Source organism: Streptomyces silvisoli (assembly GCF_029269905.1).
GTDB lineage: Bacteria > Actinomycetota > Actinomycetes > Streptomycetales > Streptomycetaceae > Streptantibioticus_A > Streptantibioticus_A silvisoli_A.
On sequence record NZ_JARJBC010000027.1, the window covers coordinates 1 to 55,728 of the forward strand.

Annotated in this window: 59 protein-coding genes and 1 pseudogene (1 of these 60 only partly in view); 38 read left to right on the forward strand and 22 right to left on the reverse strand. The window is 70.6% G+C overall.

What is annotated here, in order from left to right; translation table 11 throughout:
* Positions 1-78 precede the first annotated feature (78 nt).
* Positions 79-969, reverse strand: coding sequence for a hypothetical protein (locus P3G67_RS30600; RefSeq protein WP_313881639.1), 891 nt, complete (start codon positions 967-969; stop codon positions 79-81).
* Positions 970-1,339: 370 nt separating this feature from the next.
* On the opposite strand from P3G67_RS30600, the gene P3G67_RS30605 reads away from it, so the two are divergent.
* The 11 genes from P3G67_RS30605 to P3G67_RS30655 all read left to right on the forward strand — a co-directional run bounded on the left by P3G67_RS30605 (position 1,340) and on the right by P3G67_RS30655 (position 12,025).
* Positions 1,340-1,945, forward strand: a complete 606-nt coding sequence (locus tag P3G67_RS30605) for a papain-like cysteine protease family protein (RefSeq protein ID WP_276096402.1) — start codon at positions 1,340-1,342, stop codon at positions 1,943-1,945.
* A 4-nt stretch (positions 1,946-1,949) separates the two neighbouring features.
* Positions 1,950-2,756, forward strand: a complete 807-nt coding sequence (locus tag P3G67_RS30610; RefSeq protein ID WP_276096403.1) for a hypothetical protein — start codon at positions 1,950-1,952, stop codon at positions 2,754-2,756.
* Positions 2,757-2,851: 95 nt separating this feature from the next.
* Positions 2,852-4,897: an excinuclease ABC subunit UvrC gene (uvrC, locus tag P3G67_RS30615; protein ID WP_276096404.1), complete on the forward strand. Its 2,046-nt coding sequence runs from the start codon at positions 2,852-2,854 to the stop codon at positions 4,895-4,897.
* Positions 4,894-5,835: an RNase adapter RapZ gene (gene rapZ / locus P3G67_RS30620; protein WP_255930981.1), complete on the forward strand. Its 942-nt coding sequence runs from the start codon at positions 4,894-4,896 to the stop codon at positions 5,833-5,835. The genes uvrC and rapZ overlap by 4 nt, the downstream gene beginning before the upstream one ends.
* The gene (locus P3G67_RS30625) at positions 5,832-6,845 is read left to right on the forward strand and encodes a gluconeogenesis factor YvcK family protein (protein ID WP_391858385.1); all 1,014 of its coding nucleotides are present in this window, start codon (positions 5,832-5,834) and stop codon (positions 6,843-6,845) included. Before rapZ ends, P3G67_RS30625 begins: the two co-directional genes overlap by 4 nt.
* On the forward strand, positions 6,836-7,813 hold the full coding sequence (gene whiA / locus P3G67_RS30630) for a DNA-binding protein WhiA (RefSeq protein WP_109450922.1): 978 nt from the start codon (positions 6,836-6,838) through the stop codon (positions 7,811-7,813). Before P3G67_RS30625 ends, whiA begins: the two co-directional genes overlap by 10 nt.
* 213 nt (positions 7,814-8,026) lie before the next feature.
* The gene (gene gap, locus P3G67_RS30635; protein WP_269854459.1) at positions 8,027-9,031 is read left to right on the forward strand and encodes a type I glyceraldehyde-3-phosphate dehydrogenase; all 1,005 of its coding nucleotides are present in this window, start codon (positions 8,027-8,029) and stop codon (positions 9,029-9,031) included.
* Between the two features lie 82 nt (positions 9,032-9,113).
* A complete protein-coding gene (locus P3G67_RS30640) occupies positions 9,114-10,316 on the forward strand; it encodes a phosphoglycerate kinase (protein ID WP_276096405.1) in 1,203 nt (400 codons plus the stop codon).
* A gap of 2 nt (positions 10,317-10,318) precedes the next feature.
* The gene (gene tpiA, locus P3G67_RS30645; protein ID WP_276096406.1) at positions 10,319-11,104 is read left to right on the forward strand and encodes a triose-phosphate isomerase; all 786 of its coding nucleotides are present in this window, start codon (positions 10,319-10,321) and stop codon (positions 11,102-11,104) included.
* Between the two features lie 105 nt (positions 11,105-11,209).
* Positions 11,210-11,446 (forward strand): preprotein translocase subunit SecG, encoded by a 237-nt coding sequence (secG, locus tag P3G67_RS30650; protein WP_276096407.1) that lies wholly within the window; start codon positions 11,210-11,212, stop codon positions 11,444-11,446.
* Between the two features lie 243 nt (positions 11,447-11,689).
* Positions 11,690-12,025 (forward strand): RNA polymerase-binding protein RbpA, encoded by a 336-nt coding sequence (locus tag P3G67_RS30655; RefSeq protein WP_109450932.1) that lies wholly within the window; start codon positions 11,690-11,692, stop codon positions 12,023-12,025.
* A gap of 54 nt (positions 12,026-12,079) precedes the next feature.
* Here P3G67_RS30655 and pgl read toward each other — a convergent pair whose 3' ends face one another.
* Genes pgl through tkt form a run of 5 tightly spaced genes read right to left on the reverse strand, consistent with a single transcriptional unit; the run spans position 12,080 to position 18,683 of the window.
* A complete protein-coding gene (pgl, locus tag P3G67_RS30660) occupies positions 12,080-12,862 on the reverse strand; it encodes a 6-phosphogluconolactonase (RefSeq protein ID WP_276096408.1) in 783 nt (260 codons plus the stop codon).
* Positions 12,859-13,923, reverse strand: a complete 1,065-nt coding sequence (gene opcA / locus P3G67_RS30665; protein ID WP_276096409.1) for a glucose-6-phosphate dehydrogenase assembly protein OpcA — start codon at positions 13,921-13,923, stop codon at positions 12,859-12,861. Before opcA ends, pgl begins: the two co-directional genes overlap by 4 nt.
* A complete protein-coding gene (zwf, locus tag P3G67_RS30670) occupies positions 13,920-15,446 on the reverse strand; it encodes a glucose-6-phosphate dehydrogenase (protein ID WP_269854608.1) in 1,527 nt (508 codons plus the stop codon). Before zwf ends, opcA begins: the two co-directional genes overlap by 4 nt.
* Before the next feature lie 5 nt (positions 15,447-15,451).
* On the reverse strand, positions 15,452-16,570 hold the full coding sequence (gene tal / locus P3G67_RS30675) for a transaldolase (protein ID WP_276096410.1): 1,119 nt from the start codon (positions 16,568-16,570) through the stop codon (positions 15,452-15,454).
* A gap of 34 nt (positions 16,571-16,604) precedes the next feature.
* Complete coding sequence (tkt, locus tag P3G67_RS30680; protein ID WP_276096411.1) at positions 16,605-18,683, reverse strand: transketolase; 2,079 nt, start codon at positions 18,681-18,683, stop codon at positions 16,605-16,607.
* A gap of 403 nt (positions 18,684-19,086) precedes the next feature.
* Between tkt and P3G67_RS30685 the strand changes: the two genes are divergently transcribed.
* The 4 genes from P3G67_RS30685 to P3G67_RS30700 all read left to right on the forward strand — a co-directional run bounded on the left by P3G67_RS30685 (position 19,087) and on the right by P3G67_RS30700 (position 23,037).
* Positions 19,087-20,031, forward strand: coding sequence for a heme o synthase (locus P3G67_RS30685; RefSeq protein WP_269854466.1), 945 nt, complete (start codon positions 19,087-19,089; stop codon positions 20,029-20,031).
* Positions 20,032-20,133: 102 nt separating this feature from the next.
* On the forward strand, positions 20,134-20,481 hold the full coding sequence (locus P3G67_RS30690; RefSeq protein ID WP_269854467.1) for a hypothetical protein: 348 nt from the start codon (positions 20,134-20,136) through the stop codon (positions 20,479-20,481).
* 79 nt (positions 20,482-20,560) lie between these two features.
* The gene (locus tag P3G67_RS30695) at positions 20,561-21,922 is read left to right on the forward strand and encodes a glutamine synthetase family protein (protein WP_276096412.1); all 1,362 of its coding nucleotides are present in this window, start codon (positions 20,561-20,563) and stop codon (positions 21,920-21,922) included.
* Positions 21,922-23,037, forward strand: coding sequence for an amidohydrolase family protein (locus P3G67_RS30700; protein ID WP_276096413.1), 1,116 nt, complete (start codon positions 21,922-21,924; stop codon positions 23,035-23,037). The genes P3G67_RS30695 and P3G67_RS30700 overlap by 1 nt, the downstream gene beginning before the upstream one ends.
* Positions 23,038-23,091: 54 nt before the next feature.
* Here P3G67_RS30700 and P3G67_RS30705 read toward each other — a convergent pair whose 3' ends face one another.
* The 3 genes from P3G67_RS30705 to P3G67_RS30715 are packed head-to-tail and all read right to left on the reverse strand — an operon-like array spanning position 23,092 to position 25,818.
* Positions 23,092-24,066 carry a COX15/CtaA family protein gene (locus P3G67_RS30705; protein ID WP_276096414.1) on the reverse strand — a complete coding sequence of 325 codons (975 nt, stop codon included), beginning with the start codon at positions 24,064-24,066 and terminating at the stop codon, positions 23,092-23,094.
* A 52-nt stretch (positions 24,067-24,118) separates the two neighbouring features.
* Positions 24,119-24,835, reverse strand: coding sequence for an ABC transporter permease (locus P3G67_RS30710; RefSeq protein WP_276096488.1), 717 nt, complete (start codon positions 24,833-24,835; stop codon positions 24,119-24,121).
* 56 nt (positions 24,836-24,891) lie between these two features.
* Positions 24,892-25,818, reverse strand: a complete 927-nt coding sequence (locus P3G67_RS30715; protein WP_276096415.1) for an ABC transporter ATP-binding protein — start codon at positions 25,816-25,818, stop codon at positions 24,892-24,894.
* 161 nt (positions 25,819-25,979) lie between these two features.
* Between P3G67_RS30715 and P3G67_RS30720 the strand changes: the two genes are divergently transcribed.
* The 12 genes from P3G67_RS30720 to P3G67_RS30775 all read left to right on the forward strand — a co-directional run bounded on the left by P3G67_RS30720 (position 25,980) and on the right by P3G67_RS30775 (position 36,467).
* On the forward strand, positions 25,980-26,795 hold the full coding sequence (locus tag P3G67_RS30720) for a helix-turn-helix transcriptional regulator (protein WP_276096416.1): 816 nt from the start codon (positions 25,980-25,982) through the stop codon (positions 26,793-26,795).
* On the forward strand, positions 26,792-28,213 hold the full coding sequence (sufB, locus tag P3G67_RS30725; RefSeq protein WP_269854473.1) for a Fe-S cluster assembly protein SufB: 1,422 nt from the start codon (positions 26,792-26,794) through the stop codon (positions 28,211-28,213). The genes P3G67_RS30720 and sufB overlap by 4 nt, the downstream gene beginning before the upstream one ends.
* Before the next feature lie 55 nt (positions 28,214-28,268).
* The gene (gene sufD / locus P3G67_RS30730; RefSeq protein ID WP_269854474.1) at positions 28,269-29,438 is read left to right on the forward strand and encodes a Fe-S cluster assembly protein SufD; all 1,170 of its coding nucleotides are present in this window, start codon (positions 28,269-28,271) and stop codon (positions 29,436-29,438) included.
* Positions 29,435-29,764 carry a non-heme iron oxygenase ferredoxin subunit gene (locus P3G67_RS30735; RefSeq protein WP_269854475.1) on the forward strand — a complete coding sequence of 110 codons (330 nt, stop codon included), beginning with the start codon at positions 29,435-29,437 and terminating at the stop codon, positions 29,762-29,764. The genes sufD and P3G67_RS30735 overlap by 4 nt, the downstream gene beginning before the upstream one ends.
* A 7-nt stretch (positions 29,765-29,771) precedes the next feature.
* The gene (sufC, locus tag P3G67_RS30740) at positions 29,772-30,536 is read left to right on the forward strand and encodes a Fe-S cluster assembly ATPase SufC (RefSeq protein WP_269854476.1); all 765 of its coding nucleotides are present in this window, start codon (positions 29,772-29,774) and stop codon (positions 30,534-30,536) included.
* Positions 30,533-31,789, forward strand: coding sequence for a cysteine desulfurase (locus P3G67_RS30745; protein WP_269854477.1), 1,257 nt, complete (start codon positions 30,533-30,535; stop codon positions 31,787-31,789). Before sufC ends, P3G67_RS30745 begins: the two co-directional genes overlap by 4 nt.
* Before the next feature lie 16 nt (positions 31,790-31,805).
* Complete coding sequence (gene sufU / locus P3G67_RS30750) at positions 31,806-32,270, forward strand: Fe-S cluster assembly sulfur transfer protein SufU (RefSeq protein ID WP_276096417.1); 465 nt, start codon at positions 31,806-31,808, stop codon at positions 32,268-32,270.
* The gene (locus P3G67_RS30755; RefSeq protein ID WP_269854479.1) at positions 32,267-32,605 is read left to right on the forward strand and encodes a metal-sulfur cluster assembly factor; all 339 of its coding nucleotides are present in this window, start codon (positions 32,267-32,269) and stop codon (positions 32,603-32,605) included. The genes sufU and P3G67_RS30755 overlap by 4 nt, the downstream gene beginning before the upstream one ends.
* A 111-nt stretch (positions 32,606-32,716) precedes the next feature.
* Positions 32,717-33,037, forward strand: a complete 321-nt coding sequence (locus tag P3G67_RS30760) for a DMT family transporter (protein ID WP_449343265.1) — start codon at positions 32,717-32,719, stop codon at positions 33,035-33,037.
* A gap of 1 nt (position 33,038) precedes the next feature.
* Complete coding sequence (locus P3G67_RS30765; RefSeq protein ID WP_276096489.1) at positions 33,039-33,575, forward strand: TetR/AcrR family transcriptional regulator; 537 nt, start codon at positions 33,039-33,041, stop codon at positions 33,573-33,575.
* 87 nt (positions 33,576-33,662) lie between these two features.
* Positions 33,663-34,661 (forward strand): 2,3,4,5-tetrahydropyridine-2,6-dicarboxylate N-succinyltransferase, encoded by a 999-nt coding sequence (gene dapD / locus P3G67_RS30770; protein WP_276096419.1) that lies wholly within the window; start codon positions 33,663-33,665, stop codon positions 34,659-34,661.
* Positions 34,662-34,970: 309 nt separating this feature from the next.
* Positions 34,971-36,467: a hypothetical protein gene (locus P3G67_RS30775; protein WP_276096420.1), complete on the forward strand. Its 1,497-nt coding sequence runs from the start codon at positions 34,971-34,973 to the stop codon at positions 36,465-36,467.
* A 156-nt stretch (positions 36,468-36,623) separates the two neighbouring features.
* On the opposite strand, the gene P3G67_RS30780 is transcribed toward P3G67_RS30775, so the two are convergent.
* A complete protein-coding gene (locus tag P3G67_RS30780) occupies positions 36,624-37,433 on the reverse strand; it encodes an NAD-dependent epimerase/dehydratase family protein (RefSeq protein ID WP_276096421.1) in 810 nt (269 codons plus the stop codon).
* A gap of 153 nt (positions 37,434-37,586) precedes the next feature.
* Here P3G67_RS30780 and P3G67_RS30785 point away from each other — a divergent pair, with 153 nt between their 5' ends.
* The 4 genes from P3G67_RS30785 (at position 37,587) to P3G67_RS30800 (ending at position 41,853) form a co-directional block, all read left to right on the forward strand.
* A complete protein-coding gene (locus tag P3G67_RS30785; RefSeq protein ID WP_276096422.1) occupies positions 37,587-38,525 on the forward strand; it encodes a 5-dehydro-4-deoxyglucarate dehydratase in 939 nt (312 codons plus the stop codon).
* Positions 38,522-39,754 (forward strand): hypothetical protein, encoded by a 1,233-nt coding sequence (locus P3G67_RS30790; protein ID WP_276096423.1) that lies wholly within the window; start codon positions 38,522-38,524, stop codon positions 39,752-39,754. Before P3G67_RS30785 ends, P3G67_RS30790 begins: the two co-directional genes overlap by 4 nt.
* Positions 39,755-39,907: 153 nt before the next feature.
* Complete coding sequence (locus P3G67_RS30795; RefSeq protein WP_276096424.1) at positions 39,908-40,804, forward strand: helix-turn-helix transcriptional regulator; 897 nt, start codon at positions 39,908-39,910, stop codon at positions 40,802-40,804.
* Positions 40,801-41,853: an NAD(P)-dependent alcohol dehydrogenase gene (locus P3G67_RS30800; RefSeq protein ID WP_276096425.1), complete on the forward strand. Its 1,053-nt coding sequence runs from the start codon at positions 40,801-40,803 to the stop codon at positions 41,851-41,853. The genes P3G67_RS30795 and P3G67_RS30800 overlap by 4 nt, the downstream gene beginning before the upstream one ends.
* 52 nt (positions 41,854-41,905) lie before the next feature.
* Here P3G67_RS30800 and P3G67_RS30805 read toward each other — a convergent pair whose 3' ends face one another.
* Positions 41,906-42,679, reverse strand: a complete 774-nt coding sequence (locus P3G67_RS30805) for a class I SAM-dependent methyltransferase (RefSeq protein ID WP_276096426.1) — start codon at positions 42,677-42,679, stop codon at positions 41,906-41,908.
* A 40-nt stretch (positions 42,680-42,719) separates the two neighbouring features.
* On the reverse strand, positions 42,720-43,490 hold the full coding sequence (locus P3G67_RS30810; protein WP_276096427.1) for an IclR family transcriptional regulator: 771 nt from the start codon (positions 43,488-43,490) through the stop codon (positions 42,720-42,722).
* A 92-nt stretch (positions 43,491-43,582) separates the two neighbouring features.
* Here P3G67_RS30810 and P3G67_RS30815 point away from each other — a divergent pair, with 92 nt between their 5' ends.
* Positions 43,583-45,211, forward strand: a complete 1,629-nt coding sequence (locus P3G67_RS30815) for an aldehyde dehydrogenase (NADP(+)) (RefSeq protein ID WP_276096428.1) — start codon at positions 43,583-43,585, stop codon at positions 45,209-45,211.
* Positions 45,212-45,289: 78 nt separating this feature from the next.
* Positions 45,290-45,979, forward strand: a complete 690-nt coding sequence (locus P3G67_RS30820; protein WP_276096429.1) for a hypothetical protein — start codon at positions 45,290-45,292, stop codon at positions 45,977-45,979.
* A 245-nt stretch (positions 45,980-46,224) separates the two neighbouring features.
* On the opposite strand, the gene P3G67_RS30825 is transcribed toward P3G67_RS30820, so the two are convergent.
* From P3G67_RS30825 to P3G67_RS30835, 3 genes are all read right to left on the reverse strand, one after another.
* Positions 46,225-46,632 (reverse strand): VOC family protein, encoded by a 408-nt coding sequence (locus P3G67_RS30825; protein WP_269854611.1) that lies wholly within the window; start codon positions 46,630-46,632, stop codon positions 46,225-46,227.
* 103 nt (positions 46,633-46,735) lie between these two features.
* The gene (locus P3G67_RS30830; RefSeq protein ID WP_276096430.1) at positions 46,736-47,116 is read right to left on the reverse strand and encodes an STAS domain-containing protein; all 381 of its coding nucleotides are present in this window, start codon (positions 47,114-47,116) and stop codon (positions 46,736-46,738) included.
* A 3-nt stretch (positions 47,117-47,119) separates the two neighbouring features.
* Positions 47,120-47,440, reverse strand: coding sequence for a hypothetical protein (locus P3G67_RS30835; RefSeq protein WP_276096431.1), 321 nt, complete (start codon positions 47,438-47,440; stop codon positions 47,120-47,122).
* 179 nt (positions 47,441-47,619) lie between these two features.
* On the opposite strand from P3G67_RS30835, the gene P3G67_RS30840 reads away from it, so the two are divergent.
* Positions 47,620-47,937: a helix-turn-helix transcriptional regulator gene (locus P3G67_RS30840; RefSeq protein ID WP_276096432.1), complete on the forward strand. Its 318-nt coding sequence runs from the start codon at positions 47,620-47,622 to the stop codon at positions 47,935-47,937.
* A 29-nt stretch (positions 47,938-47,966) separates the two neighbouring features.
* Here P3G67_RS30840 and P3G67_RS30845 read toward each other — a convergent pair.
* A pseudogene (locus P3G67_RS30845) lies at positions 47,967-48,236 on the reverse strand (IS982 family transposase); the annotation flags it as partial.
* Between the two features lie 17 nt (positions 48,237-48,253).
* Here P3G67_RS30845 and P3G67_RS30850 point away from each other — a divergent pair.
* Positions 48,254-48,403, forward strand: coding sequence for a hypothetical protein (locus tag P3G67_RS30850; protein WP_276096434.1), 150 nt, complete (start codon positions 48,254-48,256; stop codon positions 48,401-48,403).
* 30 nt (positions 48,404-48,433) lie between these two features.
* Here the strand turns inward: P3G67_RS30850 and P3G67_RS30855 are convergent, their stop codons facing one another.
* The 5 genes from P3G67_RS30855 to ectA all read right to left on the reverse strand — a co-directional run bounded on the left by P3G67_RS30855 (position 48,434) and on the right by ectA (position 51,977).
* Positions 48,434-48,565, reverse strand: a complete 132-nt coding sequence (locus P3G67_RS30855; RefSeq protein WP_276096435.1) for a hypothetical protein — start codon at positions 48,563-48,565, stop codon at positions 48,434-48,436.
* 162 nt (positions 48,566-48,727) lie between these two features.
* The gene (gene thpD / locus P3G67_RS30860) at positions 48,728-49,615 is read right to left on the reverse strand and encodes an ectoine hydroxylase (RefSeq protein ID WP_276096436.1); all 888 of its coding nucleotides are present in this window, start codon (positions 49,613-49,615) and stop codon (positions 48,728-48,730) included.
* A gap of 3 nt (positions 49,616-49,618) precedes the next feature.
* Positions 49,619-50,017: an ectoine synthase gene (locus P3G67_RS30865; RefSeq protein WP_269854497.1), complete on the reverse strand. Its 399-nt coding sequence runs from the start codon at positions 50,015-50,017 to the stop codon at positions 49,619-49,621.
* Positions 50,018-50,060: 43 nt separating this feature from the next.
* On the reverse strand, positions 50,061-51,329 hold the full coding sequence (gene ectB / locus P3G67_RS30870) for a diaminobutyrate--2-oxoglutarate transaminase (protein WP_276096437.1): 1,269 nt from the start codon (positions 51,327-51,329) through the stop codon (positions 50,061-50,063).
* 105 nt (positions 51,330-51,434) lie between these two features.
* A complete protein-coding gene (gene ectA, locus P3G67_RS30875) occupies positions 51,435-51,977 on the reverse strand; it encodes a diaminobutyrate acetyltransferase (protein ID WP_276096438.1) in 543 nt (180 codons plus the stop codon).
* Between the two features lie 424 nt (positions 51,978-52,401).
* Between ectA and P3G67_RS30880 the strand changes: the two genes are divergently transcribed.
* Positions 52,402-53,493: an amidohydrolase family protein gene (locus tag P3G67_RS30880; RefSeq protein WP_276096439.1), complete on the forward strand. Its 1,092-nt coding sequence runs from the start codon at positions 52,402-52,404 to the stop codon at positions 53,491-53,493.
* A 12-nt stretch (positions 53,494-53,505) separates the two neighbouring features.
* Here the strand turns inward: P3G67_RS30880 and P3G67_RS30885 are convergent, their stop codons facing one another.
* A complete protein-coding gene (locus tag P3G67_RS30885; protein ID WP_276096440.1) occupies positions 53,506-54,243 on the reverse strand; it encodes a Clp protease N-terminal domain-containing protein in 738 nt (245 codons plus the stop codon).
* A gap of 222 nt (positions 54,244-54,465) precedes the next feature.
* Here P3G67_RS30885 and P3G67_RS30890 point away from each other — a divergent pair, with 222 nt between their 5' ends.
* Both P3G67_RS30890 and P3G67_RS30895 read left to right on the forward strand, forming a co-directional pair.
* The gene (locus P3G67_RS30890) at positions 54,466-55,503 is read left to right on the forward strand and encodes an SCO1860 family LAETG-anchored protein (protein ID WP_276096441.1); all 1,038 of its coding nucleotides are present in this window, start codon (positions 54,466-54,468) and stop codon (positions 55,501-55,503) included.
* A gap of 128 nt (positions 55,504-55,631) precedes the next feature.
* Positions 55,632-55,728 carry the 5' end (the start) of an ABC transporter ATP-binding protein gene (locus tag P3G67_RS30895; RefSeq protein WP_276096442.1) on the forward strand. The gene runs 794 nt beyond the window's last position, so the window shows 97 of its 891 coding nt (coding positions 1-97); it begins with the start codon at positions 55,632-55,634; its stop codon lies off the right edge, out of view.

Genomic DNA, 55,728 nt, shown 5'->3' on the forward strand with positions numbered 1-55,728 from the left:
CGGAGCTCATGCACCCCCACCCCCGCCCCACCGTGCGCAGTGGCGCTCATGCGGTTTCCGGGGCTGGGGGTGCGCGCCTCAATCCCAGTCCCATGTGATGCCAAGCACGCCTGCGCGGACCTCGGGTTCCACCAGGTGCACCGTCCTGTGTGCGTTGAGCGTCAGCTCGACTAGCCCGGTACGGGCGGCACCCGGAGATGCGCGGGTGAAGCGGCGGCAGCGGACCGGCAGTGCTTCGCGGGCGAAGGCGATCTGCAGGACGTAGTCGCCGCCGCCGTAGGTGAAGCCCCGGACGTACTCGTCGGACGGTGCCCCGGTGCCGTCTTCGAAGCGGTAGCCGAGTACCGCGGTGTCGCCGGTGCGCAGTCGGGCGTCGAAGAGGAGTTCCGCGACGACCACCCCCGAGTCGGCGTGCCGACGGACCCTGCCCACACGGCAGTTGTCGACCGCGGTGACCCGTATTCGCTCCACGTCGCACCCCGGGTCGCCCTGGTGGATGGTGAGGTAGCGGTCGACGCCGTCGCGGTGGGCGCGTACCACGTGGTGCGAGTCGCGGAACAGCAGTTCGCGGTGGGCGCCGATGTGTACCCGCTCGTAGTGGACGACGGTGTGCAGCCCGCCGTCCGCGGGGGCCTCCAGGCCCGCGAGCAGGGCCTCGAGTGCCGAGGCCGGTGCGAGTACGGTGCGGTAGGGGCGGGCGACCGGCTGCTCGGCGGTGCGCGGTCCCAGCAGTCTGGTCAGGGCGTGCGCGGGTAGCTCCAGTACCTCTTCGAGTGCGGTGACGGCACGCAGCGACTCGGGCCGGTCGGGTCGCCGGATGCCGCGCTGCCAGTAGCTGAGGCTGGTGACTCCGACCCTTATGCCGCGTTGGGCGAGCCGGTGCTGGACCCGGTTGAGGGCCAGCCCGCGGGCGGCGAGGGCGGTGCGCAGTGCGACCGGGAAGGGCCCGGTGCGCAGCGCCTCGGCCAAGTCGGCTTCCAGGCGGCTGGTTTGGCGCGCTCCGGGCTGTGCCGCATTGCCCTTCGGATTCGTTTGTTGTAAGCCTTGCTGTGCTGCCATGGTGTCTTCCCCGCGTCTGGTGAAAACCGTTGTCACAGGCGGCCATTGCCGCGCTGGTCGATGTGACGTGATGTGAACGTTTACTTGCGGACGCGCGGAACCGGTATCCGCGTCCCGGGTAACAGCTGTTATCGGCGGTGGTGTTCACAAAGTACGGCTGGCGTTCACATCCCAGCCACCCCTGTGGATAACTTCGTTGACCTGAACCCGACAACTGCCTGATGCTCTGTCCCAGCGTCCGGACGCGCTCCTCCATCAGCCCCTGACAGCGAGGAACGCCATGTTCAAAACCCCCCACCCCAGGCCGCGTGGCCAAGATCGCAGACGCCTCGCGGCGGCGGCCCTGGCGCTGGCCGCGGCGCTGACCGCGAGCGTCGCGACGGCCGGCGGCGCCAGCGCGGCCAGCGGCTCGAAGCAGCTGAACATCACCATGCAGGCGCAGCAGCAGAGCAACTGGTGCTGGGCCGCCAGCGGCAACACCATCGCCACCTGGTTCGGCCGCGACTACACCCAGAACCAGTTCTGTGACGCGGCCTTCGACGAGCCGCAGGGCACCCAGTGCGGCAACTGGCAGGCGGCGCTGGACGATGTGCAGAACGCCCTGAACTGGATGGGCATCAACTCCGGTTCGTATGTGACCGGTTATCTGCGCTACAGCACCGTGCAGAGCGAAATCAACGCCAACCGCCCGATCGAGACCCGTATCGAGTGGAGTTCCGGTGGCGGGCACATGCACGTGCTGTACGGCTACGACACCTCCAACAACTGGGTGTACTGGGGAGACCCGTGGCCGTCCAACTACCGCTACAACTGGGCGGATTACAACTACTACGTGGGCAACGACTCGTTCACGTGGACCCATTCGCTCTATGGGATCGGAGCGTGACGCCGTGAACCCGATCCGTACCTGCGCCGCGGGCGTGCTGGCGGCCACCGCGCTGACCCTTGGTGCCGCCTCCGCGGCGCACGCCGACCCCCCGTCCGCCCCTGCCCCGTTCACCGCCGCGCAGACCGCCCAGGCGCGCGCCGCGGCGGACGCCCCGGCCTCCCTCGCCACGCTCTCGCGGTTCTTCGACCGCGACGGCAAGCACCCGGCGGCGGCGTCCGAACCGCACCTGGCGGGGCCGACCGTCACCGTGTTCACCCTCGACCCCGGATTCGTCGCCGGACGCGCGGGCGCACCGGTGGCCGACCCGGACTTCCTCGCCAGCAAGGCGGTCTCAGCCGACGGCCAGGTCGCCTCCCTGTGGACGGTGCGCACGGCCTCCGGCTGGAAGGTGGTCAACATCGCCACCGGCGGTGACGAGGTCGACTACGTCACCAAGGCACACGGAGCCGGCACGGTGTTCCGTGAGCCGCAGATCGACGCGTGGTACGTGCTGCGCGCGGGCCGGGTGCTGCCGTTGGACGCCGAGGCGCGGCACGCGGTGGGCGCGGGCGGTGCAACCCTCGCCGACTATCAGCGGCTGGTGCACCGCGAGTACGGCGACAAGCTGCCGGGCTCCGCCTATGACCGCGAGGGCAAGGCCGGTGGCTATGGCGGCCGGGCCGCGCCGACCGCGGCGGTGCGTGAACGGGCCGCCGCCACCGGCACGTCGGCCGCCACGGCCGGTACCGCCGCCGCGGCGGGCGCCCTGCTGGCCGGGGCCGCGGCCCTCGCCGTCCGCAGGCTGCGCCGTTCCCGCCGCACCGTCTGACCGCACGAAGCCCGAACCGTGCGTTCCGGCCCCGGAGGCGCCCCCACGCGCCGCCGGGGCCGGGATTGTCGGTGGGCGCCAGTAGGGTTGACCTCATGGCCGACCCCTCCAGCTACCGCCCGCAGCCGGGACAGATCCCGGACTCTCCCGGGGTGTACAAGTTCCGGGACGAGCACGGTCGTGTGATCTACGTGGGCAAGGCCAAGAGCCTGCGGCAGCGGCTCTCCTCGTACTTCCAGGACCTCGCGGGTCTGCACCCGCGCACCCGCACCATGGTGACCACGGCCGCCTCGGTGGAGTGGACCGTGGTCACCACCGAGGTCGAGGCGCTGCAGCTGGAGTACTCCTGGATCAAGGAGTTCGACCCGCGGTTCAACGTCAAGTACCGCGACGACAAGAGCTATCCGTCGCTCGCCGTCACGATGGGCGAGGAATTCCCGCGCGTTCAGGTGATGCGCGGTCCGAAGCGCAGGGGCGTACGGTACTTCGGGCCGTACGCGCACGCGTGGGCGATCCGGGAGACCGTCGACCTGCTGCTGCGGGTCTTCCCCGTACGCACCTGTTCCGCCGGGGTGTTCAGGCGCTCGCAGCAGATCGGCCGCCCCTGTCTGCTCGGTTACATCGGCAAGTGCTCCGCACCCTGTGTGGGTCGGGTGACCGCCGAGGAGCACCGTGAACTGGCCGAGGAGTTCTGCGACTTCATGGCCGGGCGTACCGGCACCTATCTACGCCGCCTTGAGCGGCGGATGCAGGACGCGGCGGCCGAGATGGAGTACGAGAAGGCGGCCCGGCTGCGCGATGACATCGAGGCGCTCAAGCGCGCGATGGAGAAGAACGCGGTCGTGCTGGCCGACGCCACCGACGCCGATGTGATCGCGGTCGCCGAGGACGACCTGGAAGCCGCCGTCCAGATCTTCCACGTCCGCGCCGGGCGGGTGCGCGGTCAGCGCGGCTGGGTCACCGACAAGGTGGAGGCCGTCGACACCGCCGGGCTGGTCGAGCACGCGCTCCAGCAGCTGTACGGCGAGGAGAGCGGCGACGCGGTGCCCAAGGAGGTGCTGGTCCCGGCGCTGCCGGAGCCCGTCGAGCCGCTGGCGCAGTGGCTGACCGGCCGCCGCGGGTCCAACGTCAGCCTGCGGGTGCCGCAGCGCGGCGACAAGAGGGACCTGATGGCCACCGTGCAGCGCAACGCCCAGCAGGCGCTGGCGCTGCACAAGACCAAGCGGGCCTCCGACCTGACCACCCGCTCGCGCGCCCTGGAGGAGATCGCCGAGGCGCTGGACCTGGACTCGGCGCCGCTGCGCATCGAGTGCTTCGACATCTCGCACCTGCACGGCGAGGACGTGGTGGCGTCAATGGTCGTCTTCGAGGACGGACTCGCCCGTAAGAGTGAGTACCGCCGCTTCCAGATCAAGACGTTCCAGGGCCAGGACGACGTACGGGCCATGCACGAGGTGGTTTCCCGGCGGTTCCGCCGCTATCTGCGGGAGATGCAGAAGGCGGGGGAGTGGCAGGAGCAGGACCCCGCCGACGCCCGTGAGGACGCCGAGGAGCCGGTGGGCGGCCCGATCGACCCGGACACCGGTCGGCCGCGCAAGTTCGCCTACCCGCCGCAGCTGCTCGTGGTGGACGGCGGCCAGCCGCAGGTCGCCGCGGCCCGCCGGGCGCTGGACGAGCTGGGCATCGAGGACATCGCGGTCTGCGGCCTCGCCAAGCGCCTGGAGGAGGTGTGGCTGCCCGGCGAGGACGACCCGGTGATCCTGCCGCGCACCAGCGAGGGCCTGTACCTGTTGCAGCGGGTACGGGACGAGGCGCACCGTTTCGCCATCCGGTACCAGCGCGGCAAGCGCGGCAAGGCGATGAAGGCCGGTGCGCTGGACGCCGTCGCCGGGCTGGGGGAGGCCCGTAAGCAGGCGCTGCTGAAGCACTTCGGTTCGCTGAAGCGGCTGCGCGCCGCGACCGTTGACGAGATCTGTGAGGTACCGGGCATAGGACGCAAGACGGCGGAGGCCGTCGTCGCGGCGCTCGCCCAGGCTTCACCCGCTGTTCCCGCTGTCAACACCGCCACTGGAGAGATCATGGAAGACGAGCTGGCGGCCACGCAGGGGACCGCCCCGGCTGAACGGGGGCAGGAAAGATGAACCAGGTCAATCACAGCGATGACCACGACACGTACGGAGCACAGGTGACGACGGGCGGAGCGGGCGAAGCTGCCGAGGCCATCCCGGAACTGGTGATCATCTCGGGCATGTCCGGGGCGGGCCGCAGCACCGCGGCCAAGTGCCTGGAGGACCTCGGCTGGTTCGTGGTCGACAACCTGCCGCCCGCGCTGATCCCCACCATGGTCGACCTCGGCGCCCGGTCCCAGGGCAACGTGGCGCGGATCGCCGTGGTCGTGGACGTGCGCGGTCGCCGCTTCTTCGACAACCTGCGGGAGTCGCTCGCCGACCTGGACACCAAGAGCGTCAAGCGGCGGGTGCTGTTCCTTGAGGCGTCCGACGACGCGCTGGTGCGCCGCTTCGAGTCGGTCCGGCGCCCGCACCCGCTGCAGGGGGACGGCCGGATCGTGGACGGCATCGCGCAGGAGCGCGACCTGCTGCGCGAACTGCGCGGCGAGGCCGACCTGGTCATCGACACCTCCAGCCTCAACGTGCACGAGCTGCGCGCCAAGATGGACGCCCAGTTCGCCGGTGAGGAGGAGCCGGAGCTGCGGGCCACCGTGATGTCGTTCGGCTTCAAGTACGGGCTGCCGGTCGACGCCGACCTGGTGGTCGACTGCCGTTTCCTGCCGAACCCGCACTGGGTCCCGGAGCTGCGCCCGTTCACCGGCCTCAACGACGAGGTCGCCACCTATGTGTTCAACCAGCCCGGCGCCAAGGAGTTCCTGGACCGCTACGCGGAGCTGCTGCACATCATCGCCGCCGGATACCGGCGGGAGGGCAAGCGCTATGTGACCATCGCCGTCGGCTGCACGGGCGGCAAGCACCGCAGCGTCGCCATGTCGGAGCGGCTGGCCCGGCGGCTGTCCTCGGACGGGGTGGAGACCGTTGTGGTCCATCGCGACATGGGGCGCGAGTGATCACGTCCAGGGCCGCGAGGCGGCTGCGCCGCACCAGCCACCGCTTCGGCGCCACCCCCAAGGTGGTGGCGCTCGGCGGCGGCCACGGACTGTCCGCCTCACTCGCCGCACTGCGCCGCATCACCCAGGACCTGACCGCCGTGGTCACCGTCGCCGACGACGGCGGCTCCAGCGGCCGGCTCCGCGACGAACTGGGCGTACTGCCCCCCGGAGACCTGCGCAAGGCGCTGGCCGCGCTGTGCGGGGACGACGAGTGGGGGCGCACCTGGTCACGGGTGATCCAACACAGGTTCACCAGTAAGGGTGAGATGCACGGGCACGCGGTCGGCAACCTGCTGATCGTCGCCCTGTGGGAGCAGCTGGGCGATCCGGTGGCCGCCCTGGAGTGGGTCGGCCGCCTGCTGGGCGCGCACGGCCGGGTGCTTCCGATGTCCGCGGTGCCGCTGGAGCTCCAGGCCACCGTACGCGGCCACGATCCGGCCCAGCCCGATGTCACCAGCACGGTGCGGGGGCAGGCGACGGTCGCGCTCACCCCGGGCGAGGTGCAGGAAGTGCGGGTGGTCCCGCAGGACCCGCCCGCGGTGCCGCAGGCCGTGCAGGCCGTGCTGGACGCGGACTGGGTGGTGCTCGGCCCCGGCTCGTGGTTCTCCTCCGTCATACCGCACCTGCTGGTGCCGGAGCTGGCCGAGGCCCTGATGCAGACCAGGGCGCGCCGGGTGCTGACCCTCAACCTGGCACCGCAGCCCGGAGAGACCGAAGGATTTTCTCCGCAGCGTCACTTGGAGGTTTTGGCCCGACACGCCCCTAAACTCACCATCGACGTGGTGCTGGCCGATGAGGCCGCCGTTCCCGACCGCGAAAGCCTTGACCAGGCCGCCGCGCGCCTGGGTGGCACGGTCGAGCTGGCCGCGGTCGCCGCCCCGGACGGGCCGCGGCACGACCCCGAGCAGCTGGCCGCCGCGTATGACCGGATTTTTCGGATGCATGGAAGGATCGGCCCATGGCGATGACGGCAGCGGTGAAGGACGAGATCTCCCGGCTACCCGTCACCCGTACCTGCTGCCGCAAGGCGGAGGTGTCGTCGATCCTGCGGTTCGCTGGCGGGCTCCATCTCGTCAGCGGTCGCATCGTGATCGAGGCGGAGCTGGACACCGGTATCGCGGCCCGGCGCCTGCGCAAGGACATCCTGGAGATCTTCGGCCACCCCTCCGACCTGGTGGTGATGGCACCAGGCGGGCTGCGCAGGGGCAGCCGCTATGTGGTGCGGGTGGTCGCCGGGGGTGACCAGCTGGCCCGGCAGACCGGTCTGGTGGACGGCAGGGGCCGCCCGATCCGCGGGCTGCCGCCGCAGGTGGTCTCCGGGGCCACCTGCGACGCGGAGGCCGCCTGGCGCGGCGCGTTCCTGGCGCACGGGTCGTTGACCGAGCCCGGCCGCTCGTCCTCCCTCGAGGTGACCTGCCCCGGACCCGAGGCGGCGCTGGCCCTGGTCGGCGCGGCCCGGCGGCTGGGCATCCCGTCCAAGGCCCGCGAGGTGCGCGGCGTGGACCGCGTGGTGGTCCGGGACGGTGACGCGATCGGCGCACTGTTGACCCGGCTCGGGGCGCACGAGTCGGTGCTGGCGTGGGAGGAGCGCCGGATGCGCCGCGAGGTGCGGGCCACCGCGAACCGGCTCGCCAACTTCGACGACGCCAACCTGCGCCGCTCTGCGCGGGCCGCGGTCGCCGCGGGGGCGCGGGTGCAGCGCGCCCTGGAGATCCTCGGTGACGAGGTACCGGAGCACCTGGCCGCCGCCGGGCGGCTGCGGATGGACCACAAGCAGGCGTCGCTTGAGGAGCTGGGCTCGCTCGCCGACCCGCCGCTGACCAAGGACGCGGTCGCCGGCCGCATCCGGCGGCTGCTCGCGATGGCCGACAAGCGCGCCGCGGACCTGGGGATCCCCGGCACCGAGTCCAACCTCACCGAGGAGATGGTCGGCTAACCGCCGCCGGGCGGGGGCGGGTTGTGCTCATGGGCGCTTCGCCCCAGACTCCGGTTGTGCCCACCCGCGTCGCCCCCCGGAACGACTGCCCACAAACCGGGGCGTGCTCGATGTCACCCGGGACACCTGGGCGAGGTAGGGTCGTGGGTGGTCGGGGACATCCATTCGGCGCAGCCGGATTGTATTCCGGTACATAAACGAGGAGATCGGTTCGTGACGATCCGCGTAGGCATCAACGGCTTTGGCCGCATCGGTCGTAACTTCTTCCGCGCCGCGCTTGAGCAGGGTGCGGACTTCGAGATCGTCGGTGTCAACGACCTGACCGACAACGCGACCCTGGTGCACCTGCTCAAGTACGACACCATCCTGGGCCGCCTCAAGCACGACGTCAGCCACACCGACGACACCATCACCGTCGGCGGCCAGACCTTCAAGACGATGGCCGAGCGCGACCCGGCGAACCTGCCGTGGGGCGAGCTGGGCGCGGACATCGTGATCGAGTCCACCGGCATCTTCACCAAGCGTGAGGACGCCGCCAAGCACCTCGCCGCCGGCGCCAAGAAGGTCATCATCTCGGCCCCGGCCAAGGACGAGGACATCACCATCGTCATGGGCGTCAACAACGACAAGTACGACGCCGCCAACCACCACGTCATCTCCAACGCCTCCTGCACCACCAACTGCGTGGCGCCGATGGCCAAGGTGCTGCTGGAGAACTTCGGCATCGTCAAGGGCCTGATGACCACGGTCCACGCCTACACCAACGACCAGCGCATCCTGGACTTCCCGCACAAGGACCTGCGCCGCGCCCGGGCCGCCGCCGAGAACATCATCCCGACCACCACGGGTGCCGCGAAGGCCACCGCCCTGGTCATCCCGGAGCTGAAGGGCAAGCTGGACGGCATCGCCATGCGCGTCCCGGTCCCCACCGGCTCCGTCACCGACCTGGTCATCGAGCTGGAGCGCGAGGTCACCAAGGACGAGGTCAACGCCGCGTTCCAGAAGGCCGCCCAGGGCCAGCTCAAGGGCATCCTGGACTACACCGAGGACCCGATCGTCTCCTCGGACATCGTCAACTGGCCCGCCTCCTGCACCTTCGACTCCTCCCTGACCATGGTCCAGGGCAAGAGCGTCAAGGTCGTCGGCTGGTACGACAACGAGTGGGGCTACTCCAACCGTCTGGTGGACCTGACCGCCTTCGTCGGCGGCCAGCTCTGACCCCCGCACAGATGTGACGGACGGGGCCCGGACGACGCGCATGTCGTACGGGCCCCGTCCCACGACCTAGGAGCCCTTCACCATGAAGACGATCGACGACCTTGAGGTCGCCGGGCGGCGGGTGTTCGTCCGCGCCGACCTCAACGTCCCGCTGGACGGTGACCAGATCACCGACGACGGCCGCATCCGGGCCGCCGTGCCGACCATCACCAAGCTCGCCGAGCGCGGCGCGAAGGTGATCGTCGCCTCCCACCTCGGCCGCCCCAAGGGCGCGCCGGACCCGCAGTACTCGCTCGCTCCGGTCGCCAGGCGGCTCGGTGAACTCCTCGGCAGGCAGGTCGCGTTCGCGACCGACACCGTGGGTGACAGCGCGAAGGCCACCGTCGCCGCCCTGGCCGACGGCGAGGTCACGCTGCTGGAGAACCTGCGCTTCAACGCGGGCGAGACCAGCAAGGACGACGCCGAACGCGGCGCGTTCGCCGACGAGTTGGCGGCCCTCGCCGACGCCTACGTCGGCGACGGCTTCGGCGCCGTGCACCGCAAGCACGCCTCGGTCTACGACCTGCCGAAGCGCCTGCCGCACGCCGCGGGCGACCTGATCGCCACCGAACTCGGGGTGCTGAAGAAGCTCACCGAGGACGTGCGCCGCCCGTACGTGGTGGTGCTCGGCGGGGCCAAGGTCTCCGACAAGCTCGCTGTCATCGACCAGTTGCTGGCCAAGGCGGACCGGCTGCTGATCGGCGGCGGCATGGCGTACACCTTCCTCAAGGCCAAGGGCTACGAGGTGGGCAAGAGCCTGCTGCAGGAGGACCAGATCCCGGCCGTCAACGAGTACCTGGCGCGCGCCGAGAAGAACGGCGTCGAACTGGTGCTGCCGGTCGACGTGTTGGCCGCGGACGACTTCCCCGACCTGAAGACCAAGGCCCCGGCCGAGTACGTCACGGTCGACGCCGACCAGATCCCCTCCGACAAGGAGGGCCTGGACATCGGCCCGAAGACCCGCGAGCTGTTCGCTTCGAAGATCGCGGACGCCGCGACGGTGTTCTGGAACGGCCCGATGGGTGTCTTCGAGCACCCCGACTACGCCGGGGGCACGAGGGCCGTCGCCCAGGCCCTGGCGGACAGCGACGGCTTCACCGTCATCGGCGGTGGCGACTCGGCCGCCGCCGTGCGCACCCTGGGCTTCGACGAGAACGCCTTCGGCCACATCTCGACCGGTGGCGGCGCCAGCCTGGAATACCTCGAAGGCAAGACGCTGCCCGGCCTCGCCGCACTGGAGGACTGACCTTGAGCACCCGCACGCCGCTGATGGCGGGCAACTGGAAGATGAACCTCAACCACCTTGAGGCCATCGCCCACGTCCAGAAGCTCGCCTTCGCCCTCACCGACAAGGACTACGAGGCCGTCGAGGTCGCGGTCCTGCCGCCGTTCACCGACCTGCGGTCGGTGCAGACGCTGGTCGACGGTGACAAGCTGAAGATCAAGTACGGTGCGCAGGACCTGTCCGCGCACGATGCGGGCGCGTACACCGGGGAGATCTCCGGTTCCATGCTCGCCAAGCTCAAGTGCGCCTTCGTGGTCATCGGCCACAGCGAGCGCCGCCAGTACCACCGCGAGGACGACGCGCTGGTCAACGCCAAGGTGAAGGCCGCCTACCGGCACGAGCTGACCCCGATCCTGTGCGTGGGCGAGGGCCTGGAAGTCCGCAAGGCGGGCAACCAGGTCGCGCACACCCTCGCCCAGGTCGACGGCGCCCTGAAGGACATCCCGGCCGACCAGGCGCGCGGCATCGTCATCGCCTACGAGCCGGTGTGGGCGATCGGCACCGGCGAGGTCGCCACCCTCGAGGACGCGCAGGAGGTCTGCGGGGCGATCCGCGGCCGACTGGCCGAGCTGTACGGCCAGGAGGTGGCCGACGAGGTGCGCATCCAGTACGGCGGCTCGGTGAAGTCCGGCAACATCGCCGCGATCATGGCGCAGCCCGACGTGGACGGCGCGCTGGTCGGCGGTGCCTCGCTGGACGCCGAGGAGTTCGTCAAGATCGTCCGCTTCGGTGACCAGGCAGTAGGCTGACGCACTCGCCACGAAGTACCCTGTCGGGGACTGGGTCGGCAGCTCGCCGCCCGGTCCCCGAACCCTTCTACATCGAACTACGTCCCCGAGAGAGTTGGTCCAGCCGTGGTCATCGGGTTCTCCATCGCCCTCATCATCTTCAGCCTGCTGCTGATGCTGCTGGTCCTGATGCACAAGGGCAAGGGCGGCGGCCTCTCCGACATGTTCGGTGGCGGTATGCAGTCCTCCGTCGGCGGTTCCTCGGTGGCCGAGCGCAACCTCGACCGGATCACCGTCATCGTCGGCCTGCTGTGGTTCGCCTGCATCGTGGGGCTCGGCCTGGCGCTCAAACTCCAGCACTGAGGGCTCCGGCGCTGAGGGCCCGGTACCGCGCCGCACGCTCCAGTACCGGGCGGTGGTTCACGGACACAGCGCCCAGATCGCCCCAATCCCGTTCGTTCGGGCATAACTGACGCCTCGTCGCCCCAGCGGCTTATCATGGAACGACGTCCGCGGGTCCAGGTGCGGTTCCCCACTGTGGTGGGGGTGAGCCGGTCCCCGTAAGCTGGACGACCTCGCAGCACCATCACGCAGGGAGTTACGACCGTGGCAAGTGGCAACGCGATCCGTGGTAGTCGGGTCGGAGCGGGGCCGATGGGGGAGGCAGAGCGCGGTGAGTCCGCGCCGCGTCTTCGCATCTCCTTCTGGTGCTCGAACGGGCACGAGACCCAGCCGAGCTTCGCCAGCGACGCGCAGATCCCGGACACCTGGGACTGCCCCCGCTGCGGCTTCCCGGCCGGGCAGGACGAGAACAACCCGCCGGACCCGCCGCGTACCGAGCCGTACAAGACCCACCTGGCCTATGTACGGGAGCGGCGCAGCGACGCGGACGGTGAGGCGATCCTCGCCGAGGCGCTCGCGAAGCTCCGCGGCGAGATCTGAACACGCGAAGAGGGTCCGGGGTGGCAACCCCGGACCCTCTTCGCGTCGGTTCCGTCAGGCGGACGCCAACGGATACAGCTGCTTGGGCAGTTGGGCCGCCGCGGCCTTGTCCAGCAGCCACAGCGTCCTGCCACGGCCGTGCGCCCCGGCGGCCGGGGCCTGAATCTCTCCCGCGCCCGACAGTGCGATGGCGACGGCGTTGGCCTTGTCCTCGCCGGCCGCCAGCAGCCACACCTCACGCGCCGCCCGGATCGCCGGAAGCGTCAGCGAGATACGGGTCGGCGGCGGCTTGGGCGCTCCGCGCACCCCGATGACCATCCGCTCCGTCTCCCGTACCCCCGGGTGCTCCGGGAACAGCGAGGCGACATGGGTGTCCGGGCCGACGCCCAGCATCAGCACGTCGAACGTCGGCACCGGGCCGTGGTCCTGCGGTCCCGCGGCCTTGGCCAGCTCCTCGGCGTACGCCTCCGCGGCGGCGTCCACGTCATTGCCGAACGGGCCGTCCGAGGCGGGCATCGGGTGCACCCTGGCCGGAACCAGTGGCACGGCGTCCAGCAGCGCGGCCCGCGCCTGGGTGTAGTTGCGGTCCGGGTCGCCCTCCGGCAGGAACCGCTCGTCGCCCCACCACAGGTCAAGCCGCGACCAGTCCACCGCGTCCCGGGCCGGCGCCTCGGCGAGCGCCGCCAGCAGCGCGTTGCCGTTGCGCCCGCCGGTGAGCACCACGCTGGCCGAGCCGCGGGCGGCCTGGGCGTCGACCACCTTGGTGATCAACCGGGCCGCCGCGGCCTTCGCCATCAGCTCCTTGTCGCGGTGCACCACGACCTGGGGCGGGGTCACTTCGCCTTCCCCGTACCGGAGTCGGCGGGCTTCCCCGGCGCCTCAGCGGCCTTCTTCGCGGGCGCCGCGGCCTTCTTCTCCGGCTTGTGCGCACCGTTGGTCGGCGGCCGCTCGGCCGAACCCTCCTGCGTCGACTGGACGTTCAGCCGGTCCACGCCGAACTGCACGGAGGAGCGGTAGATCTCATCCGGGTCCAGCCTGCGCAGTTCCTCGGCGATCAGCTCGGCGGTCTCCCGCCGCTTGAGCGCCACCCGGCGGTCCGGCTGACCCGGCATCGCCAGCTCCGCCAGCGCGCCGTCGGCGCGGTCCAGGCAGATCGTGCCGTCCGCGGTGGTCATCCGTACCGCGGTCAGCCCCGGACCGTCCGAGACCCGGCGCTCCACCGGCACCTTCAGCCGGTCGGCGAGCCACATGCCGAGCAGCTCGGTGCTCGGGTTGTACGGCTCGCCCTCGACCACCGCGGCGCTGATCGCCGAGTGCTTCTGGTCCAGCGCCGCGGCCAGCATGCTGCGCCACGGGGTGATCCGGGTCCAGGCCAGGTCGGTGTCGCCCGGGGAGTAGGAACCGGCGCGCACCTCCAGCGCGGCGACCGGGTCCTCGGCCGAGGCGGCGTCGGTGATCCGGCGCTGGGCCAGCTTGCCCAGCGGGTCCTCGGCGGGCTTGTCCGGGGCGTCCTCCGGCCACCACACCACGACCGGCGCGTCCGGCAGCAGCAGCGGCAGCACCACCGACTCGGCGTGGCCGGACAGCTCACCGTGCAGCCGAAGCAGCACCGTCTCGCCGGTGCCCGCGTCGGAGCCGACCCGGACCTCGGCGTCCAGCCGGGACTTGGCGCGGTCCCGCGGGGTGCGGCCCGGCCGCCTGATGACGACCAGGATCCGCGACGGGTGCTCCCGAGAGGCGTCACCGGCCGCCTTGAGGGCGTCGTAGGCGTTGCCCTCGTCGGTGACGATGACCAGGGTGAGCACCATGCCCACCGCGGGGGTGCCGATGGCCCTGCGGGCCTCGATCAGACCCGAGTTGATCTTCGAGGAGGTGGTGTTGGTGAGATCGATCTTCATGGCCGGCGCCAGCTCCTGCCGTCTCGTGCGAGCATCTCGTCCGCCTCCACCGGCCCCCAGGTTCCGGCGGGGTACTGGGCGGGCTTGCCGTGCTTCTCCCAGTACTCCTCGATCGGGTCGAGGATCATCCAGGAGAGCTCGACCTCCTGGTGGCGCGGGAAGAGGTTGGCGTCGCCGAGCAGCACGTCCAGCAGCAGGCGCTCGTAGGCCTCCGGGCTGGACTCGGTGAAGGACTCGCCGTAGGCGAAGTCCATGGTCACGTCCCGCACCTCCATCGAGGTGCCCGGCACCTTGGAGCCGAACCGCACCGTGATGCCCTCGTCCGGCTGGACCCGGATGACCAGGGCGTTCTGGCCGAGCTCCTCGGTGGCGCCGGACTCGAACGGCAGGTACGGCGCGCGCTTGAAGACCACCGCGATCTCGGTGACCCGGCGGCCGAGCCGCTTGCCGGTGCGCAGGTAGAACGGGACGCCCGCCCAGCGGCGGTTGTTGATGGTCAGCTTGATGGCGGCGTAGGTGTCGGTCTTGGACTTGGGGTCGATGCCCTCTTCCTCCAGGTAGCCGAGCACCTCCTCGCCACCCTGCCAGGCGTGCGCGTACTGGCCGCGCACGGTGTGCTTGCCCAGGTCCTCCGGAAGCTGGACGGCGCTGAGCGCCTTGAGCTTCTCGGTCACCAGCGCCTTGGGGTGGAAGGAGCCGGGCTCCTCCATCGCGGTCAGCGCCAGCAGCTGGAGCAGGTGGTTCTGGATGACGTCACGGGCCGCGCCGATGCCGTCGTAGTAACCGGCCCGGCCGCCGATGCCGATGTCCTCGGCCATGGTGATCTGTACGTGGTCGACGTAGGACCGGTTCCAGATCGGCTCGAACATGGTGTTGGCGAACCGCAGCGCCAGGATGTTCTGGACCGTCTCCTTGCCCAGGTAGTGGTCGATCCGGAAGACGTCCACCGGCTCGAACACCTCGTGCACGACCCGGTTGAGCTCCTGGGCGCTGGCCAGGTCGTGGCCGAACGGCTTCTCGATGACCGCGCGCCGCCAGGAGTCCCCGGAGCCCTGCGACAGCCCGTGCTTCTTGAGCTGCTGGACCACCTTGGGGAAGAACTTCGGCGGTACGGAGAGGTAGAAGGCGAAGTTGCCGCCGGTGCCGCGGGCCTTGTCCAGCTCGTCGATGGTGGCCCGCAGCGTCTCGAAGGCGTCGTCGTCGTCGAACTCACCGGGCACGAACCGGAAGCCCTCGGCGAGCTGCTGCCAGACCTCCTCGCGGAACGGGGTCCGCGCGTGCTCCTTGACCGCGTCGTGCACGACCTGGGCGAAGTCCTCGTCCTCCCAGTCGCGGCGGGCGAAGCCGACGAGCGAGAAGCCCGGCGGCAGCAGTCCGCGGTTGGCGAGGTCGTACACCGCGGGCATCAGCTTCTTACGGGACAGGTCGCCCGTGACCCCGAAGATGACCAGGCCCGACGGCCCCGCGATACGCGGGAGCCGTCGATCCTGAGGGTCACGCAGCGGATTGCCGCTGGTGGTCACTGTTCTCACGCCTCCGAAGGGGCGAGGCGCTTCAGCTCCGCCTCGGTGGACTTGAGCAGGTCGTTCCAGGACGCCTCGAACTTCTCCACGCCCTCCTCCTCCAGCAACTGGACCACGTCGTCGTAGGAGATCCCGACCGCCGCGAGCGCGTCGAGGTCGGCCTGGGCCTGCTCGTAGGTGCCCTGGATGGTGTTGCCGGTGATCTCGCCGTGGTCGGCGGTGGCCAGCAAGGTGGCCTCCGGCATGGTGTTGACCGTGTTGGGGGCGACCAGCTCGGTCACGTACAGGGTGTCCGGGTACGCCGGGTCCTTGACGCCGGTGGAGGCCCACAGCGGACGCTGCTTGTTGGCACCGGCCTTCTCCAGCGCGAGCCAGCGCTCCGAGGAGAACACCTCCTCGTACGCCTGGTAGGCGAGCCGGGCGTTGGCCAGAGCCGCCTTGCCGCGCAGGGCCTTGGCCTCGTCGGTGCCGATCTTGTCCAGCCGCTTGTCGATCTCGGTGTCCACCCGGGAGACGAAGAACGAGGCGACGGAACGGATCTTGGACAGGTCCTGTCCGGCCGCCTTGGCCTTCTCCAGACCGGCCAGGTAGGCGTCCATGACCTTGCGGTACCGCTCCAGGGAGAAGATCAGCGTGACGTTGACGCTGATGCCCAGGCCGATGACCTCGGTGATCGCGGGCAGGCCGGCCTCGGTCGCCGGGATCTTGATGAGCGTGTTCGGCCGGTCGACCAGCCAGGCGAGCTGCTTGGCCTCGGCGATGGTGGCCCTGGTGTTGTGCGCCAGGCGCGGGTCGACCTCGATGGACACCCGGCCGTCCTGGCCGTCGGTGTCGTCGAAGACCGGGCGCAGGACGTCGGCGGCGTCCCGGACGTCCGCCGTGGTGATCATCCGGATGGCCTCTTCGACGGTGACCTTGCGGGCGGCGAGGTCGGCGACCTGCTGCTCGTAGCCGTCGCCGCCGGAGATGGCCTTCTGGAAGATGGACGGGTTGGTGGTGACACCGACGACATGGCTGTCGTCGATCAGCTCCGCGAGGTTGCCGGACGTGATCCGCTTGCGGGACAGGTCGTCCAGCCAGATCGCGACGCCTTCTTCGGAGAGGCGCTTGAGTGCGTCTGTCATGGGTTTTGCATCTCCTCGTAAGGTCGTTGAGAGGTCAGCGGTTCGCGGCGGCGATGGAGTCGCGGGCGGCGTCGACGACCGCCTCGGAGGTGAGACCGAACTCGCGGTACAGCACCTTGTAGTCGGCGGAGGCGCCGAAGTGCTCAAGGCTGACGATGCGTCCGTCCTCACCGACGAACTTGTGCCAGGTGAGGCCGATTCCGGCCTCGACCGCCACCCGCGCCTTGACGTTGGGCGGCAGAACGTGGTCGCGGTAGGCCTGGTCCTGCTCCTCGAACCACTCCACCGACGGCATCGAGACCACCCGGGTCGGGACGCCCTCGGCCTGGAGCGCCTCGCGGGCCTCCACGGCCAGCTGGACCTCGGAGCCGGTGCCGATCAGGATGACCTGGGCCTGGCCGCCCTCGGCGTCCAGCAGGACGTAACCGCCCTTGGCAGCATCCTCGTTGGCCTCGTACGTCGGCACGTTCTGCCGGGTCAGCGCCAGTCCGTGCGGGGCGGGCTTGGCGGAGTGGCGGCGCAGGATCTCCCGCCAGGCGATGACGGTCTCGTTGGCGTCGGCCGGACGGACCATGTTCAGGCCGGGGATGGCGCGCAGCGCGGCCATGTGCTCCACCGGCTGGTGCGTCGGACCGTCCTCGCCGAGGCCGATGGAGTCGTGCGTCCACACGTAGGTGACCGGCAGCTTCATCAGCGCGGCCAGGCGCACCGCCGGACGCATGTAGTCGGAGAAGACCAGGAAAGTGCCGCCGTAGATACGGGTGTTGCCGTGCAGCGCGATGCCGTTCATGGTCGAGCCCATGGCGTGCTCGCGGATGCCGAAGTGCACCGTGCGGCCGTACGGGCTGGCCTCCGGCAGCGGGTTGCCCTCCGGGAGGAACGACGACGAGGCGTCGATGGTGGTGTTGTTCGACCCGGCCAAGTCGGCCGAGCCGCCCCACAGTTCGGGGATCACCGCGCCCAGCGCCTTGAGCACCTCACCGGAGGCCTTGCGGGTGGCGATCGCCTTGCCGGGGGCGAACGCCGGCAGGGCCTGCTCCCAACCGGAGGGCAGCTCACCGGCGTTGATGCGGTCGAAGTCGGCGGCGCGCTCGGGGTTGGCGGTGCGCCACTCCTCGAACCGCTTGTTCCAGGTGCTGTGCGCCTCACGGCCCCGGTCGGCCACCGCGCGCGCGTGCGCCAGGACCTCGGGGGCGACCTCGAAGTGCTGCTCCGGGTCGAAGCCCAGCACCCGCTTGGTGGCGGCGACCTCGTCGGCGCCCAGCGCGGAGCCGTGCGCGGCGGCGGTGTTCTGGGCGCTCGGCGCGGGCCACGCGATGATGGTGCGGGCGATGATCATCGAGGGGCGCTCGGTCTCCGCCTGGGCGGCCTTGAGCGCCTGGTACAGCGCGTGCACGTCGAGGTCGCCTTCGGCGGACTGGGTGACGTGCTGGACGTGCCAGCCGTACGCCTCGTAGCGCTTGGCGACGTCCTCACTGAAGGCGGTCTCGGTGTCGCCCTCGATGGAGATGTGGTTGTCGTCGTAGAGCGCGACCAGGTTGCCGAGCTTCTGGTGCCCGGCAAGCGAGGACGCCTCCGCCGAGACGCCCTCTTCCAGGTCACCGTCGGAGACGATGGTCCAGATCGTGTGGTCGAACGGGGACTCGCCCGCCGGGGCCTCGGGGTCGAACAGGCCGCGCTCGTAGCGGGCGGCCATGGCCATGCCGACCGCGTTGGCGATGCCCTGGCCGAGCGGACCGGTGGTGGTCTCCACGCCCACGGTGTGGCCGTGCTCGGGGTGGCCGGGGGTGCGCGAGCCCCAGGTGCGGAAGGACTTGAGGTCGTCGAGTTCCAGGCCGTAACCCGACAGGTAGAGCTGGATGTAGAGGGTCAGACTGGAGTGGCCGCACGACAGGACGAAGCGGTCACGCCCGGTCCAGTCGGGGTTGGCCGGATCATGCCGCATCAGCTTCTGGAACAGCAGGTAGGCGGCGGGTGCGAGGCTCATGGCCGTGCCCGGATGGCCGTTTCCGACCTTCTGGACGGAGTCCATGGCCAGTACCCGGGCGGTGTCCACGGCCCGCTTGTCCAGATCGGTCCAGTCGAGGTCTGCGGTGGTCGGCTGCGTGCTCACCCTGGGTCAGGGCTCCTCTCCACATTTTCTCCAACGCCGTCAGCCCTTGCGGCCACCGGCGATTTCGAGCCTACCCTCGTACGGGCGGGCGTTCGGCCCCGTCTCAGGCAACGGCAGGCCGACTTTGTTCATTCCCGGTACATAGTCTCTCCCGTCGGTTCCAGCGTGGTCCATGGGGGCTGCTTCCGCCCGGTGGACTGCGTGGAACGGCCGCGTGAATGTCACCTTGCGTGTCGCCGCCGCACCGCCTCCCCGCCGCGCACGAGGCTCTACGCCAACACGGGTGCCCCCCGCGACAGGTCCCGTAACAGCAACGTCTAGAGTGGCGTGGTACGCGCAGGGACTTACCCGGTCTTCACAACTGGGAGGGCCTTGCTGGTCTTTCTTCCTCTCAGAGGTGTTCGTGACGGCCGTCGAAACCCGACCCCCCGGGGTCGTCGGGACGAGCCCTGGGCACCGGCCCTTCGGGGCGCGGGTCAAGGCGTTCGTGGAGCTGACCAAGCCGCGCATCATCGAGCTGCTGCTGATCACCACGGTGCCGGTGATGTTCCTGGCCGCGCACGGCGTACCCGACCTGTGGCTGGTGCTGACGACGGTCGTCGGCGGCTACATGTCGGCGGGTGGCGCTAACGCCCTGAACATGTACATCGACCGCGACATCGACGCGCTGATGCACCGCACCGAGCAGCGCCCGCTGGTCACCGGCATGGTCTCGCCGCGCGAGTGCCTGGTCTTCGGCATCTCCCTGTCGGTGGTCTCGACGGTCTGGTTCGGCCTGCTGGTCAACTGGCTGTCGGCCGCACTGTCACTCACGGCCATCCTGTACTACGTCTTCGTCTACACGCTGTGGTTGAAGCGCCGTACCACGCAGAACATCGTGTGGGGCGGCATCGCGGGCTGTCTGCAGGTGTTCATCGGATGGTCGGCGGTGCGCGACGAACTCGCCTGGGCGCCGTTCGTCCTCTTCCTGGTCCTGTTCTTCTGGACGCCGCCGCACTACTGGCCGCTGTCGATGAAGGTCAAGGACGACTACGAGCGGGTGGGCGTGCCCATGCTGCCGGTGGTCGCGGGCAACCTGGTGGTGGCCAAGCAGATCCTCGCCTACAGCTGGGTGATGGTGCTGGTCTCGCTCACCCTGTGGTGGCCGCTGGGCGCCACCGGCTGGCTGTACCCGGTGGCGGCCACGCTGCTCGGCGGCTTCTGGCTGAAGGAGGCGCACGCGCTGTACTCCCGGGCGAAGAACGGTGTGACCGGCCCCAAGCTGAAGGAGATGCGGCTGTTCCACTGGTCGATCACCTACGCGACGCTGCTGTTCGTGGTCGTCGCCGTGGACCCCTTCGTGCGCTGATCACCGCTGCCCCGCCACGGTGTCCCCGCCCTCTTCCGTGGGCTGGGACACCTTTTCCGCTGGCTCTTCCAGCAGTGATTACTCGCGGGTAGCATTCTGTTCATGGCAGAGACCGAGGCCCCGCACCGCACCCCCGACGCCCGCGCGGAGCGCCGGGCGCACAGACTCGCCCAGCAGATCGGCGCCTTCGCACGCGACCACGGCGGCAGCGCCGAAGGCCAGATCGCGTACATCGGCGAGGCCGGTACCCGCATCGTCCTGGTCGGCGAGGACGGCGGGTGGGGCGACCTGGTGGCCCCCTCGTACCACGTCGCCGAGCGCGCGGTGGAACTGTCCGGAATCACCGTCCATGAGGACTTCGACGGCGAGTTCGCGGCCAAGGTCCGTACCGGGCCCTACGAGTGGACGAGGATGGCCGGAATTCAAGTGGGCGGACCCGCCAACACCTGACACCCATCCGTCCCGTTAGCACCATGGACACGATCAAACCCAAGTTGATCGTGAACCGGACCTGGACTAGGGGAGTTGCATGGGCGCGCGGGAAGTACGGGAACAACGGCACCGGCTCGCGCGCCAGGAGGCGGCGCGGCTCGGTGCCGAGGGCATTCACGCGGTCGCCCTCACCTGGGTGGACAACGCCGGGGTGACCAGGGTCAAGGCGGTGCCCACCAGCCGTCTCGCGCACGCCGTGCGGCACGGCGTCGGCATGTCACCGGTGTTCGACGTCTACACCTCCGACGACGCGATCGCCGCGGTGCCCGAACTCGGCCTCGGCAGCCCCGACGGCGACCTGCGGCTCATCCCCGACCTCGACCGCCTCACCACCCTTGCCGCGCAACCGGGTTGGGCCTGGGCCCCGGTCGACCGCCACGACCAGCAGGGCGACCCGCACCCGGGATGCGCGCGGCTGTTCGCCCGCCGCATGGTGGCCCGGGCCAAGGAGCGGGGGCTGGAAGCGCGCATGGGGTTCGAGACGGAGTGGATGGCCATGCGGCCCGGGGAGCCGCCCACCCCGTCCACCTCGGCGCCCGCCTACGGGATGACCCGGATCGTCGAACTGTCCGACTACGTGCGCGACATCGTTCAGGCGCTCGCCGCCGAGCACCTGGAACTGCTCCAGATCCACCCCGAGTACACCCCGGGCCAGTTCGAGATCTCCACCGCCAGCGCCGATCCGCTGCGCGCCGCCGACGAGTTGATCCTGGCCCGCGAGACGGTACGGGCCGTGACCCGGCAGCACGGGCTGCGCGCCTCGTTCGCGCCCACCGTCATCGCCGGACAGGTGGGCAACGGCTGCCATCTGCACCTGAGCCTGCGCCACGACGGCGAGGACCTCTTCCGCGGCGGCGCGGGCAGCCACGGGCTGGCCGGCGCCGCCGAGGCCTTCCTCGCCGGGGTACTGGACGCGCTCCCGGCACTGATGGCGATCGGCGCCCCCTCACCCGCCAGCTATCTGCGTCTGGTGCCCTCGCAATGGGCCGGCGCCTTCCAGTGCTGGGGGGTGGAGAACCGGGAGGCCGCGCTACGGCTGGTGCCCGGGCCGCCGGACGAGGCCGGCAGCGCCAACGCCGAGGTCAAGTGCTTTGACGCCGCGGCCAATCCGTACCTGGTGGTGGGCGCGGTCATCGCCGCCGGGCTGCACGGCATCGACGCGGGCCTGAAACTCCCCGACCCGGTACAGGGCGACCCGGCCACCACCGCGCCCGACACCCCCCGGCTGCCGCGCTCGCTGACCGAGGCGGCGGACCGCTTCGCGCAGTACGAGCCGCTGCGCAGCGCACTGGGCGAGTCGGCGCACGGCGCGGTGCTCGCGGTACGCCGGGCGGAGGCGCGGCAGTTCGCCGACGCCGACCCGGAGCAGATCGCCTCGGCCGTCCGCTGGCGCTACTGATGGCCGAACCGCCGTCGCTGCCACCACTGGTCGACCATCACTGCCACGGGGTGGTACGCCACGACCTCGGCCTCGGCTCGTTCGAGCCGTACCTCACCGAGGCGCAGGCGCCCGCCGCGCGCGGCACCACCTACTTCGACACCCAGACCGGGTTCGCGGTGCGCCGCTGGTGCCCGCCGCTGCTCGGGCTGGAACCGCACTGCCCACCCGCTTACTACCTGGCCCGCCGCCGCGAACTCGGCGCGTACGAGGCGACCCGGCTGCTGCTGCGCGGCACCGGCATCGGAACGTTCCTGGTGGACACCGGCCTGCCCGGGGACCTGACGGAACCGGCCGAACTCGCCGCGGCGGGAGGCGGATCCGCCCGGGAGGTCGTGCGTCTGGAGACCCTGGCCGAACAGGTCGCCGACACCTCCGGCACCGCCACCGCGTTCGTCGCCAACCTCGCCGAGGCGGTGCACACCGCGGCGCAGGCCGCCGTCGGTTTCAAGTCAATCGCCGCCTACCGGTACGGCCTGGCGCTGGCCCCCGACCCCCCGCGCCCCGCCGAGGTGCGCCGCGCCGCGCAGGAGTGGCTGGCCGCGCGTTCCACCGGCGGCCGGGTCAGCGACCCGGTACTGCTGCGGCACCTGCTGTGGACCGCGGTCGCCACCGGGCTGCCGCTGCAACTGCACACCGGATTCGGCGATCCGGACCTACGGCTCGACCAGGCCGACCCGACGCTGCTCACCGACTTCGTCAGGGCCGTGGACGGACTCGGTACGGATCTGGTGCTCCTGCACGGATATCCGTACCACCGGCAGGCCGCCTATCTGGCGAACGTGTTCCCGCATGTCCACGCCGACGTCGGGCTGTCCCTCACCCACACCGGGGCGCGGGCGGCGGCGGTGCTCGCCGAGACGCTGGAACTGGCGCCCTTCGGAAAGGTGTTGTTCTCCACCGACGCCTACGGGCTGCCGGAGCTGTACGTGGTCGGCGCCCGGCTCTTCACGGAGGCGCTCCAGCGGCTGCTCACCGGCTGGGTCGAGGAGGGCGCCTGGGCCGCGTCGGACGCGGCCCGCGTCGCCGTGATGATCGCGGCGGACAACGCCCGGCGGGTGTACCGGCTGCCGTGACCGTCGCCGGGCCCGGCGCACCGGAAGGGGCCTCGCCCCGAACACCGTGGAGCCTCAGACGGCGGCCGGAACGGCCGGGTCCTGCGCCGGGATCTCCGCCGCGCCCGCCTGGTAGGGGCGCTCGCGCAGCGACAGCGCCACCCGCAGCACCGCGATCCACACCAGGCACGAGCCGAGCATGTGGATGCCCACCACCAGCTCCGGCAGGTGCGTGAAGTACTGGACGTAGCCCACCACGCCCTGCGACATCAGCACCGCGAACAGCTCAACCACCCGCCGCCGGGCGGCGGGTGGGCCGCCCACCGCGCGCAACACGAACCACAGTGCGACGGTCAGGCCGATGACGACGTACACGAAGTCGACGTGCAGCTGGGTGATCTCCCGCCAGTCCACCGGGATCCGGTGCACGGTGTGCGCATCGCCCGCGTGCGGACCCGCGCCGGTGACCAGCGTGCCGACCACGATCAGCAGCCCGGCCGCGGTGACCAGCAGCCACGACAGCTGGCGCACCGGCCGCACCACCAGGTCGCGCACCGGTCCGTCGCCCTCCCGCGAGCGTTGCCACATCAGCAGGGCGACGGTCAGCAGCGCCGTCGCCGACAGGAAGTGCGCGCCCACGGTGTACGGGTTCAGACCGGTCAGCACGACGATGCCGCCGAGCACCGCGTTGCTCATCACCAGCCAGAACTGCGCCCACGCCAGCTTGGTAAGGCCGCGCCGCCAGGGGGTACGGGCGCGAGCGGCGATGATCGCCACGCCGACGACCACGCACAGCACGTCGGTCAGCATGCGGTTGCTGAACTCGATGATGCCGTGTAGGCCCATCGCCTTCGTCGGCGTCAGACTCTGCGGGGTGCAGGTCGGCCACGTCGAGCAGCCGAGACCGGAGTCCGTCAGCCGCACCGCGCCACCGGTGACCACGATGACCACGGCCATCACCACGGTGGCGAGCGCGGCCCGCTCCACGAACTTGGCGGAGGGCTGCCAGCGCTCGGCGATCAGCGCGAAGGGATTGAGCGATTTCGGCACCCGCCCATCGTAGGCGGGCGCTTGTGCATTCCTTCACGAGGGTCGGTTGGAACTACTCCCAGCGGAAGAAGCGTGCCGCCGCGCCCAGCCCGAGCACCGCCCACACGGCCAGGATCGCCAGGTCCGACCAGGGCGTTCCGGCCCCGTGTTGGAGCACCCCGCGCAGTCCGTCCGACAGCGCGGAGATCGGCAGCAGATCGAGCGCCGAGCGCACCCCGGCCGGGAACTTGTCGAGCGGCACGATCACGCCGCCGCCGACCAGCAGCAGCAGGAAGACCAGGTTGGCGGCGGCCAGTGTCGCCTCCGCCCTGAGCGTTCCGGCCATCAGCAGCCCGAGCCCGGAGAACCCCGCCGTGCCGAGCACCAGCAGCAGCACCACCGCCACCGGGTTGCCGTGCGGCGACCAGCCGAGCGCCAGCGCGATCACCGACAGCAGTACGACCTGGAGGACCTCGGTGACCAGCACGGAACCGGTCTTCGCGGTCATCAGCGCCCACCGCGGCAGCGGCGAGGCGCCGAGCCGCTTGAGCACCCCGTACCGTCGCTCGAAGCCGGTCGCGATGGCCTGGCCGGTGAAGGCGGTGGACATCACGGCGAGCGCCAGCAGGCCGGGGGCGAGGAAGTCGACCCGCTTGCCGGCACCGGTGTCGATGATCGGCACCGCGCTGAACAGCACCAGCAGCACGGTCGGGATCACGATGGTCAGCAGCAGCTGCTCGCCGTTGCGCAGCAGCATCCGCGTCTCCAGCGCGGTCTGCGCGCCGATCATGCGGGGCAGCGGCGCCGCGCCCGGGTCCGGGGCGAAGGTGCTCGGGGATGCGGCGGTCACGAGCGCAACTCCTTGCCGGTGAGTTCCAGGAAGACGTCCTCCAGCGTGCGGCGCTCGACCGCTATGCGGTCCGGCATCACGCCGTGCTGGGCGCACCAGGAGGTGACGGTGGCCAGCATCTGCGGGTCGACCCTGCCCTCCACCCGGTAGTTGCCGGGGGTGAGTTCGGCCGCGGCGCTGTCCGAGGGGAGTGCCTTGAGCAGCGAGAGCAGGTCGAGGCCGGGGCGCCCGGAGAACCGCAGGGTGTCCTCGGCGCCGCCCCGGCACAGCGCCTCCGGGGTGCCACGGGCGATCACCCTGCCGCCGTCCACGATCGCCACGTCGTCGGCGAGCTGCTCGGCCTCGTCCATGAAGTGCGTGGTCAGCACGGTGGTCACCCCGTCGGCGCGCAGCTCGCGGACCAGGTCCCAGGTGGCCCGCCGGGCCTGCGGGTCAAGACCCGCGGTCGGCTCGTCCAGGAAGACCAGTTCCGGTCGGCCTACCACGGCCATGGCGAGCGCCAGCCGCTGCTGCTGCCCGCCGGACAGCCGGCGGTACGGGGTACGGCCGCAGGAGCCGAGGCCGAGGCGTTCGATGAGCAGCGCCGGATCGATCGGGTTGGCGTGCAGCCTGGCGGTGTGCCGCAGCATCTCCTCGGCGCGCGCGCCCGGATAGACGCCGCCGGACTGGAGCATCACCCCGATGCGGGGACGCAGCCGCGCCGACTGGGTGACCGGGTCGAGTCCGAGGACCCGCACCGTGCCGGCGTCGGGGCGGCGGTATCCCTCGCAGGTCTCGATCGTGGTGGTCTTTCCGGCGCCGTTCGGTCCCAGTACGGCGGTGAGGGACCCCCGGGGGACGGACAGTTCGAGCCCGTCCACCGCGGTCTTGGCCCCGTACCGCTTCACCAGGCCGACGACCTCGACCGCGGGGGTGCTCTGCATGAGCCCGAGTTTAGGGAGCCGTCGGGCGGCGTCGGCACGGGGTCCGGGAAAGTCGCCGCGCGGGTTCGGCAAGTGAGGTTCGCCTTACGTGACGGACCTAACCGGCGCGGTGATCCATCCGCCGCTTGTCGTTGTGCGGGGAATTACGCAACAATGGCGTTGTGAAATACACGGGCAAGGTAGCGCACGAGAAGGCGACCGCCGCCGCGGCCGTCGCCTCTGTCGCGCCCGCGCCCGAAGGCAGTGAGGCCGAGGCCCACCGCGGCACCCGTAACCGGGTGGCCCGCTCCATCCTCGACCACGGGCCGTCCACCGCGGCCGACCTCGCCGAGCGGCTGGAGCTCACCCCGGCGGCGGTCCGCCGCCACCTGGACGCCCTGGTGGCCGAAGGCATCGTCGAGCCCCGGGAGCAGCGGGTCTACGGATCACGCTCCCGCGGTCGCCCGGCGAAGGTGTTCGCGCTCACCGACTGCGGCCGGGACGCGTTCTACCAGGCGTACGACCAGCTCGCCGCCGACGCGATGCGCTGGATCGCGCAGAGCGCGGGCGACGGGGAGGCCGGCGAGGCGGCGGTGGCCGCGTTCGCCAGGGCCCGCGCGGCGGGCCAGGCCGAGCGGTACCGCACCGAGGTGGAGGCCGCCGCCCCGGAGGACCGGGCCAGGGCGCTCGCCAAGGCGTTGACCGAGGACGGGTACGCTGCTACCACGCGCAGTGCGCACGCCTCCGCCGGTGAGCAGCTCTGCCAGCACCACTGCCCGGTGGCTCACACCGCCGAGAAGTTCCCGCAGCTGTGCGAGGCGGAGGCCGAGGTCTTCTCCCGCCTGCTCGGAACCCATGTGCAGCGTCTGGCCACCATCGCCCACGGCGACGGTGTGTGCACGACGTTCATTCCGAAAGCACCACAAACCAACACGTCCGACAGCGCACCTGCGTCCGCATCCGCATCTGCCAGGAAGTCCGGGAGGAACCCCGCATGACTGCTCCCACGGAGACCACTCACCCGGAGCTCGAAGGCCTGGGCACCTACGAGTACGGCTGGGCCGACTCCGACGTGGCGGGCGCCTCCGCCCGGCGCGGCCTTAGCGAAGCGGTCGTCCGCGACATCTCGGCGAAGAAGAACGAGCCGGAATGGATGCTGAAGCTGCGGCTCAAGGGTCTGAAGCTGTTCGAGAAGAAGCCCATGCCCACCTGGGGCTCGGACCTCTCGGGCATCGACTTCGACAACATCAAGTACTTCGTGCGCTCCACCGAGGCGCAGGCGGAGTCCTGGGAGGACCTGCCCGAGGACATCAAGAACACCTACGACAAGCTGGGCATCCCGGAGGCGGAGAAGCAGCGGCTGGTCGCGGGTGTCGCCGCCCAGTACGAGTCCGAGGTCGTCTACCACAAGATCCGTGAGGACCTTGAGGAGCAGGGCGTCATCTTCCTGGACACCGACACCGGCCTCAGGGAGCACCCGGAGCTGTTCAAGGAGTACTTCGGCACCGTCATCCCGGCCGGTGACAACAAGTTCGCCTCGCTGAACACCGCGGTGTGGTCCGGCGGCTCGTTCATCTACGTGCCGAAGGGCGTGCACGTGGAGATCCCGCTGCAGGCCTACTTCCGGATCAACACCGAGAACATGGGCCAGTTCGAGCGGACGCTGATCATCGTGGACGAGGACGCCTACGTCCACTACGTCGAGGGCTGCACCGCGCCGATCTACAAGTCCGACTCGCTGCACAGCGCGGTCGTGGAGATCATCGTCAAGAAGGGCGCCCGCTGCCGTTACACGACCATCCAGAACTGGTCGAACAACGTCTACAACCTGGTCACCAAGCGCGCCGTCGCCTACGAGGGCGCGACCATGGAGTGGGTGGACGGCAACATCGGCTCCAAGGTGACGATGAAGTACCCGGCCGTCTACCTGATGGGCGAGCACGCCAAGGGCGAGACGCTGTCCATCGCCTTCGCGGGCGCCGGCCAGCACCAGGACGCGGGCGCCAAGATGGTGCACATGGCGCCGAACACGTCGTCCAACATCGTCTCCAAGTCGGTGGCGCGCGGCGGCGGCCGTACCTCGTACCGCGGCCTGATCGAGATCGGCGAGGGCGCCAACGGCGCCAAGTCCAACGTGCTGTGCGACGCGCTGCTGGTGGACACCATCTCGCGGTCCGACACCTACCCGTACGTGGACGTCCGCGAGGACGACGTGTCGATGGGCCACGAGGCGACCGTCTCCAAGGTCAGCGAGGACCAGCTGTTCTACCTGATGAGCCGCGGCCTGAGCGAGACCGAGGCCATGGCGATGATCGTCCGGGGCTTCGTCGAGCCCATCGCGCGCGAGCTGCCGATGGAGTACGCGCTTGAGCTCAACCGGCTGATCGAGCTGCAGATGGAGGGCGCGGTCGGCTGACCCCCGCCCGACCGCAGCGACGACTTCCTTACCAAGAGAAAGTTCTACGACAGCCATGGCTGAAACGATCCCGGCCGGTAGCACCACCGACGGTGCGATCCAGGTTGGCCAGCCCGCCGACGCGCGGGTCAGCGCCGCCCCGTCCTACGACGTGGCCGACTTCCCCGTGCCGCACGGCCGCGAGGAGGAATGGCGCTTCACCCCGCTGGAGCGGCTGCGCGGCCTGCACGACGGCACCGCCGAGGCCACCGGTGGCCTGCGGGTCGAGGTGACCGCCCCCGAGGGCGTCACCGTCGAGACCGTGGACCGCACGGATCCGCGGCTCGGCAAGGCGGGCAAGCCGGTCGACCGGGTGGCCGCCCAGGCGTACAGCTCCTTCGAGAAGGCCTCGGTCGTCTCGATCGCCAAGGACGCCGTGCTGACCGAGCCGGTCCGCATCTCGGTGCACGGCGAGGGCGGTGTCGCCTACGGCCACCAGGTGGTCGAGGTCGGCGCGTTCGCCGAGGCCGTGGTGGTCATCGACCACACCGGCGACGCCACGCTGGCCGCCAACGTCGAGTACCTCATCGGCGACGGCGCCAAGCTCACCGTCGTCTCGGTGCAGGACTGGGACCGCCAGGCCGTGCACGTCGCCCAGCACACCGCGCTGGTCGGCCGGGACGCCAGCTTCAAGTCGGTGATCGTCACCTTCGGCGGCGACGTGGTACGGCTGCACCCGCGCGTCGTCTACGGCGCCCCGGGCGGTGAGGCCGAGCTGTACGGCCTGTACTTCACCGACAACGGCCAGCACCAGGAGCACCGCCTCTTCATCGACCACGACACCCCGCACTGCCGCTCCAACGTGGCCTACAAGGGCGCGCTGCAGGGCAAGGACGCGCACGCGGTGTGGATCGGCGACGTGCTGATCCGCGCGGTCGCGGTGGGCACCGACACCTACGAGCTGAACCGGAACCTCGTCCTCACCGACGGGGCCCGGGTGGACTCGGTCCCCAACCTGGAGATCGAGACCGGCGAGATCGTCGGCGCCGGGCACGCCTCGGCGACCGGCCGGTTCGACGACGAGCAGCTGTTCTACCTGATGGCCCGCGGCATCCCGCACGACGAGGCGCGCCGTCTGGTGGTCCGCGGCTTCTTCGCCGAGCTGGTCCAGCACATCGGCCTGCCCGACATCGAGGAGCGGCTGCTGGCCAAGATCGAGCAGGAGCTGGAGGCGTCCGTCGCATGACCGCCGCCAATGGCTTCGTCCGCGTCTGCGCGCTGAGCGAGCTCGAAGACGACACGCCCAAGCGTGTCGAGGTCGGCGACACCCCGGTCTCCATCGTGCGTACTGAGGGCGAGGTGTTCGCGATCAACGACGTCTGCTCGCACGCCAACGTCTCGCTGTCCGAGGGCGAGGTGGAGGACTGCCAGATCGAGTGCTGGCTGCACGGCTCCAGCTTCGACCTGCGCACCGGAAAGCCGTCCGGGCTGCCCGCAACCCGGCCCGTCCCCGTATACCCCGTCAAGATCGAAGGGGACGACGTGCTCGTCTCCGTCACCCAGGAGTCCTGAGGCACCCATGGCAACGCTTGAGATCCACGACCTGCACGTCTCCGTCGAGGCCGAGAACGGCCCCCGCGAGATCCTGCGCGGTGTCGACCTGACCGTGAAGCAGGGCGAGACGCACGCCATCATGGGCCCCAACGGCTCGGGCAAGTCCACCCTGGCGTACTCGCTGGCCGGGCACCCCAAGTACCAGGTCACCGGCGGCACCGTGACCCTCGACGGCGAGGACGTCCTGGCGATGTCCGTCGACGAGCGGGCGCGGGCCGGTGTCTTCCTGGCCATGCAGTACCCGGTCGAGGTCCCGGGTGTCTCGGTCTCCAACTTCCTGCGCACCTCGGCCACCGCCGTGCGCGGCGAGGCACCGAAGCTGCGCACCTGGGTGAAGGAGGTCAAGGAGGCCATGGAGGCGCTCCAGATCGACCCGTCCTTCGCCGAGCGCAACGTCAACGAGGGCTTCTCCGGCGGTGAGAAGAAGCGGCACGAGATCCTCCAGCTCGAACTGCTCAAGCCGAAGGTCGCGATCCTGGACGAGACCGACTCCGGTCTGGACGTCGACGCGCTGCGCGTGGTCTCCGAGGGCGTCAACCGGGTGCGTGAGTCCGGCCAGGTCGGCACCCTGCTGATCACCCACTACACGCGCATCCTGCGCTACATCAAGCCGGACCATGTTCACGTCTTCGCCAAGGGCCGGATCGTCGAGTCCGGCGGCGCCGAACTCGCGGACAAGCTGGAGAACGAGGGCTACGAGGCATACGTGAAGGGCGGCGCATCAGAGTGATTTCACTGCCGGGCCTCCTCGACACCGAGGCGATCCGCAAGGACTTCCCCATCCTGGATCGCACGGTCCACGACGGTAGGAAGATCGTGTACCTGGACAACGCGGCGACCTCGCAGAAGCCGCGCCAGGTGCTGGACGTCTTGAACGGGTACTACGAGCGCCAGAACTCCAATGTCCACCGCGGCGTGCACGTACTCGCCGAGGAGGCCACGGCCGCCTACGAGGGCGCCCGCGACAAGGTGGCCGGGTTCGTCAACGCCCCCAGCCGGGACGAGGTGATCTTCACCAAGAACGCCTCGGAGTCGCTCAACCTCGTTGCCAACATGCTGGGTTGGGCCGACGAGCCGTACCGGGTGGACCGCGGTACGGAGATCGTCATCACGGAGATGGAGCACCACTCCAACATCGTTCCGTGGCAGCTGCTGTCGCAGCGCACGGGTGCGAAGCTGAAGTGGTTCGGCCTCACCGACGACGGCCGCCTCGACCTGTCCAACATCGACCAGGTCATCACCGAGAAGACCAAGGTCGTCTCGTTCGTGCTGGTCTCCAACATCCTGGGCACCATCAACCCGGTGGAGGAGATCGTCCGCCGGGCCCAGGAGGTCGGCGCACTGGTGGTGATAGACGCCTCGCAGGCCGCGCCGCACATGCCGCTGGACGTGCAGGCGCTGCAGGCCGACTTCGTGGCCTTCACCGGCCACAAGATGTGCGGCCCGACCGGCATCGGGGTGCTGTGGGGCCGCCAGGAGCTGCTGGAGGACCTGCCGCCCTTCCTCGGCGGCGGCGAGATGATCGAGACCGTCTCGATGCACTCGTCCACCTACGCTCCGGCGCCGCACAAGTTCGAGGCCGGTACGCCGCCGATCGCCCAGGCGATCGGTCTGGGCGCGGCTGTGGACTACCTCAACGGCATCGGCATGGAGAACATCCAGGCCCATGAGCACGCCATCACCGAGTACGCGGTGCGGCGTCTGCTGGAGGTGCCCGACCTGCGCATCATCGGCCCCACCACGGCCGAGGACCGCGGCGCGGCGATCTCGTTCACGCTCGGTGACATCCACCCGCACGATGTCGGCCAGGTGCTGGACGAGCAGGGCATCGCGGTGCGCGTCGGACACCACTGCGCACGGCCGGTCTGCCTGCGCTACGGAATTCCTGCGACCACGCGGGCGTCGTTCTATCTGTACTCCACCCCGGCCGAGGTCGATGCCCTGGTCGACGGGTTGGAGCAGGTCCGGAACTTCTTCGGCTGACGAGAGTGCTGACGCTGTGAAGCTTGATTCGATGTACCAGGACGTGATCCTGGACCACTACAAGCACCCGCAAGGGCGGGGCCTGCGGGACGGCGACGCGGAGGTTCACCATGTCAATCCGACCTGCGGCGACGAGATCACGCTGCGCGTGAAGCTCGACGGCGAGCGGATCGCGGACGTGTCGTACGAGGGCCAGGGCTGTTCGATCAGTCAGGCCAGCGCCTCCGTGCTGCACGAACTGCTGGTAGGCAAGGAACTGTCCGAGGCGCGCAGGGTCCAGGAGCTGTTCCTGGAGCTGATGCAGTCCAAGGGCCAGATCGAGCCGGACGACGCGATGGAGGAGGTGCTGGAGGACGCGGTGGCGTTCGCCGGCGTCTCCAAGTACCCGGCACGTGTGAAGTGTGCTCTGCTGGGTTGGATGGCGTGGAAGGACGCGACCGCACAGGCACTGTCCGGCGACGGTGCGAAGGAGACGGCATGAGCGAGAACGAGACCACCACGACCAAGCCCGCCACCGAGGAGGAGATCCGCGAGGCGCTCTACGACGTGGTGGACCCCGAGCTGGGCATCGACGTGGTCAACCTCGGCCTGGTCTACGGCATCCACGTCGACGACTCCAACGTCGCGACCCTGGACATGACCCTGACCTCGGCGGCCTGCCCGCTGACCGATGTCATCGAGGACCAGGCCCGGTCGGCGACCGACGGCATCGTCAACGACCTGAAGATCAACTGGGTCTGGATGCCGCCGTGGGGCCCCGACAAGATCACCGACGAAGGCCGGGAGCAGCTCCGGGCGCTAGGCTTCAACGTCTGAGTGCCTTAAGGCCCGCAGGAACGGCCCTCGCGCATGGCGCGGGGGCCGTTTCGCATGCGTTCACCCTCCGTTTATGGACGCTTGTACACAACGATGCGTACTCTCGTACGCATGGGATACGCAACGTTGGCCGGCGCCATCTGCGCCGAGGTGCTCGGGACCACGTCGATGAAGTTCAGCCACGGCTTCACCCGGCTGTGGCCCTCGCTGGGCACACTGGTCGGATACCTGATCGCCTTCGTACTGCTGGCGCAGACGTTGAAGACCATGCAGGTCGGAACGGCATACGCGATCTGGGCCGGGGTAGGGACAGCCGCGGTGGCCGTCATCGGGATGGCCTTCCTCGGCGAGACCGCGAACCTCGCCAAGCTGGTGGGAGTCGTACTGGTGATAGCGGGGGTCGTCGTGCTCAATCTGGGTGGGGCGCACTGAGATGGCCCGGCGGTACGACCCCGAGCGCCGGCAGCGGATCATTGACGCGGCGATCCAGGTGGTGGGCGAACGCGGCATCGCGGGGCTCAGCCACCGCGCGGTGGCCGCGGTGGCCGACGTACCGCTCGGGTCGACCACGTACCACTTCGCCACCCTGGACGAGCTGCTGGTCGCGGCGCTGCGCCAGATCAACACCGCGCTGTTCGAGGACTTCGGGCGGCGGGTGGAGCGGATCGCCCCGGACGCGGACCTGGCAGCCGAACTGGCCGATCTGGTCGGCGAGTTGCTGACCGACCAGCGGGACCGCAGCGTCCTTGAGTACGACGTCTATCTGACCGCCCTGCGCCGCGCCCCGGTCCGGCCGATCGCCGCGGAGAGCGTGGACGGCATGGTCGACGTCCTCACCCCCCGCACCGGCCGGGCCACCGCGCAGGCGCTGGTCGCGCTGATCGACGGGATCTCGCTCCAGATCCTGCTCACCGGCCGCGCCTACGACCGGGAACAGGCCCGGGCGATGATCGCCCGGCTCCTCGGCTGACCCACACCACCGCGGCTTCGCGGAACGGATCTTCCGGCATCCGGGCCGGTTGGGCATCGCCCACGGCCAGCGACTAGCGTTCGGTGCATGACTGAAACGACTGCCACGACGCCCTCCCGCGCCACCGGCGCCGCCGCGGCCGGGCTCGCCACCATCGCCGCCGACGGAACCATCCTCGACACCTGGTTCCCGGCCCCCGAACTCGTCGCGGAGCCCGGTCCGGCCGGGACCGAGCGGCTGTCCGCCGAGCGCGCCGCCGAGCTGCTGGGCGAGACCGCCCCCAACGCCCTCGGGTCCGACCCGCGGCGCGGCGTCGAGGTCATCGCGGTCCGTACGGTCATCGCCTCGCTGGACGACAAGCCGCTGGACACGCACGACGTCTACCTGCGACTGCACCTGCTGAGCCACCGGCTGGTCCGCCCCAACGGGCAGAGCCTGGACGGCATCTTCGGTCTGCTGGCCAACGTCGCCTGGACCTCCCTCGGCCCGGTGCCGGTGGACAACATCGAGCGCGCCCGGCTCGCCGCCCGCGCCGAGGGCCAGCACCTGTCGGTCTACGGGGTCGACAAGTTCCCGCGGATGACCGACTACGTGGCGCCGTCCGGTGTGCGGATCGCCGACGCCGACCGGGTGCGGCTCGGCGCCCACCTCGCGGCGGGCACCACCGTGATGCACGAGGGCTTCTGCAACTTCAACGCGGGCACCCTGGGCACCTCCATGGTCGAGGGCCGGATCAGCCAGGGCGTGGTGGTCGGCGACGGCTCCGACATCGGCGGCGGCGCCTCGATCATGGGCACCCTCTCCGGCGGCGGCAAGCAGATCGTCTCGATCGGCAAGCGCTGCCTGCTCGGCGCCGAGGCGGGCCTGGGTATCGCGCTCGGCGACGACTGCGTGGTCGAGGCGGGCCTCTACGTCACCGCGGGCACCCGGGTCACCCTGCCGGACGGCCAGGTGGTCAAGGCGCTGGAACTGTCCGGCGCGGACAACCTGCTGTTCCGCCGCAACTCCATGACCGGCACGGTCGAGGCGCTGCCGCGCACCGGCTCGTGGGGTGGCCTGAACGCGGTGCTGCACAGCCACAACTGACGCCCGTTCGGCGGAAGTTCGGCCGGGTGCGGGCGGTCCCCACGACACCGCCCGCACCCCGGGGGCGGCACCCCCCGACGGCATCGGGCCCCCTCCCGCGGTCAACTCCTGTCCCCGTTGTGTGTACGCGTTCCGTAAGAACCGCCTCGCGTACCGTAATGTGCGTTCCGGTTCGGGTAACACGGGACCGGAAGGAGTGAATCGGGCGGCGGCCCGCGCTGTGCGTCTAGGCTGGAGGCGAGCGCTCGCGCGCCTCCCCGATCCCGGTCCCGGTGCCGATCCTGATCTCGTACGAGGAGAACACCCCCCATGGCTGCTGACAGCCGCGACATGCCGCCGGTGCGGCTGCTTCCCGACGCAGAACTCGCGCGGCTCGCGCTCGCCGCGCCGCTGTTCCAACGGGCGGTGCGGCTCGCCCGCTGGGCCGCGCCACAGGTGCGCATCGACGCGGCAGCGGAGCTGGTCCCCGAGGAACTGGCCCGTGGCGTGGCCGAGTTGGGCCTCGGCGATGAGGCGGAGGGCGACGCGGAGACCGCCGACGCCTGGGCGTTCGCCGTGGACACCGGCCTGGTGGAGGTGGACCTGGCCGATGACGCGGACCCCTCCTCGCAGGCCGGGCAGGGCGGTACCGCGGTGCCCGGCAAGGCACTGGAGATGCTGAACCGCGGCGGGCCGCGGGACGTGCTGGAGCTGTGGCGGACCGGCCTTGACGCGGTGCTCGCCGAGTCCGCGGCGCCCGACCTGCCCGAGCTGTACGGCGACCTCGACGGGGAGGGCGCCCCGCCGGAGCCGGCGTGGGACCCCGAGGAGGAGGCGGAGTTCCTGGACGGGGCGCTCGCCAACCTCTATCTCCTGTCCGCCTTGGAGGCGTTCGAGGCCACCTCCAACGGCGACGGTCCCGCCGCCAGGCCGGTGCCGCTGCCGGTGCTGGCCGCCTCGATGGTGGTGCCGGACGACATGGAGGTGCCGACCGACGCCGTGCTGGAGGAGGTGTCGGAGGCGATGATGCGCCTTGACGACCACTTCCGGCTGCTCGCCCCGACCGGAGTGGTCGACTACCACCCGGTGGACGAACGGCTGATCTCCGACGAGCCCGAAGGCCCGGAAACGGTGGAGGAGTTGCCCAAGGAGCTGGGCGAGGAGGAGGTCTCCCGGTACGGCATGGTCCGGCTGACCCCGCTCGGCGTCCTGGGCGTACGCGACCGGCTGGCCGACGCCGGGGTACGCGCCCCCGCCCTGGGCGACCTCGCCGGGCAGGACGCGGCCGTGCTGCTGGACGCCCTGGTGGGCTACCCCGAGGCGGCGGCCAATGCGGAGGGCGAGCAGTGGCTGGCGGCCCGCCCGCCGGTGGACGCGGCGCGGGAGCTGCTGGCCGCCGCGCGCGGTCGCGACCAGGGCGCGCCCGCCCGGCGGCTGGTCTGCCAGCAGACGCTCAGCCGGTTGGGCGTCGAGGCCGAACCGGCGCTGCGTGAGGTGCTGGACGACCGGGAGCTGGGCGGCCTCGCCCGGGTGTGGCTGGTGGAGCGGGCGGCCGACGATGTGCCGTCACCCGACGAGGAGATGGTCTTCTGGCTCACCATCGACACCATCGCCGCGCAGCTGGACGTCGATGACGACCCCGAGCTGCTGCGCGACCTGGTGACCGACCTGGTGGCACGGCACGACGGCTTCTTCGACGCCGCCTGGCGGGTGGACCATCCGGCGACCGCCGAGGTGCTGGAGGCGATGGGACGCCTGCACCCGGACCGCAAGACCGCGAAGGAGGCCCGCAAGGCGGCCTTCAAGGCGCGCTCCACGGGTCGCTGACGCTCTCTCGGGGGTCTGGTCGGGCCCCGGTGGTACGGTCCGGTCTCCGCCGTGGGGTCGCGAGCCGTCGCGGCCGGTTCTGCTGGGGGAAGGCTTTGAGACTCCCGGCGCCCCCAGCGCCCCGGCCAGGTCCCCCAGCGCCGCGACGTGTCGGCCTCAGTGCTGCCGCATCGGCGGATCCGTGCAGAAGCGGCCGCCCAGAAGGGTTCGGTCCGGATCGTCCGGTGCGGTTTCACCCCGCGCGGCGATGAGTTGGGCCGCGTACGGCTCCGAGTCGTCCCGCGGCTCGTAGCCGAGCGCTCGGGCGGGTGACAGGTCCCACCGCAGACGGGTGTTGGCGGAGCTGCCGTAGACCACGGTGTGTCCCACGTGCTCGGCGGTCAGCGCCGCGTGGAACAGCCGGGCGGCGTCCGCCGGGCTCAGCCAGATGGACAGCATGCGCACCGTGGTCGGCTCCGGGAAGCAGGAGCCGATGCGTACCGAGACGGTTTCGATGCCGTGCCGGTCCCAGTACAAGGAGGCCAGGTCCTCGCCGAACGCCTTGGAAAGCCCGTAGTAGGTGTCCGGGCGGTGCGGGGTGTCGACCGGGATCAGCGGTTCGCCGCCGACCGGCAGCGGGGTGAAGCCGACCGCGTGGTTGCTGGAGGCGAAGACGATCCGGCGGACGCCTTCGGCGCGTGCGGCCTCGTAGAGGTTGTACGTGCCCTCGATGTTGGCGCGCAGGATCTGCTCGAACGGCGCCTCCAGTGAGATCCCGGCGAGGTGCAGCACCGCGTCCACCCCGCGCACCGCCTCGCGCAGTGCGCCCCGGTCGGCCAGGTCGGCGGTGATGGCGTCCGGTTCGTCGGGGATCGGCACCAGGTCCAACAGCCGCAGCGCATAGCCGTACCGCGGCAGCAGCCCGCGCATCAGGGTGCCCATGCCGCCCGCGGCACCGGTGAGCAGGAGCGTACGGGGAGTTGGCATCGGCGGATCTCCTCGCTTCGGTCTGGTTTCTGCCGGGTTCTGCCGTGGGCCACGGATGGCATGTGCATTGACCTGCCTCGGCTGGCTACCCTAGCGTGGCGTCGTTCACACATGCGTACACGAATCAGAATGCAGAACGATGGGGGTGTTCCGATGACCGCGGCACCGCTGGCCGAGCGTCTCGACGGACTGCTGTTCTTCCCCGTGACCGCCTACCGCCCCACCGGTGAGCTGAACCTGGACGCCTATCGCGACCATGTGCGCGCCGGCGTCGAGGCGGGCGCCGGCGCGGTCTTCGCCTGTTGCGGCACCGGAGAGTTCCATGCGCTGACCCCCGAGGAGTTCCACGACTGCGTGGCCGCCGCGGTCGAGGTGGCCGCGGGCCGGGTACCGGTGGTCGCGGGCACCGGATACGGCACCGCGCTCGCCCTGCGGTACGCGGCGCTCGCCGAACGCGCGGGCGCCGACGGGCTGCTGGCCATGCCCCCGTACCTCGTGGCACCCGACCAGCAGGGGCTGTTGCGGCACTACACCGCGCTGGCCGCCGGGAGCGGCCTTGACCTGATCGTGTACCAGCGCGACAACGCGGTCTTCACCCCGGCCACCGTCGTGGAACTCGCCAAGGTGCCCAACATCATCGGCCTCAAGGACGGCCTGGGCGACCTCGACCTCATGCAGCGCATCGTCAGCTCGGTGCGCACCGAGCTTCCCGGCCGCGACTTCCGGTACTTCAACGGACTGCCCACCGCGGAACTCACCGGCCTCGCCTACCGGGGCATCGGCATCACGCTGTACTCCTCCGCCGTCTTCTGCTTCGCCCCCGAGATCGCCCTCGCCTTCCACCACGCGCTCACCACGGGCGACGACACCACGGTCAACCGGCTGCTGGACGGCTTCTACCAGCCACTGGTGGAACTGCGCGGCCAGGGCAAGGGATACGCGGTGTCGCTGGTCAAGGCGGGGGTACGGCTACGCGGTGGGCAGGTCGGCACGGTACGGCCGCCGTTGACCGAGCCGTCGGCGACGCACATCGAGGAGTTGCGGCAACTCCTGGGCCGCGGGCTGGAGTTGGTGGGCGGCGGCGACCGGTGAGCCGCCCCCGGACGTCGGTGTTCCTCTATCCGTGGGACGTGCTGGGTGACCCGGACGCCCCGCACCGGATCGCCGAACTCGGCGTCCAGCAGGTCACGTTGGCCGCGGCCTACCACTCCACCCGCGCCCTCACCCCGCGCCATCCCCGGCACCGCGTCATCACCGCCCGGCACTCGGCGGTGCTCTACCCGCCGTCCGCCGGGCACTGGGCGGGGCACCGGTTGCGGCCGCGCCCGCAGGCGTGGTTACCGTCGGCCGACCCCTGGCGCGAGGCGGCCGAGGCGCTGTCCGCCGCGGGCCTCGACGTGCACAGCTGGGTGGTGCTGGCGCACAACTCCCTGCTGGGTCAGGAGCATCCGGACGTCCAGGTGCGCAACGCCTACGGCGACGGCTACCCGTGGGCGCTGTGCGTGGCCCGGCCCGAGGTGCTGCGGTACGCCGTCGCGCTGGCGGCGGAGGCGGGGGCCCGGCCCGGCGCTGCCGGGACCGAGCTGGAATCCTGCGGCTGGTACGGCCTGGCGCATCTGCACGCCCATGACAAGATCGCCGGTGTGCCGCTGGGGGGCGCGGCGGGCTATCTGATGTCGCTGTGCTTCTGCGACACGTGCCGCGCGGGGTACGCGGGGCTCGGCGCGGACCCCCATGAGCTGCGGCGGGCGGTGCGGGCGGGTCTCGGTCCGGTGTGGGCGGGGGAGCGCGGCCCGGGTCCGGACGACCGGCCCGGGGAGTGGGCCGAGGTGGAGCGGCTGCTGGGGGCGGATGCCGCCGCCCTGACGCTGCGCTGGCGCCGCGAGGTGGCGAGCGGGTTCCAGCGGGCGGTGGTGGCGGCGGTGCGCGCGGCCGCCGGAGCCGCCGGTTTCCAGGTGCTGCTGCACGCCGATCCGGCGCCACACCGCTGCGGTGCGAACGTCGGGGTCGACCCGGTGGACGTCCTGGCACACGCCGACGGCGTGGTGCTGCCGTGCACCGGGGGAGCGGCGGAGCGGGAGGCGGTGCTGGGACCCTTCGGCGGGCGGTGGCTCGTTGACGGGCGCACCCCCGGCGGGCGGCGCGCGGTGATCGCCGCCAACCTCACCATCGTCTCCGGAATGGGCGGCAGCCCCCACACCCTGGCCGCCGACGCGGCGCACGCGGTGGAGCTGGGCGCCACCGAGCTTCGGCTCTACCACGCCGGACTGGCCTGCGACGCGGACCTGGCCGCGGTACGGAAGGCACTTGCCGTCGGCTGACCGCTTCTGGCATGCCCCTGCCGCCCGTGCGACATGGGCGCTGCCGCGACCCCGGTTGGTGGGCGCTCCAGGGCCTTATTCCTGCTCGACCTGGTTCCAACAGACCTACCCTCACGCCTCCGACCAGCCGTTTTCCCACTGATACTGGAACGCATGGATCACCACGCCGAGCTGAGCGAGTTCCTGCGCTCCCGCCGCGCCCGTCTCACCCCGCAGGAGGCGGGGGTGCCGACCGACGGCGGCCCGCGCCGCGTGCCGGGGCTGCGGCGCGAGGAACTGGCCCGGCTCGCCGGGGTGAGCGCCGACTACTACACGCGGCTGGAGCAGGGGCGCACCTCCAACTGCTCCGACGCGGTGCTGGACGCGGTCGCCCGGGCGCTGCGGCTGAGCGACACCGAGCGGGTCTACCTCTTCGAGCTGGCCCGCCCCAAGCGCACCCGCCGTCGCCCGGTGGTCCGCCCGCAGCGGGTACGCCCCGGGCTGCACCGGATGCTGGAGACCCTGGACGGGCATGCTCCGGCGTTCGTCCTCGGCCGCCAGATGGACGTACTGGCAGCCAACCGGCTGGCCCGTGCACTGATCACGGACTTCGACGCGCTGCCGCAGCGGCAGCGGAACATGGCCCGGCACATGTTCCTGGACGAGTCCGCGCGGGAGCTGTACGTCGACTGGGAGATCTGCGCGGCCGAGACCGTGGGCGCCCTGCGGCTGCTCGCCGCACGCCACCCCGACGACCCCCGGCTGACCGACCTGGTCGGTGAACTGAGCATCAAGAGTTCGCAGTTCCGCACCTGGTGGGCCGACCACAACGTGCGGGAACGCACCCACGGCACCAAGCGCTACCACCATCCGGTCGTCGGCGACCTCACCGTCGCCTACGAGACCGTGACCTTCCCCGGGGACGCCGACCAGACGATGTGCGTGTACACCGTCGAACCCGGCTCTCCCTCGGAAACCGCCCTGCGGCTGCTCGCCAACTGGACGACGGGCAACACACCGCAGGCCACACCATCCACGGCATCCGCCACCCAAGGAGAACCCTCCCGATGACGACCACCGTCACCGCCTACGCCGCCCCCGCCGCCAAGGCGCCGCTGGAGCGCACCACGATCCCGCGCCGTGCGGTGGGCGAGCATGACGTCCTGATCGAGATCAAGTACGCCGGCATCTGCCACTCCGACATCCACCAGGCCCGCGACGAGTGGGGCGGCGCCGCCTTCCCGATGGTGCCCGGCCATGAGATCGCCGGAATCGTCGCCGAGGTCGGCTCCGGTGTCACCAAGTACGCCGTGGGCGACCGGGTCGGCGTCGGCTGCATGGTCGACTCGTGCCGCGAGTGCGACAACTGCCGTGCCGGAGAGGAGCAGTACTGCACCGACGGCGGCATGGTCGGCACGTACAACGCGACCGGCCGGGACGGCGAGCCGACCTACGGCGGCTACAGCACCCACATCGTGGTCGACGAGGCGTACGTACTCGGCATCCCCGACGGCATCGAGCTGGACGCTGCCGCCCCGCTGCTGTGCGCGGGCATCACCGTCTACTCGCCGCTGCGGCACTGGAACGCCGGTCCCGGCAAGAAGGTCGCCGTCGTCGGCATGGGCGGCCTCGGCCACATGGCAGTCAAGATCGCGCACGCGATGGGCGCCGAGGTCACCGTGCTCAGCCAGTCGCTGCGCAAGAAGGACGACGGCCTGAAGCTGGGCGCCGACCACTTCCACGCCACCAGCGACCCCGCCACCTTCCTGGAGCTGGCCGGCAGCTTCGACCTGATCGTCAACACCGTCTCGGCCAACCTCGATGTGGACGCCTTCCTGGGGCTGCTGAACCTGGACGGCGCCATGGTGAACGTCGGTGCCCCGGAGAACCCCAGCTCGTTCAATGTCTTCTCGCTGCTCGCCATGCGGCGCACGCTCGCCGGTTCGATGATCGGCGGCATCAGGCAGACCCAGGAGATGCTGGACTTCTGCGCGCAGCACGGGCTGGGCGCGGAGATCGAGCTGATCGACGCCGACCAGATCAACGAGGCGTACGAGCGGGTGTTGGCCAGCGACGTCCGCTACCGGTTCGTGATCGACATCGCCTCGCTACGCGACTGAGGACACCTAACGTCCGCTGGGGGCAAGCCCGTTGGGGCTTGCCCCCAGCGCGCTACGGCTGCCGTACGCAGCGGACGGTGAGTGTCACCATCGGCAGGTCGAACTCGCCGGAGGCGGTCTCCGGGCGGGATGCCAGATAGCCGCGGATCCGGCCGAGCAGGGCCTCGCGCTCGTCGGCGGGGATGACCAGGGTGTGCGAGTGGGTGCCGATGGTGGCGGTCAGGGAGTCGGCGGTGCGCCGCTGGGCGTGCGGGAACTCCGCCAGTTCCCATGCGCCGAACGCCGGATGCGCGGGCAGCCGCCGCTGGTCGTACCGCCGGGTGCCGGGCGCCTCACCGCGAGCCACCTCCTGTAGCCCCTCGATCCACTCCACCCGGTCGTCGTCGCGGTTCCAGAGCGCGGCCAGCACCCCGCCGGGGCGCAGCACCCGGCCGATCTCCGGCAGCGCCCGGTCGTGGTCGAACCAGTGGAACGCCTGTCCGACCAGTACCGCGTCGAACGAAGCGTCCGGCATCGGTATGGCCTCCGCCGAGCCCTCCCGCGCGTCCACCCGCGGCATCCGGCGCCGCAGCTCCGCGAGCATCCCGGCGTCCGGCTCCACCGCCGTCACCTGGAAGCCGCAGCGGAGCAGCACCTCGGTCAACTTGCCGGTACCGGCGCCGAGATCGAGCACCCTCGAAGTAGAGGGGTCGGTCACCGGCTCGACCGCCCAACGCGCCGCGGCCACCGGATAGTCCGGCCGGTGCTCCGCGTAGGCGCCGGCGTGCCCCCCGAACGAACTGGCCCGCCGGGCGCGCAGGTTCTGGTTGTGAACGTCTTCAGTCATGGCACGACTCTAGGATCGACGGCCGGTGCCGTCCGCTCGGTCACAGCCGTCGCGTGGCCAGCGTCAGGCGGTCACGGGCGTCGAACAGGGCGTCCTTGATCATCTGCTCGTGGGCCGGGGTGAGCCGGGCCACCGGTACCGAGCAGCTGATCGCGTCGCGGGCGGGTGTGCGGTAGGGGATCGCCACGCCGAAGCAGCGCAGACCCAGGGTGTTCTCCTCACGGTCCACCGCGTAGCCCTGCTCGCGGATCGTGCGCAGTTCCTCGATCAGCCGCTCGCGGTCGGTGATGGTGTGCTCGGTCAGCGGGTCCAGGGTCTCCGGCAGCATCTTGCGCACCTGCTCGTCGGTGTACGTGGCGAGCAGTGCCTTGCCCAACGACGTGCTGTGCGCGGGCAGTCGGCGGCCCACCCGGGTGAACGGCCGCAGATAGTGCTGGGACTGACGGGTCGCCAGGTACACGACGTTGGTGCCGTCGAGCCGGGCGAGGTGGATGGTCTCGGTGGTGTCGTCGGAGAGTCGGTCGAGGGTGGGGCGGGCGGCGGCCACCACCTCGTCGCCGTCGATGTAGGAGGTGCCGACCAGCAGCGCGCGCACCCCGATGCCGTAGCGGGTGCCGGTGGCGTCCGTCTCGATCCAGCCGAGGTCCACCAGGGTGCGCAGCAGCATGTAGAGGCTGGACTTGGGGTACCCGACGGCTTCCTGCACGGCGGCGAGGCTGTGCATACCGGGGCGCCCCGCGAAGAACTCCAGCAGCTCCACCGTGCGGACCGCCGACTTGACCTGGGACCCGCCGCCCTCGCCCGTAGTCATGATCCGAACCCCTCTTGTCCGAGTGGGGCGCCGCCAGTACGCTCCCCACAGGATTCACAAACGAAGACAGCGTTCAGCATACCGAACAGACGATGTTCCGGTTGAGGGAGCCCTGGAGGTTCACGGTGGCAGTACCGGTGGCCGTACCAGTCTGGAGCGTCGACCCCCGCACTGGGAAGCAGCGGGAACAGGTGACCGTGGAGGCCACCGCCGACCATGTCGACAAGGCGGTACGGGCAGCGGCCGACGCCGTCCCCGCGCTCGCCCACCGCCCGGCCCGCGCCGCCCTGCTGCGCACCGCGGCCGATCTGCTGACCGCCGAGCGGGACCGGGTGGTCGCCACCGCCGACGCCGAGACCGCGCTCGGACCGGCCCGCCTGGGCGGTGAACTCGCCCGCACCGCCTACCAGTTGCGGGCCTTCGCGGACGTGGTGGACGAAGGCGCCTTCCTGGACGTGATCATCGACCACGCGCATCCGTCGCCCGCCACCGCTCCTCCAGCGAACGCCGCCCGCACCCCGCCGGCTCCTGACGCCCTCCCGGCGCCCCGGCCGGACCTGCGCCGCTACAAGGTGCCGCTCGGAGTGGTCGCCGTCTACGCGGCCAGCAACTTCCCGCTGGCCTTCTCCGTCCCCGGCGGGGACACCGCCAGCGCCCTGGCCGCCGGATGCCCGGTCGTGGTCAAGGCGCACCCCGGCCATCCGGCCACCTCCGAACTGTGTGCCGCGATCCTGCGCCGGGCCGCCGCCGAGACAGGGCTGCCCGAGGACACCGTCGGCGTGCTGCACGGCTTCCAGGCCGGGGTCGACCTCATCGAGCACCCACTGGTCAGCGCCGCCGGGTTCACCGGCTCCATCCCCGGCGGACGCGCCCTGTACGACGCGGCGGCCGCCCGGCCCCGGCCGATCCCGTTCCACGGCGAACTCGGCAGCCTCAACCCGGTGTTGGTCACCGCCGCCGCTGCCGCCGAGCGCGCCGAGGCGATCGGCGGCGGGCTCGCCGCCTCCTTCACCCTGGGCGTCGGCCAGTTCTGCACCAAGCCCGGACTCGTCCTCATCCCCGCCGGTTCGGACGGTGACCGCCTGGTCACCGCGCTCACCCGGGCCGCCGCCGAGGCACCGCCCGGCGTACTGCTGGACGACAGGATGCGCCGCCACTTCCTCGCCGGCGTACGGGACCGCGCCCGGCTGCCTGACGTCACCGTGCCGGTGGAGCCCGGCGCGGACGGCGAGGCGGCGGTACGGCCGGGCTTCCTGACCGTGCCCGCGCTCCGGCTCACCCAGGACGGCCCGCACGAACTGCTGACACAGGAGTGCTTCGGGCCGGTCACCGTGATCGCCCGCTACGACAACGACGCCGAGGCCGACGCCGTGCTGGCCCGGCTGCCCGGCAACCTCACCGCCACCGTCCACCTGTCCACCGCGGAGGCCGCCGGAGAACAAGGGACGGCCGCCGAGCTGATCGCGGGGCTGACCCGGCTCGCCGGACGCGTGCTGGTCAACGGCTGGCCGACCGGGGTCGCCGTCGCGCCCGCGCAGCACCACGGCGGGCCCTACCCGGCCACCACCTCGCAGTCGACCTCCGTCGGCGGCACGGCGGTTGAGCGCTGGCTGCGCCCGGTCGCCTACCAGGACACCCCGCCCGCGCTGCTGCCGCCGGAGCTGCGGGACGGCAATCCCCTGGGGCTGCCGCGACGCGTCGACGGTCAGCGCTACCCATGAGTCCGCTGTGCGCTGTGGCATCCTGGGCGCCGCTCGGGCTCGTACCGCAAACAGCCGCACAGAAAGAGACCGCCTGCCGTGTCTCACCGCACGAACCGCACGAACCACCGCACCGCGCTCCGCGGCGCCACCATCGCGCTCACCGCCGCCCTGGGTCTCACGCTCGCCGCGTGCGGCTCCGGCGGCAGTGCCTCCGGCAAGACCGCCGCCAGTGCCGCGGCCGCCGCGCCCAAGGGCACCGACCGGGCCGGTGTCCCGGCCGCCCCCCGCACCACCGCGCAGGGCCGCACCACGCTGCCGCCGTGGGACGCGCCCAGTGACGCCAGCGCCCGGGCCAAGGCCGCCCAGCTGCCGATGCTGGGCGCCGAGGGCCAGGTGATGCACATCCACACCCACCTGGACATCCTCGTCAGCGGGCAGCCGGTGACCGTTCCCGCGTTCATCGGCATCGACGTGAAGCAGCAGCGGATCAGCCCGCTGCACACCCACACCCCGGACGGCGTGATCCATATCGAGTCGCCGGTGAAGGCCGACTTCACCCTCGGCCAGTTCATGACCGAATGGAACGTCGCGCTCAGCGCCGACCAGCTCGGAGGACTGAAGGCGGGCGGCGGCAAGGAGTTGCGCGCCTACGTCAACGGAAAGCAGATCAAGGGCGATCCCGCCGCGATCGTGCTCAGGGCACACGACGAGATCGCCCTTGTCTACGGTCCGGCGGGCGAGCAGGTGAAGGTCCCCAACAGCTTCAACTGGCCAGCCGGAGAATGAGGTTCACCGCGCCTGCGTACTGCTCTCCACCGCAACGAACGTGGCCCGCGCCCCGATGAACTCGGGGCGCGGCGCCGGTGCGGCGAACGGTTCGACCGCCGAGTGATTGGTCATCGGCGTCGGGGGCTGGCAAGCCTGCATGTTCATGTGTCACGTCTTCGCCTGGGGCACCAGCCGGGCGGCTACGCCACTCCCGAACGCGCGATGGCCAGAGCGGAGCCCCGAGCGTCCCCCGGACATGCACGTCACGGCGATAGGCCGTCGGTCCGGTTCGGCTGGATCAAGTCCCAGCGGTTCCCGTACAGATCACGGAAGACGGCAACGGTGCCATAAGGCTCGCGTCGGGGCGCTTCTTCGAACGAGACCCCGGCGGCCCGCATACGCTCGTAGTCGCGCTCGAACGCGTCAGTGTTCAAGAACCAGCCGACCCGCCCGCCGGTCTGGTCCCCGACACGTGCCTCCTGCTCACCGGTCACGGCCCTGGCCAGCAGCACAGCTGCCTCCCGCGCACCCGAGGGGGCGACCACCACCCACCGCTTTCCCTCCTCGATCGGGGTGTCCTCCAGGAGCTCGAACCCGAGGACATCCCGATAGAAGGCGATGGCCTCGTCATAGTCACGCACGACAACGGTCACCAGCCCGAGACAAGTCATCGGGCGATCTTGCCGGAAGGCGGCCAGCCGCACCACCTCGACCCGGTGAACGTTCCCGGTCACGGCACTATGGCTGTGCGGCGAGGAGACGCTCGCGGGACCATCAGTCGCGTTCCAGGGCCGCGAGGGCGTTCTCGACGCTGGGGTGCACCGGGAAGATCCGGTCGGCCCCGGTTATCTCCAGCAGGCGCGCCACCCGGTCCGTCAACGCGGCGAGGTGGACGGGAACGCCGCGGCCCTGGGCGTCGAGACGCAGGCGCAGCAGGGCGTTGAGGCCCGTGGAGTCGCAGAAGTCGAGCCGCGACAGGTCGAGGACGAGCGCGGAGGCGTTCTCCGTCGGCGCCTCCTCGAAAACGCCGGCGCCTTCCATGTCGAGTTCGCCCGCCAAGCGCATGACGAGGACCTGGCCGTTGCGGGCGGTGGTGAGGATGGCCCTGGGGCCGAGGGAGGAGGCGTCGGTGGGTGAGGGGCCGGTCGGCGCCACTGCTCAGTCCTTTCGCTCGTCGTGAGGATCGCGCTGGGGGGTGGCGGCGAGCTCCGGCGAGGCAGACGCATGGGCCAGCAGCGCGGCGGCCCGTTCAAGCACGGTCCAAAGCTCTTCCGCATGGGCACGGGAGGAAGCCAGTGACAGGCGTCCGGGCTGGTCCACGGCCATGTCGAGGTACGCCTCAATACCGCGTATGGCATGGGCGACGCTGTGCCGAAGCGAGTAGCCACCCATGGTGGGCGACAGCGCCCGGGGATCACCGATCCGCTCGGCGAGCACGGTAGTCAACTGGTCGAGGCCAGCCCTGGTGAGGCGTTCCACGAGTGCTTCCCATGAAGTGCGGGCACCGCCACGGGATGGGCGGTGCGGTCCAGGAGGGGCGACGGGTTCAGGTTCAGCAGCTGCGGCTTCATGATCTGGGACAGCGAACAACCTGTCAACAAATTCACGAATTACAGTTCGCCTATTATCCACGTGACATGCCTCTACCATGGGGTGCCATGGAAGAGAGGCCCAGCTCACAAGGAACTTGGACGTTCCTGACCAATCACGCACGCGTGCTGGCTCAGATCGCCCGGGACCCCGGCACGCGGATCCGCGACATCGCCACGGCGTGCCTGCTCACCGAACGTGCCGTGCAGAAGATCATCACGGACCTGGAGGACGGCGGGTACCTCACGCACACCCGACGGGGCCGCACGAACCACTACCGGGTCATCCTGGGCACACGCCTGCGCCATCCCGCGGACGACGGCACCGTCGACGACCTTCTGGCGATCCTCGACCACAAGTCAGGGCCCGAGTCCGCCGCGGGCTAGGTGATTGAGTTCGATCGTCTTCAGTGGTCCTACGCGATCAACGAGCGCTTGTCCGGGGCTCCGGTGGTCCAGTTGCGCCACATGGCAGCCGCCAGGGCCAGGAGGGCGTTGACCAGTGCGGGCAAGGACTCCGGCCAAGGTCTGGCACCGTGTTGTTCGATGCTGAACCGGCCGTTGAGGGTGTCGATGACGGCCTCGGCCCACTGACGACCCCGGGTGATCTTGCCAAGTGTGCACGGAGCCGACCGGTAAAGGAATGCCCCGAACTCCCGCCTTGCGAAGCCTTTGTCGGCCAAGATCCGAGATCGAGCTGCGCATGTCCGGCAACGGCCGCTACCTCGGCCGGTTCAGGATGTGTCCGGCATCGGGCGCGAAGACGCGGCGACAGGCCCGACTGGGCGCGGTCAAACTGGCCGAACAGGCCGGATCGGCCCTGGGCAGCACGGGCGCGACGCTGGAGGAGTAGCCAACCTCCGCTGGCGCGCACCTCGTCAACTCACCGGGGGACGGTGCGCCGAGGGAAGGCCAGCGCCACCGAGAACGCGGGGCCGCTCCTCGCGGGCTCAAGGGTGCCGCCCATCGCCTCGGTGAGGTCACGCGCCAGCCGCAGCCCGTGGACAGCCGTCATGGGCCGGTGCCAGCCGTACACAGTCGGACCCGCACCCCTTCCGAGGGGTGCGGGTCCGACTGCTTCGCGGGCGCTTGCATGCCGGGCCGTGAGTGTTGTCCCCACGACACATCACGGACCCGGCACGCGGCTCTGTTTTGCCTGGTCAGCCCAGGTACGGGCTCACCGAACCGGAGTGAAGTCCCGCGCCCCGATGAACCCGGGGCGCGGCGCCGGTGCCGCGAACGGTTCGACCGCGGTGTTCTCCACGCTGTTGAAGACGATGAAGACGTTGCTGCGCGGGAACGGCGTGATGTTGTCACCGGAACCGTGCATGCAGTTGCAGTCGAACCAGGTCGCCGAGCCGGCCGGGCCGGTGAACAGCTTGATGCCGTGCCGCCCGGCCAGTTCGGTCAGCGCCTCCTTCGACGGAGTGCCGGCCTCCTGCATCCGCAGCGACCGCTTGTAGTTGTCCTTCGGCGTCACCCCCGCGCAGCCGACGAACGTACGGTGCGAGCCCGGCATGATCATCAGGCCGCCGTTGGTGTCGTGGTTCTCGGTCAGCGCGATCGACACCGACACGGTGCGCATCCGCGGCAGGCCGTCCTCGGCGTGCCACGTCTCGAAGTCCGAGTGCCAGTAGAAGCCGCTCGCGCCGAAGCCCGGCTTGACGTTGACCCGGCTCTGGTGGACGTAGACGTCGGAGCCGAGGATCTGCCGGGCGCGGCCGAGCACCCGTGGGTCGCGGACCAGTTCGGCGAAGACCTCGCTGATCTTGTGGACTTCGAAGACCGACCGGATGTCCTGGGACTTCGGCTCTACGATGGCGCGTTCGTCGGCCCGTACCGCCGGGTCGGCGATCAACCGGTCCAACTCGGCGCGATATCGGGCCACTTCCTCCGGTGCCAGCAGCCGGTCCACCGTCAGGAAGCCGTCGCGGTCGTAGCCGTGCAGTTCGGACGGCTGGATCGGGCCCGACGTACCGGGCGTGGCCCACACCACCGGGTCCTGGCGCGGGGTGCTGACCTCGGCGGTGCCGCGGGTCGGGTACAGGTCGGTGATCGTCGTCATCGCTCAGGCCTCCTCCGTCAGCAACGGGTACACCCCGTTCTCGTCGTGCTCCTCACGGCCGGTGACCGGCGGGTTGAACACGCACAGGCAGCGGAAGTCGGTCTTGGGCCGCATCGTGTGCTTCTCATGGCCGTTGAGCAGGTACATCGTGCCCGGGGTGATCCAGTGCTTCTCGCCGGTCTCCTCGTCGGTGAGCTCGGCTTCGCCCTCCACGCAGACCACGGCCTCGATGTGGTTGGCGTACCACATGGACGTCTCGGTCCCCGCGTACATCACGGTCTCGTGCAGGGAGAAGCCGACCCGCTCCCCGGCCAGGACGATCCGCTTGCTCTCCCAGGTGCCCGACGCTGCCTTCACATGCCGGTCGGTGCCTTCGAGTTCCTTGAACGATCGGACGATCACGGTGGTGCGGTGCCTTTCTGTGCTGGTGCGCTGTGGGGGGGAGTTACGCGGTCTCGCGGACCGCGCGGGCGAGGGTGCGCAGGCCCTCGTCCAACTCGTCGGGGCTGATGGTCAGCGCGGGCAGCAGCTTGACGACCTCGCTCTCCGGGCCGGAGGTCTCCAGCAGCATCCCGAGCTCGAAGGCGCGGGCGCACACCGCGGCGGCGCGCTGCTTGTCGGTGAACTCCAGGCCCCAGACCAGGCCGCGGCCCCTGAACTCGACGCCGGAGCGCGGGTGTTCGCGGACGATGTCGCGCAGCGCGGCCTCGATCTGCTCGCCGCGGGCCAGCGTCTGCTTCTCCATCTGGCCGTCCGCCCAGTAGGTGTCCAGGGCGGCGGTGGCGGTGACGAACGCCGGGTTGTTGCCACGGAACGTGCCGTTGTGCTCGCCGGGCTCCCACAGGTCCAACTCGGGCTTGAACAGCGTCAGTGACATCGGTAGGCCGTAGCCGCTGATGGACTTGGACAGGGTGACGATGTCCGGGACGATCCCTGCCTCCTCGAAGGAGAAGAACGGGCCGGTGCGACCGCAGCCCATCTGGATGTCGTCCACGATCAGCAGCATGTCGCGGCGCTTGCACAGCTCGGCCAGGCCGCGCAGCCACTCGGCGCGGGCCACGTTGATCCCGCCCTCGCCCTGGATGGTCTCCACGATCACCGCGGCGGGCTGGTTGAGGCCGGAGCCCTGGTCCTCCAGCAGCCGCTCGAACCACAGGAAGTCCGGCACCCGGCCGTCGAGGTAGTGGTCGAACGGCATCGGAGTGCCGTGCACCAGCGGGATCCCGGCGCCCGCCCGCTTGAAGGCGTTGCCGGTCACCGCGAGTGAGCCCAGGGACATGCCGTGGAAGGCGTTGGTGAACGAGACGATCGCCTCCCGCCCCTTGGCCTTGCGGGCCAGCTTCAGCGCCGCCTCGACGGCGTTGGTGCCGGTGGGACCGGGGAACATCACCTTGTAGTCGAGGTCCCGCGGGCGCAGCACCACCTCCTGGAAGGTGGTGAGGAACGCGCGTTTGGCCGTGGTGCTCATGTCCAGGCCGTGGGTGATCCCGTCGCGTTCCAGGTAGTCCAGCAGCGCGCGTTTCAACACCGGGTTGTTGTGGCCGTAGTTGAGCGCGCCCGCACCGGAGAAGAAGTCCAGGTAGCTGTGCCCGTCCTCGTCGTGGATCCGGCTGCCCTGCGCGCGGTCGAACACCGCGGGCCAACCGCGGCAGTAGCTGCGCACCTCGGACTCAAGGGACTCGAAGACGCTGAGTGCGGGCGGGGTGATGGTCACCGTCATGCTCCTTAGTGGGGGCCTGGGGGCGTTACCCCAGAAGAAAGTCCTCATCGCGCGGCATGGGGCGGGGGCCTGGGGGCGGCAGACCCGGAAGGAACGCCTTCACCGGAAGGCCCCCAAGGGGCCGATCCGGTAGAGCACCTCCGTGCCATGGCCGTCGGGGAACTGACCGCCGTGGAAAAGCACTTCGCGCTCTATGGGGGCGTCGTGCCGTTCGCCGTAGGAGGTGAACAGCCGGTTGGACGCTTCGTTGTCCGGGGTGATCGTGGTCTCGACGCGGTCGATGCCGAGGGCGGTGACCCGCTCGGTCAGCCCGTCGAGCATCGTGGCGGCGAGTCCCCGACCGCGGTACGAGTGGTCCACCGCGACCTGCCAGACGACCAGGGTCTTCGGCCGCTCGGGCCGTACGTAGCCGGTCACGAACCCCACTGGCTCACCGCTGCCGTCCCTGGCCACCACCGAGGTGCGGGCGAAGTCCCGGCACCACAGCAGGTAGCTGTACGAGGAGTTGAGGTCCAGCGCCTTGGAGTCACGGGCGATGCGCCAGATCGCGGCGCCGTCGTCGACGGTCGGCGCATCCAATCGATACGAGGAATTCGAGGCGTTCACGGCTTCGCGTACAAGGTCGTCTTGTGCGGCGGTCATGCGAATTGAACTTACCGAGATGGAAAGCGAAATGCATCGGCGGACGGGGTTACCTACGGCGCCGGAATGTGTTATCGCGCGCACGCGAACCGGCGTCTGAACCGACCCCGCAGAGTGGGTTTTTGCCCGGATATATCCGGGCAAATCGGATGCGGTGTGGAGTCGGTCACAACTCAGTAACGCCCTTGGGGTCTGCCCGACTCACGTCATTCGGCGTTAGCGAAATCTTGGTGTTTAGCCTTGGGAGGGCTGGGCAGAAGAAGACGGGCGAATGCCGTTCCGGAAATTCCCCGAGGAATTAAGGGAAGCATGCCGCAGAAAAGTTTCAGCGTCCAGTGACGGGTTTACCGGATCCGGGCCGGGGCAGACGCGTGGCGTGACCGTCCCGGTGGAGCCGCCGTACCCGCGCCGTAGAGTCCTGTGCATGACGGATGCCGCGGTGTTGCACATCAAGGGGCGGGTGCTGGTCGGGCCCGAGGAGGTTCGCGACGAGCTGTGGGTGGTCGACGGGCGGGTGACGTACGAGCGCCCCGCGCACGCCCGTGAGGTGGCCACCGTCACTGGGTGGGTGCTGCCGGGACTGGTGGACGCGCACTGCCATGTGGGCCTTGACGCACACGGCGCGGTGGACGAGGCGACCAGCGAGAAGCAGGCGCTGGCCGACCGGGACGCGGGAGCGCTGCTGTTGCGGGACGCGGGCTCCCCCGCCGACACCCGGTGGGTGGACGACCGGGAGGACCTGCCGAAGATCATCCGGGCCGGCCGCCACATCGCCCGCACCCGCCGCTACATCCGCAACTACGCCCACGAGATCGAGCCCGGTGACCTGGCCGCCTATGTGCGGCGGGAGGCGCGGCGCGGTGACGGTTGGGTGAAGCTGGTGGGCGACTGGATCGACCGCGAGGTCGGCGATCTGACGCCGTGCTGGCCGCGTTGGGCGATCGACGAGGCGATCGCCGCGGCCCACGAGGAGGGCGCCCGGGTCACCGCGCACTGCTTCTCCGAGGACTCGCTCACCGATCTGGTGGAGGCGGGCATCGACTGCGTCGAGCACGCCACCGGGCTGACCGAGGAGACCATCCCGCTGTTCGCGGAGCGCGGTGTGGCGATCGTTCCGACCCTGGTCAACATCGCGACGTTCCCGGACCTGGCGGCCGGGGGAGAGGCGAAGTTCCCCAACTGGGCAGCGCATATGCGGCGGTTGCACGCCCGTCGCTACGACACCGTGCGCGCCGCCCATGACGCCGGGATCCAGATCTTCACCGGTACCGACGCGGGCGGTTCGCTGCCGCACGGGCTGGTGGCGGACGAGGTCGCCGAGCTGGTCGCCGCCGGGATCCCGGCGGTTGACGCGCTGGCGGCGGCCACCTGGCGGGCCAGGGAGTGGCTCGGACGGCCGCGGTTGGACGAGGGCTCGCCCGCCGACCTGGTGGCGTACGAGGCCGACCCGCGCGTCGACGTAAGGGTGTTGGCGGCCCCGCGGCAGGTCGTGCTGCGGGGCCGCGTGGTCGGGTGACGGGTCGAGCGGTCAGCCCTTGAGCTTCCGCTGGATCTCCTCAATGGCCTCGCGCGTCGCCTGCTCGGTCTCCTCGCGGGTGATGCCCAGGCCGGTGAGCACCTGTGCGGCGATCTCGTCCTCGTTGCGCAGCAGGCCGAGCAGGATGTGTTCGGTGCCGATGTAGTTGTGGCCGAGGTGCAGGGCCTCGCGCAGGGCGAGCTGGAGGGTCTTCTTCGCGCCGCGGGTGAACTTCAGCCGCTTGGGCACCTCCTCGGCGGAGGGTCCCAGCGTGGCCAGCACCGCCTCGCGCAGCTGCTCGGGGGGCGGCCCGAGCGCCACGATGGCCTTGGCGGCGAGCCCGTCCGGCTCGCTGAGCAGCGCCAGCGCGATGTGCTGGGAGTGGATCTGGGCGTGCCCGAGTTCCCTGGCCTCCTGCTCGGAGGCCTCCACCACGTTGCGGGCGCGCGGGGTGAAGCGGGAGAACAACCCCGAGGTGGGCAGGTCGAGTTCGTCGGCCTCGGTCTCCTTGGGGACGAACCGCTTCTGCGCGGCCTGCTTGGTCACCCCCATGTACTGGCCGATCTCGGTCCAGGACGCGCCGGTGCGGCGGGCCTGGTCCACGAAGTGCCCTATCAGGTGGTCGGCGACGTCGCCGAGGTGGGTGGAGGTCTCGACGGCGTCCGAGAGGTGCTGTAGCGCGTCGCCGTCCGGGTGCTGGCTGATGACGTGCTCGATGAGATCGTCGAGCCGTACTGGTTGCTTCGACATGCGTCAACCGTAGGTTGTCGCATCCTGGGCCGTCAACCAGTAGTTGACGATGCCCTTCTTTCGAACTTGCGCCCGGAAACCATCCTTTGGAGTGAAGTGGCTCCAGGTAGCTGTTCCTGTACGCCCGGTGCGTAAATATTGCCGGGTCGATGTCGTCGGCGGGTGCGCTGTCCCCTTCTCAGTAACGCCGATGACGCCAAGCCATCTGTGGGGGTTCCTCAGTTGTACAGCTCTGTCCTCAGCCTGCCCGCACGCCGCTGCGCGGCGGCGGTCGGTGCGTCCATCGCGCTCACCACGAGCGCCCTGGCCCTCGCCCCGGTCGCGCAGGCCACCACCGGCTCCGGCGACGGTGGTAGCGGAGGCGGCCACTCGACCGCCTCCGTGCTCAACACCGGCCTTGACGTCTCCCTGCTCGACAAGGCCGTCGACCTGCCGCTGAACGTCACGCTCAACGACGTGCACGCGCCCGCCGACGCCGACCGGACCGCGCTCAGCGCGCACCTGGACGGCGTTGACGGCGGCAGGCCCTTCAGCGTGCTCAACGCGGACGTGGCCACCGCGCGGGCCACCGCCGAGACCCGGCGGGCCGAAGGGTATGTGAACCTCCTGAACGCCCGGGTGCACCTGCCCGGACTGCCCGACACACCACTGCTCCAGGTGCACCAGGTCACCTCCAAGGCGACCTGCGACGCGGGCCGGAGGCCGACCGCCTACTCCAACCTGCTCGGTGACATCGAGGTGCTGGGCAAGGGGGTCAGGCTCACTGCCGGCGGTACGACGAAGGTCGACGTGCCCGGTGTCGGCGAGGTCCGCCTCGACCTGTCGAAGACCGAGACCACGTCCGCCAGTTCGGCCGCGACCGCGCTCAACCTCCAGGTCTCGGTCAACCCCGCCGCGCTCAACGTCGCCCAGGTGACCGGCGACGTCACCCTGGCCCGCGCCACCTGCCAGACGCCCAAGGGCGGCGGCAGCGGTGGCGACAGCGGTGGCGCGGGCAGCAGCGGCGGTGGCGCCAACGACGGCGGCGCCACCAAGGGGGCCACCAACGCCGGGACGGACAGCGCGGGTTCACCCAACGGCGGCAGCACGGCCGGTAACGGGACCAAGGTCGACTCGGCCGCCGCCAGGCAGAACCTCGCCGAGACCGGTGCCGACTCCAGCACCCCGTACCTGGCCGCGGGCGCGGTGGCGCTGGTCGGCGCGGGCGGTGCGGTGATCTACGTGACCCGGCGCCGCAAGGCGGCCCGCGCACAGCAGTAACCGGGAAGGGCCCCGGGGAGACGCCGCGTACCGTCTCCCCGGGGCGCACCCAGTGTTCGTTCCCGCTTCTTCCCGCGTACGCCAACGCGCCGTACCTTCGGGCCAGTTGCCAGGGAGGAGGGGGTGCGGTGGGGCAGGCGGTGGAAGCCCGCGGCTTGGCCAAACGGTTCGGCGGGACGACGGCCCTGGACGGCGTGGACCTGACGGTGGCGGCCGGTGGGGTGC

Excerpts from the sequence above, each read along its gene's own strand:
- P3G67_RS30605 (WP_276096402.1), top strand. The coding sequence starts at position 1,340 with ATGTTCAAAACCCCCCACCCCAGGCCGCGTGGCCAAGATCGCAGACGC.
- uvrC (WP_276096404.1), top strand. The coding sequence starts at position 2,852 with ATGGCCGACCCCTCCAGCTACCGCCCGCAGCCGGGACAGATCCCGGAC.
- rapZ (WP_255930981.1), top strand. The coding sequence starts at position 4,894 with ATGAACCAGGTCAATCACAGCGATGACCACGACACGTACGGAGCACAG.
- whiA (WP_109450922.1), top strand. The coding sequence starts at position 6,836 with ATGGCGATGACGGCAGCGGTGAAGGACGAGATCTCCCGGCTACCCGTC.
- P3G67_RS30640 (WP_276096405.1), top strand. The coding sequence starts at position 9,114 with ATGAAGACGATCGACGACCTTGAGGTCGCCGGGCGGCGGGTGTTCGTC.
- opcA (WP_276096409.1), bottom strand. The coding sequence starts at position 13,923 with ATGAAGATCGATCTCACCAACACCACCTCCTCGAAGATCAACTCGGGT.
- tal (WP_276096410.1), bottom strand. The coding sequence starts at position 16,570 with ATGACAGACGCACTCAAGCGCCTCTCCGAAGAAGGCGTCGCGATCTGG.
- P3G67_RS30690 (WP_269854467.1), top strand. The coding sequence starts at position 20,134 with ATGGCAGAGACCGAGGCCCCGCACCGCACCCCCGACGCCCGCGCGGAG.
- P3G67_RS30695 (WP_276096412.1), top strand. The coding sequence starts at position 20,561 with ATGGGCGCGCGGGAAGTACGGGAACAACGGCACCGGCTCGCGCGCCAG.
- P3G67_RS30700 (WP_276096413.1), top strand. The coding sequence starts at position 21,922 with ATGGCCGAACCGCCGTCGCTGCCACCACTGGTCGACCATCACTGCCAC.
- P3G67_RS30710 (WP_276096488.1), bottom strand. The coding sequence starts at position 24,835 with ATGATCGGCGCGCAGACCGCGCTGGAGACGCGGATGCTGCTGCGCAAC.
- P3G67_RS30715 (WP_276096415.1), bottom strand. The coding sequence starts at position 25,818 with ATGCAGAGCACCCCCGCGGTCGAGGTCGTCGGCCTGGTGAAGCGGTAC.
- sufB (WP_269854473.1), top strand. The coding sequence starts at position 26,792 with ATGACTGCTCCCACGGAGACCACTCACCCGGAGCTCGAAGGCCTGGGC.
- sufD (WP_269854474.1), top strand. The coding sequence starts at position 28,269 with ATGGCTGAAACGATCCCGGCCGGTAGCACCACCGACGGTGCGATCCAG.
- P3G67_RS30735 (WP_269854475.1), top strand. The coding sequence starts at position 29,435 with ATGACCGCCGCCAATGGCTTCGTCCGCGTCTGCGCGCTGAGCGAGCTC.
- sufC (WP_269854476.1), top strand. The coding sequence starts at position 29,772 with ATGGCAACGCTTGAGATCCACGACCTGCACGTCTCCGTCGAGGCCGAG.
- P3G67_RS30755 (WP_269854479.1), top strand. The coding sequence starts at position 32,267 with ATGAGCGAGAACGAGACCACCACGACCAAGCCCGCCACCGAGGAGGAG.
- P3G67_RS30760 (WP_449343265.1), top strand. The coding sequence starts at position 32,717 with ATGGGATACGCAACGTTGGCCGGCGCCATCTGCGCCGAGGTGCTCGGG.
- P3G67_RS30765 (WP_276096489.1), top strand. The coding sequence starts at position 33,039 with ATGGCCCGGCGGTACGACCCCGAGCGCCGGCAGCGGATCATTGACGCG.
- dapD (WP_276096419.1), top strand. The coding sequence starts at position 33,663 with ATGACTGAAACGACTGCCACGACGCCCTCCCGCGCCACCGGCGCCGCC.
- P3G67_RS30775 (WP_276096420.1), top strand. The coding sequence starts at position 34,971 with ATGGCTGCTGACAGCCGCGACATGCCGCCGGTGCGGCTGCTTCCCGAC.
- P3G67_RS30780 (WP_276096421.1), bottom strand. The coding sequence starts at position 37,433 with ATGCCAACTCCCCGTACGCTCCTGCTCACCGGTGCCGCGGGCGGCATG.
- P3G67_RS30785 (WP_276096422.1), top strand. The coding sequence starts at position 37,587 with ATGACCGCGGCACCGCTGGCCGAGCGTCTCGACGGACTGCTGTTCTTC.
- P3G67_RS30795 (WP_276096424.1), top strand. The coding sequence starts at position 39,908 with ATGGATCACCACGCCGAGCTGAGCGAGTTCCTGCGCTCCCGCCGCGCC.
- P3G67_RS30800 (WP_276096425.1), top strand. The coding sequence starts at position 40,801 with ATGACGACCACCGTCACCGCCTACGCCGCCCCCGCCGCCAAGGCGCCG.
- P3G67_RS30805 (WP_276096426.1), bottom strand. The coding sequence starts at position 42,679 with ATGACTGAAGACGTTCACAACCAGAACCTGCGCGCCCGGCGGGCCAGT.
- P3G67_RS30810 (WP_276096427.1), bottom strand. The coding sequence starts at position 43,490 with ATGACTACGGGCGAGGGCGGCGGGTCCCAGGTCAAGTCGGCGGTCCGC.
- P3G67_RS30815 (WP_276096428.1), top strand. The coding sequence starts at position 43,583 with ATGTTCCGGTTGAGGGAGCCCTGGAGGTTCACGGTGGCAGTACCGGTG.
- P3G67_RS30825 (WP_269854611.1), bottom strand. The coding sequence starts at position 46,632 with ATGACTTGTCTCGGGCTGGTGACCGTTGTCGTGCGTGACTATGACGAG.
- P3G67_RS30840 (WP_276096432.1), top strand. The coding sequence starts at position 47,620 with ATGGAAGAGAGGCCCAGCTCACAAGGAACTTGGACGTTCCTGACCAAT.
- P3G67_RS30850 (WP_276096434.1), top strand. The coding sequence starts at position 48,254 with ATGTCCGGCAACGGCCGCTACCTCGGCCGGTTCAGGATGTGTCCGGCA.
- P3G67_RS30855 (WP_276096435.1), bottom strand. The coding sequence starts at position 48,565 with ATGACGGCTGTCCACGGGCTGCGGCTGGCGCGTGACCTCACCGAGGCG.
- thpD (WP_276096436.1), bottom strand. The coding sequence starts at position 49,615 with ATGACGACGATCACCGACCTGTACCCGACCCGCGGCACCGCCGAGGTC.
- ectA (WP_276096438.1), bottom strand. The coding sequence starts at position 51,977 with ATGACCGCCGCACAAGACGACCTTGTACGCGAAGCCGTGAACGCCTCG.
- P3G67_RS30880 (WP_276096439.1), top strand. The coding sequence starts at position 52,402 with ATGACGGATGCCGCGGTGTTGCACATCAAGGGGCGGGTGCTGGTCGGG.
- P3G67_RS30885 (WP_276096440.1), bottom strand. The coding sequence starts at position 54,243 with ATGTCGAAGCAACCAGTACGGCTCGACGATCTCATCGAGCACGTCATC.